Origin of the sequence: Streptomyces mutabilis (genome assembly GCF_014649815.1) — a bacterium.
Lineage (GTDB): Bacteria > Actinomycetota > Actinomycetes > Streptomycetales > Streptomycetaceae > Streptomyces > Streptomyces mutabilis.
In genome coordinates this window covers 398,023-453,196 of the sequence record NZ_BMTT01000003.1, presented here as the reverse complement: position 1 = coordinate 453,196, position 55,174 = coordinate 398,023, and the positions used below count along the sequence as shown (strand labels likewise).

Genomic DNA, 55,174 nt, shown 5'->3' with positions numbered 1-55,174 from the left:
ACGTGACCGCCCACCTGGTCGCCCACGGACTCGGCGTCGCGCTGGTCCCGAGGCTTGCCCGGCTGACCCCGCGGCTGCCGATCGTGCGGGTGCCCTGCGACGGCAGGCCGCACCGCAAGCTGCTGACCTGTACCCGCCGTGGTGGACACCGGCGCCCGGCGGTGGTGGCGGCGATGGAGGAGCTCCGTACGCTGGCCGCCACGGCGGTCGTCTGACGCACGTCGGGACCGGAGCCGTACGCGGCTCCGGTCCCGTGGGTGTGCGGCGCTGCCGTCAGGCGGCGACGGCGTCGCCGGCGTGGCCGTACAGGCGGGCGACGACCTCGGTCAGCTGGGCGGCGACCTCGGCGTCGTCGGCCGGGTGGGTCTCGGCGAAACGGGTCACCGAACCGGGGATGGACAGCTTGATGTCCTCGATCACCTTGCCGCCGGCGATGCCCACGGCCTTGCGGGTGTCGTCCTGCGCCCACACGCCGCCGTACTGGCCGAAGGCGGTGCCGACGACGGCGGCCGGCTTGCCGGAGAGCGCGCCCGCGCCGTACGGACGGGACAGCCAGTCGATGGCGTTCTTCAGGACGGCCGGGATGGTGCCGTTGTACTCGGGCGAGAACCACAGGAAGGCGTCGGCGGCCTGGGCGGCCTCGCGCAGCTTCACGGCGGCGGCCGGGACGCTGCCCTCGACGTCGATGTCCTCGTTGTAGAAGGGGATGTCGGCGAGCCCCTCGAACACCTGAACCTCGGCACCCTCCGGTGCGAACTTGGCGGCCGCCTCGGCGAGCTGGCGGTTGTGCGAACCGGCGCGAAGGCTGCCGATGAGCGCAAGGATGCGGACAGACATGAGTACTCCCACTGACGGAGCAGGCGCTGCGCGGGCAGGCGCTGCTGAAACACTGCCGTAACGATCCGGACCGGGGTCCGTTTAATTTCTAACATCTCAAACGGACCGCGGTCCAGTTTCCTTCCCGATGCTTTACGCTGGCCTCATGTCCGCCGTCCCGCCGCCCTTCCCGAAGCCCGAGGAGACCGTCGGCCCGCCCGAATTGCTGCAACTCGGCACGGGGATCGAGGAGGACGAGCCCTGCCTGCGCGCCGACGCCGCGCGCAATCGGGCCCGACTGCTGGAGGCCGCCGCACGGCTGGTCGCCGAGCACGGCGCCGCCGCCGTCACGATGGAGGCGGTGGCCGCGGCGGCCTCGGTGGGCAAGGGCACGGTCTTCCGCCGCTTCGGCGACCGCACCGGCCTGCTCATGGCGCTCCTCGACCACTCCGAGAAGAAGTTCCAGGCCGCGCTCCTCGGCGGCCCGCCGCCCCTGGGCCCCGGGGCCCCGCCCGTCGAGCGGCTGCGCGCCTTCGGCTGCGCGATGCTGCGCCGCTCCATCGACGAACTCGAACTGCAACTGGCCGCCGAGCCGAGCGCGGAACGCCGGTACACCTCCGCACCGCGCCGCTTCCTGCGCGGCCACGTGGCGCTGCTGCTGCGGCAGGCGGTCCCGGACGCGGACAGCGAACTGCTCTCCCACACCCTGCTGGCCTACCTCGACGCCGCCCTGGTCCACCACCTCACCGAGCAGTGCGGGATGCCCCCGGAGCGTCTGCGGGCCGGCTGGCTGGACCTGGTCGCACGGGTGACCCGCACCGAGCGCCCGGCCTGAGGCGACGGCCAACCCCCTCGCGCCGGTGGAGAATTCGTCCGGGCGGGACGGTGCCGACCCGCGCGGCGCGCCGCACCCGGCCTCTGCCAAGATGCCGTACGTCATGGTGCAGATACCGAAACCGCCCGCCCCCGAGCCCCCGGCACCGCGCTCCGTCCCCACGAGCGCCGATGTGGCCCGCCTGGCCGGCGTCTCGCGCGCGACCGTCTCCTACGTCCTCAACAACACCAGCGCCGTCCGGATCAGCGAGCCCACCCGCCGCCGCGTCCACGACGCCGCGAGGGAACTGGGGTACGTCCCCCACGCGGCCGCCCGCTCCCTGCGTGCCGGGCACAGCCGAACCGTCCTGATGCCCGCGCCGTCCTTCCCGGCCGGCCCCCTCTACAGCCGCTTCCTCGACGAACTCACGGGGGCCCTCGGCCGCCTCGAGTACACCGTCGTGCAGTACGGCAGCGTCGGTCTGCGCGGCGACGAAGCGGCCCGTGCCTGGGCGGAACTGCGGCCGGTCGCCGTACTCGTACCCGGCTCCGGACCGGGGCCGCAGGGGGTGGAGATCCTCAAACGCGCGGGCGCCCGCGCGGTCGTCACCCTCGGCCACGAGGCCGTCGACGGGGCGCACGCCCTGCTCATGGACCACGCGATCGTCGGGCACAGCGCGGTCCGCCACCTCCACGACCGCGGACGCCGCAGGATCGGCGTCGTCGTGCCCGTGGAGGACGGCCTGAAGATCTTCTCGGCACCACGCCTGGCCGGTGCCCGCCGGGCGGTGCGCGACACCGACGCCACCGTCACCGAGCTGCCCCTCGCCTACGACGAACGAGCCGCCGCCCGGCTGGCCGCCCGCTGGGACTCACTCGGTCTCGACGCCGTTTTCGCGTACAACGACGAGTACGCGATGCTGCTGATGCGTGCCCTGCAGGACGAGGGCGTCCGCGTGCCCGCCGACACCGCCGTGATCGGCGCCGACGACCTGATGCTGGGACGTCTGCTGCGGCCCCGCCTCAGCACCGTCCACCTGGAGCTGCCCTCCGGCCGCGACCTGGCCGCGCTGGTCGACCGCGCGGTCCACGACCCCGGCACCGCGCCCGAGCGGCACGAGGTGCTGGGCGCGGCGGTGGTGCACCGGGAGTCGAGCTGACGGGCGGAGGGACCGCCTACTTGCCCTCCGGTCCGGCCTGCGCCTGCTGCTCGGCGACCGCCTTGCGGACCTCGTCCATGTCCAGCCGACGGGCCTGACCGATCACGTCCGTCAGCGCCTCCTCGGGCAGCGCACCCGGCTGCGCGAACACGGCCACCTGGTCCCGGACGATCATCAGCGTCGGAATCGACTGGATGCCGAAGGCCTGGGCCAGCTCCGGCTGCGCCTCGGTGTCCACCTTGCCGAACACGAGGTCGGGGTTGGCCTCGGCCGCCCTCTCGTAGACCGGCGCGAACTGCTTGCACGGACCGCACCACGACGCCCAGAAGTCGATCAGGACGAACTCATTGTCCGTGACCGTCTGGTCGAAGTTCTCCTTGGTGAGCTCCACGGTGCTGGTCATGGGTGATCCCTCTTCCTGGGTTCGGGGCGTAAGCCGTCGGCACAACACTGCCGACCTGGTGGGTATTCCGCGCACGTACCCATGTGGCCACGTCGCACACCACCCACCAGACTGACCCCATGACGCAAACGGATTCCATCGCGTACGACGTCGTCGTGATCGGTGCGGGCCCCGTGGGGGAGAACGTCGCCGACCGCACCCGCGCGGCCGGGCTGACCACCGCGATCGTGGAGAGCGAACTGGTCGGCGGTGAATGCTCCTACTGGGCGTGCATGCCCAGCAAGGCCCTGCTGCGCCCCGTCATCGCCCGCGCGGACGCCCGCCGCCTGCCCGGCCTGAGCGGGGCGGTGCGAGAGCCCCTGGACACCGCGGCGGTCCTCGGCCGCCGCGACGAGTTCACCAACCACTGGAAGGACGACGGCCAGGTCCAGTGGGTCGAGGGCATCGGGGCCGACCTGTACCGCGGACAGGGGCGGCTCGCCGGCCCGCGCACGGTCGAGGTGGCGGCGCCCGACGGCACCCGCCGGGTGCTGGCCGCCCGGCACGCCGTCGCCGTCTGCACCGGCAGCGGCGCCGCCCTGCCGAACCTGCCCGGACTCGCCGAGGTGCGCCCCTGGACCAGCCGGGAGGCCACCGCCGCCGAGAGCGCGCCCGGCAGGCTCATCGTGGTCGGCGGCGGGGTCGTCGCCGTCGAGATGGCCACGGCCTGGCAGGCCCTCGGTTCCAGGGTGACGCTCCTGGTGCGCGGCGACGACGGTCTGCTCGCCCGCATGGAGCCGTTCGCCGGGGAGCTGGTCGCGGACGCGCTCACCGCGGCCGGCGTCGACATCCGCACCGGCACGTCCGTGGAGTCCGTGACCCGTGAGAACGGCACCGTCGTCGCCGTCACGGACGCCGGCGACCGCGTCGAGGCGGACGAGATCCTCTTCGCCACCGGCCGCGTGCCCCGCACCTGTGACATCGGCCTGGAGACCGTCGGCCTGGAGCCCGGTTCCTGGCTCTCCGTCGACGACAGCCTCCGGGTCGAGGGCCACGACTGGCTCTACGCCGTCGGCGACGTCAACCACCGCGCCCTGCTCACGCACCAGGGCAAGTACCAGGCCCGCATCGCGGGCGCAGCCATCGCCGCGCGTGCCTCCGGGGACCCGGACCTGGAGTCCGGCCGGTGGGGCGCGCACGCAGCGACCGCCGACCACGATGCCGTGCCCCAGGTGGTGTTCACCGACCCCGAGGCGGCGTCCGTCGGTCTCTCCCTGGCCGAGGCCGAGCGGGCGGGGCACCGTGTCCGCGCCGTGGACGTCGACCTCGCGACGGTGGCCGGCGCGAGCCTCTACGGCGACGGCTACAGGGGGCGCGCCCGGATGGTCGTCGACCTGGAGGACGAGATCGTCCGAGGCGTCACCTTCGTGGGTCCCGGCGTCGGCGAACTGATCCACTCCGCGACCGTCGCCGTCGCCGGCCAGGTACCGATCGGCCGCCTGTGGCACGCGGTCCCGTCCTACCCGACGATCAGCGAGGTCTGGCTACGCCTGCTGGAGGCCTATCGCGACAACTGACGACCCGCAGCCGCCCTGATCCGCGCAGCCGGGGGCACCCGCCGTCCCGCCCGTGGCGGCGGGCGGTCGTACTGCTGGGCGATGGGGAGGGTGGGCGCAGCGGCACCCCGCGACGCCCCCCGGCCGCACCTCGCTAGGCCGGGTCGGGCAGCCCGAAGCCCAGGGCAGCCGCCGCCCGCTCCGGCGTGACCTGCCCCCACAACTCAGCCATCGCCCGCGACGACGCCAGCGACCGCGTCTCCGCCCGGTCCAGATACAGCACACCGTCGAGATGATCCGTCTCGTGCTGCACGATCCGCGCCGGCCACCCCGCGAACACCTCGTCCACCGCACGCCCGTGCTCGTCCCGCGCCCGCAGCCGCACCTCGGCGTGCCGCGCCACCACCGCCTGCCAGCCCGGCACGCTCAGACAGCCCTCGAAGAACGCGGCCCGTCCGTCCCCGACGGGCTCGTACGCCGGATTCACCAGCACCCGGAACGGCTGCGCCACCCGCCCCCGCGCCACCCGCACCTCCTCCGGCACCGGCGCCGGATCCTCGATCACCGCGATCCTCAGCCCCACTCCCACCTGGGGCGCCGCCAGACCGACACCCGGCGCCGCGTGCATGGTCAGGCGCAGCGCCGCGACGAACCGTGTCAGCAGCGGCGGCGCCAACTGCCCGTCGAACGGCTCGGCCACGCGCCGCAGCACCGGATCACCGGCCTCGACGATCGGCAGCGGCCCACCGACGGCGAGCAGTTCATCGACGCGCTCGGCAAGAGGTGTGCGATCACTCGGAGTTCCCATCACGCCAGGATTCCATGACGCACGCCCCCTCACTCCCCGGCGTGTGACGTACGCCACTTCAGAGGTCGGGAACCTCACGCTCTCCGGTCCCGACCACTGGGACCACCCCGTCCCCCACGACGCCCCGGAGCGCCATCGATGACGACCACGTCCCCGACCTCCACGGAAGAGGCACCAGGAGCGGGGTCCCCGCCTCCGAGACCCGGCGGATGGTCCACGCTGCGCCCGCTCGTCCTGCGCCTGCACTTCTACGCCGGCCTGTTCGTGGCCCCCTTCCTGCTGGTGGCGGCGGTCACCGGGCTCCTGTACGCCGCCTCGTTCCAGGCGGAGAAGATGGTCTACGCGCACGAACTGACCGTCCCCGACGTGGGCGAGCGCAAGCTGCCGATCTCCGAGCAGGTCGCCGCGGCCCGGCAGGCGCATCCCGAGGGCACGGTGTCCGCCGTACGCCCCTCGCCCGAGGCCGACGCCACCACCAGGGTGCTGCTGTCCGGCGTCGAGGGCGTGGACCCGGACCACACGCTCGCGGTATTCGTCGATCCGTACACCGCGAAGGTGCGCGGCGCCCTCGAACAGTACGGCTCGACCGGCGCGCTGCCCCTGCGCACCTGGATCGACGAGTTCCACCGGGACCTGCACCTGGGCGAACCGGGCCGCCTGTACAGCGAGTTCGCCGCCAGCTGGCTGTGGGTGATCGCGGGCGGCGGCCTGGTGCTGTGGTTCTCCCGCCGCCGGGCCCGGCGCAAGCTGCGCGGCACCAGTGGCCGGCGCCGCACCCTGGGCCTGCACGGCACGGTCGGCGCCTGGGTGGCGGCCGGGTTCGTGTTCCTGTCGGCGACCGGCCTCACCTGGTCCACGTACGCCGGGGCGAACATCGCGGACCTGCGCGTCTCGCTCGGCCAGACCACCCCGTCCGTGTCGGCGTCGGCCGTCGGGGGCGGCGAGCACGCGGGCCACGGCGCGGCGTCGGGCGCCGGCGGGGACGCCGGGCACGGAGTCGGCCTCGACAAGGTCCTGGCGGCCGCGCGCGCCGAGGGCCTGGGCGACCCCGTGGAGATCGTCCCGCCCGCCGATGCCTCCTCCGCGTACGTCGTCCAGCAGGTGCAGCGCAGCTGGCCCGAGAAGCAGGACTCGGTCGCCGTGGACCCAGCGACCGGCCAGGTGACCGACGTACTCCGCTTCGCCGACTACCCGGTGCTCGCCAAGCTCAGCCGCTGGGGCATCGACCTGCACACCGGCAGCCTGTTCGGTCTGCCCAACCAGATCGCCCTGATGCTGCTGGCCGCCTCCCTGATCCTGCTCATCGTCTGGGGTTACCGCATGTGGTGGCAGCGCGGCCGGGGTTCCGCCTTCGGCCGCCCCGTCCCGCGCGGCGCGTGGCAGCAGGTCCCGCCCACGCTCCTCGTCCCGCTGCTGGCGGCGGTCGCCGTCCTCGGCTACTTCGTGCCGCTGCTCGGCATCCCCCTGGCCGCGTTCGTCACCACCGACGTCGTACTCGGCGAGGTCGCCCACCGGCGGGGGCGGCGGACGCACCCGAGGGGTGCCACGGTGAAGAAGTGAGCGGCACGGCGAAGCGGTGAGCGGCGGGCGGGAAAGCGGTCCCCGCCCGGACCGCCACCGTACTTACCGCTCACCGCTCACGCGGGGTGGCCGCTCAGAGCCCCGCGAAGTCGCCCGACAGGGCGGCGGCGATCCGCAGCTGCGCGTCGGCCTCCTCCTGCCGTCCCTGCCGTTCGAGCGTGCGCCCCAGCATGAGCCGGGCGTACTGCTCGACGGGGTCCCTCTCCAGCAGGGACCTCAGCTCGGCCTCCGCGCGCCGCAGTTGGGCCGAGTGGTAGTAGGCGCGCGCCAGCAGCAGCCGCGGCCCGGTCTGCTCGGGCACTTCCTCGACCAGCCCGCTCAGGACGCGCGCGGCGGCGGCGTAGTCCTTGGCGTCGAAGAACATCCTCGCGCGCTCCCAGCGCTCCGCCGGCGTTCCGTGGTCGTAGTACGTCGTGTCCACTGGTGACCTCCTTCGACGCACTCCAACCGTTCCAGGTAGTTGAACATTCCACCACCCGGGTCACGGGTTCGAGGGCTAGGGGCCGGTGCCCGGCACGGTGCGGGTGCTTCCGATTGCAGTATGCGAGGGCATGTTCCGCCGGATCACCGGGCAGTGACAGGTTGTTCAACGCCGAACACCTCAGGGGGGGAGCGTCCGTGGCCAGAGGCGGAAGGGAAGCCACTGCCGTGCCGGAGGGTGCCGATGACACCCCGCTGCACCGGGCCATCGGACCCAAGCTGCTGATCCTCTTCGTGGTCGGCGACATCCTCGGTACCGGCATCTACGCCACCACCGGTCAGGTCGCGGGCAAGGTCGGCGGGGCGCTGTGGCTGCCGTTCGTCATCGGCTTCGTCGTGGCCATCCTGACGGCGGCCTCGTACGTCGAACTCGTCGGCAAGTACCCGAAGGCGGCCGGGGCCGCGCTGTACACCCAGAAGGCGTTCCAGGTCCCGTTCCTCACCTTCATCGTCGCCTTCATGGTCGTGTGCTCGGGGCTGTCGTCGGCGAGCGCGGCGGCCCGCGCCTTCAGCGGCGACTACCTCGGCGAGTTCACGGACCTCTTCCCGCCCACCCTCGTCGCGATCCTCTTCATCCTCGCTCTCTCGGCGCTCAACCTGCGCGGCGTGTCCGAGTCGGTGAAGACGAACGTGGTCCTCACCCTGGTCGAACTCACCGGCCTGTTCGTCATCCTCGTCGTCGGCGCCTGGGCGGTCCTCACCGGCGAGGGCGAGCCCTCCCGGCTCGGCGAGTTCCAGGCGGGCGGCACCGGCTACGCGCTGATCACCAGCGTGCTGGGGGCCACGGCCCTCGGCTTCTTCGCCTTCGTCGGCTTCGAGGACTCCGTCAACATGGCCGAGGAGACCAAGGACCCGGTGCGCACCTTCCCGCGCGCCATCTTCACCGGCGTCGCCGTCACCGGGACCATCTACGTCCTGGTCGCACTGGTCTCCTCGCTGCTCGTCGACTACCGCGTCCTGGAGGGCTCCAGCGGCCCGTTGCTGGAGGTGGTCAGGGCCGGCGGGCTGGACTTCCCGCCGAAACTCTTCGCGCTGATCGCCTTGTTCGCGGTCACCAACTCGGCGCTGATCAACATCATGATGGCGTCCCGGCTCTGCTACGGCATGGCGAACGAACGCATCCTGCCCCGCGCCCTGGGCAGGGTCCTCCCGCGGCGCCGCACGCCCGTCGTCGGCATCGTCTTCGTCTCGCTCCTCGCTGTCGGCCTGGTCTCCACCGGGGAGATCGCGGGCCTCGGCGACACCACGGCCTTCCTGCTCCTGTGCGTCTTCGCCGTCGTCAACATCGCCGTTCTGGTGCTCCGCCGCGACCGGGTCGAGCACAAGCACTTCCGTACGCCGACCGTCCTGCCGGTGCTGGGCGCGATCACCTCCCTGATCCTGGCCAGCCCGCTGTCCGACCGGCCCGCGGACGTCTACATCCGGGCCGGCGTGCTGCTGGCCATCGGCATCGCGCTGTGGGTGCTGAACAAGGCGGTGATGAAGGCGCGCGGCGAGACCCACACCCCGCGCGCCCCGCGTCCGTGACGCCGAAGTGGGTCGGCGGGCGCACGGGGGCGGCCGAGGGCGGGGTCGTGGAGTGACGGCATGGAAGCGATCCTGGTCAGTGCGTGTCTGCGCGGGGTGCCCTGCCGGTTCGACGGTCGCCACAGGGCGTCGCGGGAGGTCGAGGACGCGGTGGCAGGCCGCGCGGTCGTGTCCTTCTGTCCGGAGGTCGCGGGCGGGCTCGCCACGCCGCGGCGGCCCGCGGGACTGGTGGGCGGCGACGGACACGACGCCCTGGACGGCACCGCGCGCGTCGTGGAGGACACGGGCAGCGATGTGACGGAGCAGTTCGTCGCCGGCGTCCACCGCGCTGGTGCCCGGGGACGGGGTGACGGCCGCGCTGCCCGAGCGGAACGGCATCACCGTACGGGCGGCACCCACGGTCTGACGCCGGCCGGCCCGCCGGTGCCCCGTGGCGGGCACCGGCGGACCGGCCGGTCCGTCTCATCAGGCGGCGAGCGGGTGCAGGACGAACTCCTCCCAGGAACCGGTGATGTCGGCGGAGCGGGCGCGCAGCGCGTACTGGAGCGTCCCGGTGTAGCTGTTCTCCATGGTCACGAAGAGACCGTTCAGCGTGGACTGGAGCGCGTAGCGGTCCAGGCTCTCGCTGTAGTACAGGACGAACCGCTCCCAGCCGCCCACGCTCGTGGAACGGGCGCGCAGCACGTTCTGCGCGCTGCCCGTGTAGTTCTTCTCCACCGCCACGTAGCGGTTGTTCGCCAGGGACTTCAGGGCGTACGTCTGGGTGGTCTCGTCCCACTCGAAGGCGAAGCTCTCCCAGGAGCCGCCGAACTCGGTCGAACGGGCCCGCAGGACACCGGTGTTCGGGGCGGCGTAGTTCACCTCGGTGGCCGCGAACCGCCCGTTGGCGACCGACTCCACGGCCAGCAGCTCGGGCTCGGCGGCCGCGTCCTCCGCGGCGAGCGGCGCCCGCCGCGCGTCCGCCTCCTCGCCGATGCGCGCCAGGTCGGCGGCGTCAACCGCCTCCCAGCCGGCGGGCACGCCGGCCGGCCGGTCGGCCGACGGAGCCGCCGCGGCCGCCGGAGCGGACAGGGCGGAGACCGCCAGCAGGGCGCTGAGGGACAGAACGACGGAGGTCATGCGTCTCACGGGAATTCCTCGGCTTTCTTCACATGGAATCGGGGCGGCGAGGAAAGGGCCCGCGCCGTGCGGGCGGTAATCGCAACCCGCGCGCGGCGACGTGATCCCCGGAATTCTCTGCCCCCCAACGACCGCGTCCGCGCCCCTCCCCGGACGCGTCGGCAGCGGCTGCGCCACCTCGGCGAAGCGGTCCCAGAATAATGATCTCCAGGTGTTCTCCGTAGGGATCCGGAGCTTTTTCGTGCCGGGTCGAACGGAATCGCGCAGCATTATGCATTCCGCAATATCTGGTTAATGCGGGAGACGCTTCTCCTTGTCCTCCCGGTCACTTTGCCGACCGGCACGGCACGGTCACGCGGGCGTACGACGCCGACCGTGGCGTACGCCTCCGTCGGTACTCGCGGTTACTCCCGTCGTGGGACGCCCCGGCGGCCGTCGCCCGGCAGCGTGGGTGGTGTGGAACTCAGCCGCCCCGCACGCCGGGCCTTCCTCGTCGTCCATGTCGTCGCCTCCGCCGGCTGACTAGGGCTCTCGCTCGGGCTGCTGGCGCTCGGAGTCACCGCCGCCACCACCGCCTCCCCGGTGGCCGTGGAGGCCGGTGTCCGTGCCATGAAGCTCTTCGCCGACTGGCTCCTGCTCCCGCTCGCCCTCCTCACCCTCGTCAGCGGTGCGGTACTGGCCCTGGGGACCCCCTGGGGGCTGGCCCGGCACCGCTGGGTGTTCACGAAGTTCTGGCTCACGCTGGCGACGACGACCGCCACCGTCTTCGCGCTGCGCCCCGGGGTGAACGCGGCGGTGACCGAGGTCGCCGCGGGCGGACCGCTCCCCGACGCCGGTGACGTACTGTTCGGGCCGGTCGTCTCCCTGTCCGCCTACGTCTTCATGACGGTGCTCTCGCTCCTCAAGCCATGGGGCCTCACCGGGCGTGGCCGCAGGCTGCGCGCGTCGGCCGGCTCCGCCCGCCGGGCCGGTGGCCGCGAGGTGCCGTCCGGCTCGGTTCAAGGGTGAAGGGCCTCGCACTTCGGTACCGCGATCCACCGGCCGGATGATCGTCTTTTGGGTACGGCGGCGGCCGGGGCCCACCACGGAGGGGACCCGTCACCGAGCGTGGGGACGCGAAAAGAATGCGCCGCGAAGACCTGCCGGCACCCGAGTCGGTGACCCCGAGCGGCGAACCGACCCCGGACGAACCCGACGTCACGCCGGGGCCGCCCTCCGATGCGGGCAAGGCCACCGGCTTCCTCGACCTCCGGGTCGCCGACATCGAGCGCTGGTACCGCGAATGGAGCGTGCTGGACGCCGAGTTCCTCACGACGCCGATCTGCCGGAAGGCCGAGATCCGCTGCTGCCTGCGTGCCCCGGACGCCTACCCGATCGAGGTCGGCCAGGCCACCGGCATGCTGGAGGGCGTTGTCGCCGACCCGCCCGCGGGCCAGGGCTTGAGACGACGTCCCGCGTCGACCCCGGCCCCCTCACTCACGGCTGCGGGCGGACGGTGAGCATCTGCTGGGCGTTGCCCACGGGGCCGTCCAGGTCGTGCAGCACAGTGCTGGTGATGCCCTGGCCGGTGGGGCCGAAGACCACGGTGGTGTCCAGGCCCGTCCAGCGTCCGCGCGGCGCTCGGTGCAGGTGCAAGGTCAGGTCGACGTTCGGGAACATCCACTCCGCGGGCGACTGCCGCACCGCGATCCCGTTGGCCGTGTCGACCAGCGTCACGTAGGACGCCAGCGGGCTCGCCGCCTCGCCGGCGACCAGGTCGAGGCCGGTGGAGACCCAGGCGGTGGTGCGGCCCGGTCGGGGCGGGGCGAGCGGGCGCACGTCCAGTGAGGCGATGTAGCCGCCGGGCCACTGGGCTGCCATGGGCCAGGGTACGAGATCCTGCGGCGGGGCGAGCGGGGGCGCAGCGCCCGCGGCGACCGCTTCCGTGTCCACGTCGGCGAGCAGCCAGGCCCTTGCCCGCGTCACCGAGCGGCCCGCGATGCACACGGTCGCCTCGACCAGCTCGATGGTGCGGCCGGGCCGGAGGGTCTCCACCCGTATCTCGCACTCGTCCAGCGCCGGGCGGCCGAGGATGTCGAAGCTGATCCGGCTCAGCGACATGGCCGCACCGGCACGTCCGGTCAGATGGCGGTCCAAGGCGTGGACGATCAGGCCACCGAGCGGGCTGAAGTGCTGCTCGTCCGCGCTCCACGCGCCACCCGCGTGCGGGGTGGGCTTGTAGCGGTGCTCGTCGATGCGCTCGTAGTAGCTGTCCGGGGTGGCTGTGCTGGTGTTCAACGGGCTGCTCCGGGAACGGCGGCGACGAGGGTGAGGCGGTGGACGGCGGCACCTGGGCCAGGATAGTTCGGTCGTGAACGACGGTTTCGGCGCCCCCGTGGGGGACCCGGGCCCGCCGGGCCCGGCCGGTGCAGGACGGCCCCGTGGCCTCCCCCGAGTGGTGTGACCCGCGCACGGGGCTCAGGCTGTTGGAGGCGGCTGCAGGCGAGGCCTCCTCCCCTCCGCCCCGAGCGATCCGCGAGCGAAGGAGCACCGAGATGGCGACGAAGCGCGACGACGACGAACTCCGCAAGGGTGACAAGGTCGCCTGGAGCACCCACGGCACCGAGACCGAGGGCGAGGTGGAGAAGGAGATCACTGAACGGACCGAGGCCGCGGGCCGCACCGTCGACGCCTCCTCCGACGACCCGCAGTACCAGGTCCGCAGCGACAAGTCGGGTAAGTCCGCGGTGCACAAACCGTCCGCGCTCAAGAAGAAGTGAGGCGCCGTGGACGCCGATGAGCGCGAGGAGATCTGGGACGAGTTCCGCGAATTGGTCAACATGACGGCGGCCGACCTGGAGAAGTGGCTGGCCTCCGACCGCTCCAAGGACGCCGGACAGCACAAGGACGGTGGCGAGTCCACCGGGCACGCCTCCGGACGCCGCATCGTGGACATCCTGCGGACGAAGAAGGGCGACCTCTCGGACGACGACCACCGGCACATGCGCAAGGTCGTCGGCTACATCCGCCGCCACCTGGCCCAGCGCCCCTCGGGCGACGTCGAGGACACCCGCTGGCGGTACTCGCTCATGAACTGGGGCCACGACCCGCTGGCCTGACCGGAAGGAGAACACCCGCATGGAAGACCCGCACCAGCGTCCCGAGGACGTCAGCGACGGCACGGTGGCGGCCCTCGGCTCCCTGTCCAAGGCGCTGGAGACGACCGAGCGCGCCCGGGGCCACTTGTTCTCTTTCCACCAGCTCACCGGCACGGCCGACCTGGAACTGGACCGCGCGGTGCGATTGTTGCGTGAGGCGGGCCACCCCGAGTGGGCGGAACGGGTGGAGCGGGAGATCCTCGGACGCAACGTCATCCCCGGCCACTGGACGTTCCAGATCGTCGAGGCGTACGACCGGACGTACTACGAGGCGTTCAAGGCACTGGAACGCGAGGCCGTGGACCGGCTCGCCGAGGGCCGCGACCATCTGTACGAGGCGGAGATGAAGGAGGACCGCCGCAGCCGCGGTCACCCTGACCACACGGCGCGCCCCGACAGCCCCGGCACCCGCCCGCCGAACGGCCCGTTCACCTGACGTCCCGGGCGGCCCCGCGGGGAGGGCGATGGCTTCTATACGCTGACCGCGTGGCGACAGCGAACCAGCGCGGACAGTACGCGCGCGAGCGGGGGACCGGCACCGGGCCCGAGGCGGGCGACCTCCAGGCCCTGGCCGTGCAGATGCGGCGGATGAACGGCGAGATCAACCGCCTCGTGCAGGGCTTCGCCGGCACCCACGGCCTGCACGCCACCGACGTCCAGGCGCTCGCGGCGATCCTCGATGCGCGGGAGCCCATGACGCCGGGGCGGCTGCGCGAGCACCTGGGGCTCACCTCGGGCGCGGTGACGGCGTGCGTGGACCGGCTGGAGCGGGCGGGGCACGTGCGCCGGGTCCGGGAGAGCGCCGACCGCAGGGTCGTCCATCTGCACTGGGTGCCCGACGCCCGCGCCGCGGCCCGGACGTACTTCCGTCCGCTGGCCGACGCGGCGGCCGCCACCCGCGCACGCTTCGACGACGACGAACTGGCGGTCGTGCTGCGCTTCCTGGCGGCCATGAACGAGGAGCTGGGCATGGTGCGGTCGGACGACCGCTGACTGCCCGGCGCGTGGCGCATCCGGCGGACGGGTCCGGGCAGTAGTAGGCATGGCACGACACGGACTGCGACCCGAACTAGTTCAGTCATTGAGATTGTTTATGATCAAGCCATACTGCGCCGCTGAGGACCAGGAGACCTGAACACCGATGGCCAACCCCTCCCGCCGGGCCCGCCGGCTCATCCCCCTCGTCCTGCTCCTCGTCTGGCTCGGCATCGGCGGCACGCTCGGCCCGTACGCGGGAAAGCTCGGCGAGGTCGCCACCAACGACCAGGCATCCTTCCTGCCCCGCAGCGCCGAGTCCACCCGGGTCATCGACGCGCAGAAGGCCTTCCAGCAGGACGAGACGCTTCCGGTGATCGTCGTGTGGACCCCGGACGGAGGCGGTGCCGCCACCGCTCACGGGGACGCGGCCACCCGTTCCGTCGCGAGGCTGGAGGGTGAGCCCGGGATCGTCGGCGCCGCGTCGCCCGCCGTGCCCTCGCGCGACGGTGAGGCCCTCCAGGCCGTCGTCCAGGTCGAACCCGACCTCGGCGACCGTCTGCCCGACGTCCTGGAGCACATCGAGCAGGCCGCCGGGCAGGTGCCGGGCACCCGGGCACAGCTCGCCGGACCGGCCGCCTCCCAGGCCGACCTCTCCGACGCGTTCTCGGGCATCGACGGGCTGCTGCTCGGCGTCGCACTGGTCACGGTGCTGGTGATCCTGCTGCTCGTCTACCGCAGCGTCCTGCTGCCGCTCGTGATCATCATCAGTGCCGTGTTCGCGCTGAGCCTGGCCTGCGCCGTCGTCTACGCGCTCGCCGACCGCGACGTCGTCCGCGTCGACGGGCAGGTCCAGGGCATCCTCTCCATCCTCGTCATCGGCGCCGCCACCGACTACGCGCTCCTGCTCACCGCCCGTTTCCGCGAGGAACTGCCGCACCATCCGGACCGCATCGGCGCCGTGCGCGCCGCGCTGCGCGCCTCCTGGGGAGCCGTCGTCGCCAGCGCGGCGACCGTCGCCCTGGGCCTGCTGGCGCTGCTGCTCAGCGACCTGACCAACAACCGCGCCCTCGGACCGGTCGGCGCCATCGGCATCGTCTGCGCGGTCCTGAGCACGCTCACCTTCCTGCCCGCCGTCCTGGTCCTGCTCGGCCGGGCCGCCTACTGGCCGGCCAGGCCCGTCCGTGCCGGTGACCCGGAGGCCGGCCACCGCCTGTGGCACCGCGTCGCCGAGCGGGTGGACCGGACCCCGCGCCGCATCTGGGCGATCTCCCTCGCCGCGCTGCTTGCCTGCGCCGCCTTCGCCCCCACCCTGACCTCCAAGGGCGTACCGCTCGACGAAATCTTCGTGAACGACGCCCCCTCGGTCGCCGCCCAGCAGACTCTGGCCCGGCACTTCCCGGGCGGCTCCGGCAACCCGGCCGTGATCATCGCGGACGCCGACCGGCTCGACCCCGTCCTCGCGGCGGCCCGCGACACCCGTGGCGTGGCCTCCGCCGACGCGGTGACCGCCTCCGGCCGCCCCTCAGGCGGCGACCCGAAGGTGGTCGACGGGCGGGTGCGGATCGACGCGACGCTCCAGGCGCCGGCCGACAGCGACGCGGCCAAGAGCACGGTGGCCCGCCTCAGGTCGGCCGTCCACGACGTGCCCGGCGCGGACGCGCTCGTCGGCGGCTACACCGCCCAGCAGTACGACACCCAGCGCACCGCCGAGCACGACCGCACGCTCATCGTCCCCGTCGTCCTCGCCATCATCCTGGTCATCCTCGTCGCCCTGCTGCGCTCGCTGCTGATGCCGCTGCTGCTCGTGGCGACGGTGGCCCTCAACTTCGTGGCCACCCTGGGCGTCTCGGCGCTCGTCTTCGCTCACGTGTTCGGGTTCAGCGGCACCGACGCCTCCGTCCCGCTGTACGGGTTCGTGTTCCTCGTCGCCCTCGGCGTGGACTACAACATCTTCCTCATGTCCCGGGTGCGGCAGGAGTCGCTGGAGCACGGCGTGCGGGAGGGGATCCTGAGGGGGCTGACCGCCACCGGTGGCGTCATCACCTCGGCCGGTGTCGTGCTCGCCGCCACCTTCGCCGCCCTCGGGGTGATCCCGCTGGCCTTCCTGGTGCAGATCGCCTTCATCGTGGCCTTCGGCGTGCTCCTGGACACGCTCGTGGTGCGCTCGCTGCTGGTTCCGGCGCTCGCCCGCGACATCGGCGCCGTCGCGTGGTGGCCCGGCCGGCTCGGCCACCGCGCACCGGTCCAGGGCGAGTGACGGACCCGCCGGGGGCCCCTCAGGCCTCCGGCGTCCTCGCGAGAGGGCGCACCGTGCCCAGGAAGCGTCGTACGGCGATCTCGATGACGACCCGCTCCGGGTTCGCCCGGGGCTGCCGGTAGCGGGCCGCGTAGCGGGCCTCCGCGTCGCGGACCGCCTCGGCGTCGGGGCGCACGGTCGCCACGCCCTCCAGCGTGGACCAGCGCCTGCCGTCCACCTGGCCGACGGCGACGACGGGAGAGCCCGCCCGCTCGACGTTGCGCACCTTCGCGGTGCCCCGGCTCGTGATGACCCGTGCCGTGCGGGTGGCGTGGTCGTACGTCACCCCGACCGGGACCAGGTGCGGGGTGCCGTCGGCGCGCGGCGTGGACAGGAAGCACACCCGGCGTTCCTGCCAGAAGGTCACGAACTCGGCGTCACCCTCGTGCTGTTCGTCCATGTCCATCGACTCTCCCGGCCCGAGCCGCGGGGCACCTTCCCCCCGCTCCGGTCACCTCGGGCATTCTCACACCCTACGGGGTGCCCGAGCTGCGCCTTCCCCGCCCCGCGCCGCGCCGGAGCCCGACGTCAGGCGGCGTGCCGACCCGGTGACCGGTCCTTCTCGGCCGGCTCGGCGCGCAGGGCCGGCGAAGCCGTGTCCCGGCCGCCCCGGATCAGCCGCAGATGCCGGCGCCGGGCATGCCGGGGCGGCTCCGGATCGCCGAAGAGCCGGTCCTCCAGGTACGTCATGGTGAACAACAGCAGCCCCAGTCCGGGCAGCAGCAGGACGGCAACGGTAACCACGCCGCAAGTCCCCCTCCGCTATGGATGATGCCCTTCCGGGTGCCCGGACCGGCGCCGGTGATGGGCAGGCAGCGAGTGAAGATGACGCAACCATCGGGCAAAAGAGACAAAAAGGGGGGAAGGGATGGACCCGACGGCGAAGGGGCCGACGCCGTGGCGCGCTGACGCCGGGCTCGGGACCGCCTGACGGCCGGCGTCCTGGGGGGCGCACCGGGCGGCGAGTTGCCGGAACGGCAAAGTTCTTTGTCGTTCCGACTCCCGCCGGAGCAGCCTGCACGTACGGCGCGCGGCCGTCGCGCGCCCGGCCGAGCAGACGGCCCGTTCGCCCCGGGAGGCATCATGACCGACATCCCCGCGACGGCTCCCGCGTCGGAGTTCTGGGAAGCCCGGTACCGCGACACCGACCGCGTCTGGAGTGGCCGCCCGAACGATCTGCTGGTCCGCGAGGCGAGCGACCTCACTCCCGGTGCGGCGCTGGACCTGGGCTGCGGCGAGGGGGCGGACGCCGTGTGGCTGGCATCGCGCGGCTGGCGGGTCACCGGCGTGGACATCTCCGGCACCGCACTCGAACGCGCCGCCGTACACGCCGCGGACGCCGGGGTCGGCGACCGTGTCGTCTGGGAACGCCACGAGCTGGGCCGGTCGTTCCCCGGGGGTTCCTTCGACCTGGTGAGCGCACAGTTCCTGCAGTCCCCGGTCGAACTCGACCAGCGGGCGGTGCTGCGCGACGCCGCGCGGGCCGTGGCGGACGGCGGCACCCTGCTGCTCGTCCTGCACGCCGGCTGGCCATCCTGGCAGACGGAGCCGCCGTTCGACGCCGTTTTCCCCACCCTGGACGGGGTCCTCGCCGAACTCGCCCTGCCGGACGGCGGGTGGACCGTCGGGACCAAGGAGACCGTACGTCGACCGAGCGTCTCGCCAGAGGGCGTGGGGGGCTTCCGCGAGGACCACGTGTGGCGGCTGCGCCGGGTGTGAGGCCGCCCGCACCCCCGGTGCCGGTCACCGCGACCAGCCGACTCTGCGGGGTGGTGCGCACCCGCGCACCAGGCGCCCGAGCGGCGAGCGTCACCATAGATGTCCGATTCATTGAAAAATTTACCTTCTGGGAATTTTGAGAAGAGAGGAATGTTTTGTGGCTTGGTGGACACCTGTGGCGTGAAGGCCATTGGCTACCAGAGGGAGATGGTGAAATGCCTTCCGAGGACAAGGTGCTCGAGGAAGTCCGCACCGAGAACATCGACATCGAAGCAGTACTCGACCCCGTCGAGCCCGACGGAGTCTTCCGGGACAGCCGCGAGTGCGCCGCGCTCGCCCTGCAGGCCGGAACCACCAAGTTGCTGCTTTCCCCGCCGACCCCGCGCCCCAAGAAGGGTTGACGGACCGACGGGAGCAGTGACATGGAGCAGTCGAGCACGTCAGCCCTTCTTCAGGGAACGGTGCTGGACCTCGCTTCCGACGTGGTCTCCGCTCTTCGGAGCGGAGACCACGTGCGAGCGGGGGGCACCCTTGCGGGAGTGAGCGCGGGCGGCGGCGTCGCGCGTGCGGCGGTGCGCGTCCTGGGCGCCGACCTGCTGCTGCCCGCCACCCTGCTGGGGTGTGAGCCCGTCCCCGATCAACTCACCGTGTTCCAGGACGCCGTGGCGGCCCACCCGCCGCGCGACGACGCGGCCCCCACCGTCGTATGGAGCCACTGGGCGATGATCCGGGCCCTGCGCCGGCTGGGACGACCCCCGACCGGCCCGCTCGCCGACGACGCGGGCGCGGAACCCGACGCCCGCTGGCTCGACGACGCCGGCTGGCAGTACCTGACCCACCAGCTCGCCGTCCTCGCCCCGCTCGCGCTGCCCGGCGAGGAATGCGCGGTGATGCGCGCCGCCCGGCGCCGGCCGGTGGACGTCGCCCGCGGCTTCGTACGGGCGGTACGCCGCCGTGACTGGCAGCAGGCGGCCGGAGCAGGACGCTGGCTCACCCTCCTGGACGGGGTGCCCGCCACCCTGGGTCTCGAAGCCGGCCTCGACTTCGTGCGGCTCATGGGCGGTAGCGACCCCCGGGTGGCACTCCAGTTGGAGGCGGCCCGCCTGATGCCGGCCGGGGTGCCGCTGTGAGCGCCCGGCGGGTCGAGGAGGCCGCCCTGGACTGGGTGTGCGCCCATCGTGACCGCTTCGCACTCGGCGAGGACGCGCTGGCGGCGGACGGCCAGGTCAATCGCACCTGGAAGCCACTGGGCGAACTGGCCCAGGTGTGCGCGTCCGTCTCCGTCGGCACCCCGCCGTCCGACCCGCTGCACGCCCGGGTGACCGAGCTGCTGGACTTCGCCTGGCAGCAGACCCACAAGGGCGAGATGTTCCTGCTCATGCAGTCGTTGGAACCCTTCGCCACCTACCCGCTGGAGGTGTACGCGGCCTTCGCCTCGGCCGGCTACCGCCACCACGGCTACGAGGCGTCCGCCGCCGTGGTGGCCCGCACCCGCGGCTGGCGGCTCACCGAGCAGTACCCCACCCGGCGGCTCGGGGTCATGGAGGCCGAGCGGCGCAGCGGCTTGCGCCCGCACGGCAAGGTGCCGCAGGCGCTGGTCCGCACCTGGCTGGGCGGGCTGCCCGAGCCGTGGACCTTCGAACGCGCGGCCGGATACGCGTTGACCCACGTCGTCTTCCACCTCACCGAGTGGGGGCGCACGCCTCAGGGCGTGCCACCGGACCTGGCGGACTACCTGCGGCACTGGCTGCCGCCCTGGCTGGACACCTGCTTCGAGGCCCGCATGTGGGACCTGAGCTGCGAGCTCCTGGCGGTGGCGGCGAGCCTGCCGAGCCCGCCCGAGCCGGCCGTCCTGGAGGACGCCTGGCAGCGCGTCGCGGCAGCACAGCACGCCTGCGGCGCGATCCCCGAGGAGGGCTCCGCCCAGCACGCCGCCCCACCGGGGCAGGACGACCCCTACGCCTTCACCGACTGCTACCACTCCACCCTGATGGCCGTGTTCGCCGCGGCCCTCACCACGGCACGGCAGAGTGAAGTCGAGCGCGCCGGACAAGGAGTGCCCGGATGACGGACACCCGACTGATCCACCGCGTCGGAGTCGACGCCCTGGAATGGCTCTGGGCCCACCGCGACGGCTTCCGTCTGCAGCCCGACGTGGACCCCGAGATCGGCTTCCTGGAGCGCTTCAAGCCGATCGGCGAACTCGCCCTGATCTGCAAGGTGCTCTTCCGCGAGGACGTCGCCGGATCCCGGCAGGCACGACTGGCCCGCCAACTGCTCGATCACGTCTGGCGGGACACCCTCGACGGCGGCCGCATGCTGGTGCGAGGGCAGCGCATCGAACCGTTCTCACCCGTGCCCTTCGAGGTGTACCTGCCCTTCATGGAGCTGGGCTACAGCCAGCCCGATATCGAGCGGGCGACCGTTCTCAACCACCGGCTGGACAGCTGGGTACGCTTCCCGCTGGACGCCACCCGGCGCCTCGGCCTGTCCGCCTTCCAGCGCCGCTTCGGCCTGCCCGCCCGGCCGCCCGAGGCCGACCTGATGGGCACCACCTGGCTGGCCGGCACCCCCGAACCGTGGACGGTCGAGGGCCACACCGCCTACGACATCACCCACACCGTCTTCCACCTCACCGACTGGGGCGAGCGGCCCGACGGACTGCCGGACCCGATCGCCGACTACCTCGCCACCTGGCTCCCGGTGTGGATCGACGACTGGCTGGACCTGGAGCGCTGGGACCTGCTCGGCGAACTCCTCGTCGTGGACGCCTGCTTGCCCCGGCCCACCCTCGACGAACCCGCGTGGCAGGCCTTCGCCGCAGCGCAGCAGCCCGACGGCGCCATGCCCACCGTACGGACGATGCCCGAGGGCGACCCCGACACGGTGTTCGACATGATCTACCACCCGACGCTGGTCGCCGTCTTCGCCTCCGCGCTGGCCACCTCCCGCGCCCTCAGCGAGTTGGCGCACACCACGTCATGACGGTCCGTCCCGCGCCCTGGCCGGGCGACCCCGAAGAGGAACACCTCGCGCCGACCCCCGTACCGGGGCCGGACGACGAGGCGCCCCTGCGTGACCGGCTCGCCGAGGCCGTCGACGCCTGCGACGCACCCGACGCCGTCTTCGCCGTCTCCCGGCACGGTCGGCGGACCCTGCACAGCGGCGGCACCGCTCCACCGCCCGCCGTCCCCCGGGAAGACCTCCGCTACGAGATCGGATCGGCCTCCAAAACCCTCACCGGACTGCTGCTGACCGTGCTGATCCGGCGCGGCGTGCTCACCGGAGCCGAACCCGCCGCCGGCTGCCTGGACCCCGGCCGCCCGGTCGGCCCGCACCCCGTGACCCTCGCCCACCTCATCACCCACACCGCAGGACTCCCGGCCCTGCCCGCCGACTTCGTCCCCCGGGCCCTGCCCGCCTGGCGCACCAACCCCTACGCCCGCTACCCGGCCGAGCGAGTGACCGCCGCCTTCCTGCGCCACGGGCCCGGGCACCGCCCCGGAACCCGCTGGCACTACTCCAACTACGGCGTCTCCGTCCTCGGACACGCCGTCGCCGCCGCCACCGGCACGGCCTGGGAGGACCTGATCACCGGGCAGGTCCTGCGCCCCCTCGGCCTGAGCGGCACCGCCCTGCGCGCGGAGGACGGAAGGACCGACGCCACAGGCCACCGCAAGGACGGCCGGACCCCGGTCCCGCCCTTCGACGCGGGCGGCTTCCAGGCGGCCGGCGCCGTCCGCTCCACCCCGCACGACCTGCTCACGTTCCTCGAAGCGCACCTCGACCCCGCCCGCTCACCGGCCGCCGCCGCGCTGCGGTCGGTGCGCGTGCCGGTGCTCCGCCGCGGGCTGGGACACCGACACGTGCACACCGTGACGTGGTTCCGGCACCCCACCGACGGCGGGCCGATGTACTTCCACAGCGGCGCCACCATCGGCCAGCAGGCGTTCCTCGGCTTCCGGCCCGACACCGGCACGGCCCTGGCCGCGGTCTGCACCCGGCGGTTCCGCGCCCGGGACCCGTTCGTCGCCACCGCCTACGCGCTCCTCGCCGAGCAATGACGAAGGCGCGGCGCCGCATCCCGCAGGGCCCCGCGCCGACGCCTCACGACGGCTCACCGTCGGTCAGACACGCTGCCACAGGGCCGGCGTGGCCTCGGGCGACCAGACACCCTGCGCCTGGTGGTTCTGCAGGCACCGGTAGCGCAGCCCCGCGTGGGACACCGTGGCCCCGACCTCGTAGACCCGGCCCGCGGCCCACGCGTCCGCCGCCTCGTTGTCCTGCGGCGCGGGCGTGTCGGCCCCGGCGGAGGTGGTCCTCAGGGTGAGGCCGAAGTCGCTGAGCAGCGGATTGAGCGGCTGGTAGAAGGTGGTCCCGCCGTTCGTGCAGTCACCGGAGCCGCCGGACGTAATGCCCTGTGCCTGGGTGCCCGCGACGAAGGGGCCGCCGGAGTCGCCGGGTTCGGCGCAGACCGTGGTCTCCGTCAGCCCGTCGACGGTGCCCTCCGGGTAGCTGACACTCGTGTCGTGCTGCTGGACCGTGCCGCAGTGCCATCCCGTGGTGGAGCCGGAGCGGCAGACGGACGCGCCCACGAGCGCCTCCACCGAGCCGGCGACCTGCACCTTCCGGCCGCCCTCGCCGTAGACGTCCGGGGTGGCGGTCCAGTCGGCGTTGACGCCGACCCAGGCCATGTCCTCGCCGGGGAAGGCGGACGCCTGGAAGGTGCCCTGCCCGGTCTCGTCGAACCCCGTGGTCGTCGCGCCGGGCTCGCCGCAGTGGCCGGCCGTGGCGAAGCCCTGCTGCTGGTCCTTGGTGACGGAGAAGCCGATGGAACAGCGGGCCCGGCCGTCGATGTAGAAGGCGTCGCCGCCGACGAGGTCCTTCAGGACCCGCGGCCGCTCGGCGAAGATTCGGACGCCGACGTCCCGGCCCGCCACCCCGGCCCTCTCGACGAGGTCCGCCGCGGCCGACTCGCTGGTGGCCTGGACCATGACCCGGTTGGTCCTGACGTCGACGTACCGGACGGGCGTCTCGCTCATCTCGGTGCGGACGCCGGCGGCGTCCAGCTTCTCCTTGACCGAGCGGAGTTCCGACAGCCCCTTCTCGACGACCGCCGCCTCGGCGCCCTGGGCCTCGATGGCGGCCGTGTCCGCGGCGTCGGTGGTGGCGACGGTCAGTTCGGCGGAGGTCGCGCCGCTCACCCAGGCCCCGGCGAAGCGGTCGCCCAGCGTGTTGCGCAGCATGCCCGCGCGGGTGCCGGCCTCCGCCTCGTTGACCAGCCTGGCCGACGCCTGGTCCGGCGTCAGCTGCAGGTCCCGTTGCATGGCGCGCAGCACCTGCGCCGGGGGTTTCTCCGCGCCCAGCGTCCGGGCGGCGGAAACCGGTCCCGGAGCGGGCGGCGGGGCGGCCGACGCGGCGGCGGGGAGTGCGGTCAGGACCAAGGCGCCGAGCGCCGTGAGGGCGGCGCGGCGGCTGCGCGCGGCATGTCTGCCGACCATGCGATGTGCCTCCTTCGAGGGCTGTGCGAGACAGCGGGTGTCGGTGGGGGACCGTGGGTCACGGTGCGGGTGCGGCGAAGTCACAGTCCTTGCCGGGACGCTCCGCGGCCATGTACGGACCGGGCGTCTTTCGCGCGATGGTGGACGCGGTGGGTGCCAAGTGCAGTACGCGGGCGCGCGGGACGGACCGGGCTCAGGCGGGGGTCAGTCCGGGGTTGCCCGCCTCGGTGACGAAGGACGCGGCCGTGGTGACGGGGGCGCCCGGGGTGCTGACGGCGGAGACCGTCCTGAAGTCCAGGCGCGCCGCCTCGCGGTCGAGTTCGGCGCGGACGTATCCGCGCTTGCCGTTGTAGAACTTCATGTGCGGGTTGGCCCGCATGTACAGGTCCCAGTTGGCGGGCTGCTCCACGCCGTCCCGGCCGCTGGCCACCGAGGTGCAGGTGACCTCGGTGCCGACGGTGGCGGACTCCGGGTCGTCGAAGTCCTCCTTGACGTCGAGGGCGTAGCCCACGTGCACGTCACCGGTGAGGATCAGCCAGTTCTCCACCCCGGTGGCCCGCGCCCCGGCGACCACCCGGTCGCGCGAGGCGCGGTAACCGTCCCAGGCGTCCATCGACAGCGGGGCGTCGGCGGTCACGTCGAACTTGCGCTGCGAGAAGCAGACCTGCTGGGGCATCACGTTCCACAGCGCGGTCGAGCTCAGCCAGCCGTCGATCAGCCACTGCTCCTGCGCGGCGCCGGTCATGGTGCGCGCCGGGTCGTCCGACTCGGGTCCGGGCGGGTGCGGCCGGTCGTCGTAGGCCTGGTCGGAGCGGTACTGCCGGGTGTCGAGGATGTCGAACTGGGCGAGCGTGCCCCAGTGCAGCCTGCGGTACAGCTGGGCGTCCGGCCCCTGCGGCAACTGGGCGGCGCGCAGTGGCTGGTTCTCCCAGTACGCGCGGTAGGCGGCCGCCCGCCGCAGCAGGAATTCCTCCGGCGGGACGGCGTTCTCCGGGATGTCGTCGGCGTAGTTGTTCTCGGTCTCGTGGTCGTCCCAGGCGACCACGAAAGGGTGCGCGGCGTGGGCCGCCTTGAGGTCCTCGTCGCTCTTGTACAGCGAGTAGCGCAGGCGGTAGTCCGCGAGGGTCACGGTCTCGCGGTTGAAGACGTCGGGCAGCACGATGTCCGTGTAGCGGCGCTCGCCACCCGCCGAGTTCACCGCGTACTCGTACAGGTAGTCGCCGAGGTGGAGGACCACGTCGACGTCGTCCTGGGCCAGGTGCCGCAGCACGGTGTAGTAGCCGTCCTGGTAGGCCTGGCAGGCGACGGCGCCCAGCTTCAGCGAGGCCGTCTCGGCGTCGGCGGGCGGCGCGGTGCGGGTGCGGCCCGTGGGGCTGATCCAGGCGCCCGTCCGGAAGCGGTAGTAGTACACCGTGCCCGGCGTCAGGCCCCGCACGTCGACGTGCACGCTGTGGTTGTACTCGGCGTGGGCGTCGGCGGTGCCCCGGAGCAGGACGGCCGCGAAGTACTCGTCGACGGCCACCTCCCACTCGACCGTGACGCGTTCCGTGCCCATCCCGCCGTCCTGCAGGAACGGCTCGGGCGCGAGCCGCGTCCACAGCAGCACCGAGTCCGGCAGTGGATCGCCGGAGGCGACGCCGAGGGTGAACGGGTCCTTGGTGATCCGGGCGGTGCGCTCGGGTGCGGCCACCGCGCCGCGGGCCGGGATGTTGGTGGAGAAGGCGAGCGCCGCGGCGGCCGCGGTGACGGTGAGGAAACGCCGGCGGGCAAGGTGCCGTGCGGCGGCGCCCATCACGGCGTCGTGCGGGGAGAAGGCGTGCTCGGCCAGTCGGCGGTGACGGCCCGTGGGCGCCATCTGCTGTCCTCTCGTACGGGGAGGGCGTCCTGCCCGGGATGCGCGGACCCCGCATGCTAAGCAGACGAAACGCCCGAAACCGGCAGGGCTTGCGGAGTGATCACACAGGAGGACGTACGCGCGTGTGGACGCCCGGCCTGCTGGGCACCCGGGACGGGCGGCGAGGGGGTGTACGGAGAGGAAGGCGGTGGGCGGAGCCGATGGCCAGGACCAAGCGCTACGGGGTGGCGGCCTCCGGTCGCTGGTGGGACGAGGAGGACAATCGCCGGCTGCCGGCCGGTGAGGTGCACGCGTGGGAGCGGGGCATGAACGAGACCGTGTGCGGCCTGTCCCTGCACCGCTCGCAGCTCTTGAGGTTCCCGGGCGTCGCCTGGACCGACGTACTCCCGGAGTCCGGCGGCGCGGCCGACGCCGTCCGCCGGGTCTGCCCGCGCTGCGCGGCCGCGGCCGCCCGAGGGGGAGCGGGCGAACGGCCGCGCCGGCGGCACATCGATCCGAGGCCCTAGCCTCGGGTCACGACGGCAGCGGTGAGCGGCTGACGCGAATCTTGGACTGTCCGTGCGGCCGCTTCTCCCAGTCCTCCATGAACCGTGCGTGCAGACTGTGCTGGGCCGCGAGCGTGAGCAGCGTGTCGGTGCGGTAGTAGAAGTCCTCGCGGAGCACTTGGTGCTCCGTGCCCTCGGTGCGGTCGAAGGTGAAGTCGAAGAATCCCGTGTCGGTCAGGACGCGACCGACGTGCGCGAGACATTCGTCGATGACGCTCAGCGGCGAGTGCGAGAAGACGCTGTGCGCGTGGACGACGTCGAAGTGGCCGTCGGGCAGGAAGTCCAGCCTGAGGTCCCCGGTGAGGGTCAGGTGGGGCAGCTTGGCCTGGAGGCCGTGTTCGGTCAGTGTCCGCTTCGCGGCGACCAGTATGTCCGGTGAGATGTCGATGCCGTAGTAGTGGCCGGTGTAGAGGTGGTCGATGAAGTGCCGTCCGCCGCGCAGGTTGCCGCAGCCGATGTCGAGCATGCGGTGCTCCGGGCGCAGCCCGTGTTCGATCAGGTAGTCGAACTGCATCTGCCCGAGCGCCAGCCAGCGGTCGTGCGTCCGGCTGCCGACCGCCGCCTCGGGGCTCCGCCGGGCGTCGAAGCTCATCACCGCCCGGTAGTAGCCGACGTGGTCCGGGTGCCTGAGCCGCAGCCAGGTGTCGCGGCCGGCGCGGCGGACGTAGGGACCGACGCGATCGGGGTGGCGCAGCGCGTACCCGACCTTGTGGGCGAGCGCGGCGCGGTTGCTGCGCAGCTTCTTCGGGGACTTGGCGTCCTTGGGCATGACGGATCGGCCTCCCTTGAGGGGGTGGGGACGGGCAGGAGCGTGCCGGACAGGGTGCCCCGTCCGGCGGCGGAGCGACAGACGGAACCCGTCATGCGTCGTCCTCCTGTCTCCGCCCCGGGTCACCCGGGTCCTGCGCGTGCGGCTCGTGCTCGTGTCGCTCGTGCCCGTGCGTTTCGTACGCGTCCAGCGCCACCGTGACCAGGGCGAGCACGTCGTCCCGCTCCAGTCCGGCCGAGCGGGCCCGTACGACCCAGTCGGCGAGGTCCGCGCGCAGGGGCGAGTCGTCCTCCGCGCCGGGCCGCGCCAGCGACCGCGTCACGAAGGTGCCGAGCCCCCGCCGCGACCGCACCAGACCGGCCTGCTCCAGGTCCCGGTAGGCCCGGAACACGGTGTTGGGGTTGATGGCGGTGGCGGCGACGACCTCCCTGGCCGTCGGGAGTCTGTCCCCGACCCGCAGCACGCCCATCCGGAGCGCCCGTTCGGTCTGCCGCACGATCTGCACGTATGCGGGTATGCCGCTTCGCCGGTCGATCCGGTACTCGACCACGTCATCTTTCCCTGCTTTGACTAATGCATTGGTACAAGTGTGATCGGGTGCTCCGGGAGTGTCGACCCGGTGCCGCCGTCCGGGCGGAAGTCCCCCGGATGGCGGCGCCGAGTTGACAGGCGGACGATTGGTGGTGGGGCCAGGGAAAGGAGGAGCGTCATGTTCGAGGCAAAGACGCTCGACAAGCCGGACGAGCGGCGCGATTTCCCGCGCGGGCACATCGAGGCCGTGCACATGGAAGGGCTCGACTTCGCCGTCGCGACCTTCGAGCCGGGCTGGCGCTGGTCGGAGTCCGTGGCGCCCATCGCGGGCACCGACAGCTGCATGATCCACCACAACTGCTACGTGGTGGAGGGGCGGATGTGCGTCCGCATGGACGACGGCGGCGAGAGCGAGGTGGGCCCGGGCGACGTCTTCGTCTGCTCGCCCGGCCACGACGCCTGGGTCGTGGGTGACGCGCAGTGCGTCGTGTACGACTTCGCGGGCGCCATGGCGAAGGAGTACGCCAAGGCCGACTAGGAGTGGTGCGACAAGCCGTACGCGACGAGGAGGGGCGACCGTCGCCCCGATCGCCCCTCCTTTCGTCCCCCGATCGCTCAGGCGGCCAGGGTCACCGCCCCGACCGCCGGTGTACGCAGCACCCGCCGGGCCGTCTCCAGGCTCGTCCCCAGCGTCACCGCCGCCGACACCGCGGCCATCGCGATCCACACGGCGAGGAACCGGTCCGGCAGCACCGCGTCGGTCCGCACGACCGTGAACGGCACAACCCCGGCGAGCGCGGCCACCGTGCCGAAGAACACGCCGGTGAGCGTCAGGACCACGCCCTCGGCGCCGACCACGCCCAGCACCTGCCCCGGTGTCGCCCCCGCCAGTCGCTGCTGCCCGAACTCCCGGGAGCGGTACGTCGTCGCCGCGTACAGCGAGTTGACCAGCATCACGCAGACGAACACCGCGATGATGCCGACCACCGTCAGGTTCAGCGTCTCCAGGTTCTTGGCGTCGACCGACTTGACCAGGCCGGATGCCTTCACCGCGTCGCTCTCCACCGCCTGCATGGTGACCGTCGCCGTCGACACCGCCGTGAAGAGGATCAGGCACACCAGGATCCCGGCGAGGTGATCCGCCCGCTCCCGCAGGTTGCGCACGGCCAGCCAGCCGCTCGCGCCGTTCAGCGGCAGCCGGTCGAGCACGCCCTTCAGCAGCCGCGGGGACAGCAGCGCGAAGCCGACCGACAGCAGGATCGCCCCGTAGGCCGGCGGTGCCATCAGCGCCTCGTCGGTCGCGGGAAACAGGAAGGTGGCGCCGGCGCCGACGGCACCGGTGGCCAACGCGGCGCAGGCCAGGAACCGCTTGACGCCGGTCCGGGCCCGGCCGCCCCGCCTCACCCGTCGCACCGCGAGGAACGCGGCGCCCGCCGACGCCAGCAGAGTGATGTCCACGCCGCTCAGCAGCGCGACGGGCCCGAAGGAGTACTCGACGGACCCCGCCACCTGGCCACTGTCCTGGAACATCTCCAGCAGCGCACGCCCACCGAGCATCGCCGGGCCGATCGCCAGCGCCGCGCCCACCAGGGCCACGGCCACCGCCTCGCCCACCACCATCCGATTGATCTGCGCCGGGGTCGCCCCGGAGCAGCGCAAGAGCTCCAACTCGGCGGTGCGCTGGCGCACGTTCACCGTCAGCGTCGAGGCCACCGCGAAGAACACCAGCAGCGTCCCGTAGCCGCCCACCACCCCCGCCGCCGTGCCCAGCGTCTCCGAGCTGACCGGGTCCACCCCGCCCTGGCCGGCCGTGTCGTGCATCGAGTTGAACGTCATGGTGATCGCCGCGCCCAGGAAGGCGGACAGCAACGTGGCGAGGAACCGTCCGGGGCGCCGCCGGATCGACCGCAGGGCCAGTACCAGCATCGCTCACACCCCCACAGGCACGTCGTCGCCGAGGTGCGCCAGCCGCTCCGCGACCGCGTCCGGCGTCGGGGCGTCCATCCGCCCCGCGAGCCGCCCGTCGGCGAGGAAGACGACCGAGTCGGCGTAGGAGGCGGCGACCGGGTCGTGCGTCACCATCACCACGGTCCGGCCGTGCACCCGCACCGCCTCCCGCAACAGCAGCATCACCTGCCGCGCGCTGCGCGTGTCCAGCGCGCCCGTCGGCTCGTCCGCGAAGATCACCCGGGGCTCGGTGACCAGGGCACGGGCGATCGCCACCCGCTGCCGCTGGCCGCCGGAGAGCTGGTCGGGACGGTGACCGAGCCGGTCCCCGAGGCCGACGGCGGTCAGCATCTCCCGGGCCCGCTTCCGGTCGACGCGGCGCCCGGCGAGCTTGAGCGGCAGCACCGTGTTCTCCGCGACCGTCAGCGTTTCCAAGAGGTTGTACTGCTGGAACACGAACCCGACCCGGCCGCGCCGGAACCTGGTCAGCTCCGCCTCGCCGCCCCCCGTCAGCTCCTTGCCGTCCACGCGCACGACCCCGCTGTCCGGCCGGTCGAGCCCCGCAGCGCACTGCAACAGCGTGGACTTGCCCGACCCCGACGGCCCCATCACCGCGGTGAACGTGCCGCGACCCAGGCTCAGCGTCACCCCGTCCAGCGCGGTCACGGCGTTCTCGGCCGTGCCGTAGGTCCTGGTGACCTCGACGAGACGGAGCGCCTCGCGGGCGGGGCCCGGGTCGTGGTCGCCTCGTGCGCCGGTGCGGAACATCGTCATCACCTTCCGTACGGCACGCCCCGTGCGGTGCCTCGCCGACGACGCTACGGAGCGCCGACCCTGGGCACACTGGGCGCAGGACCCGTGCCTGGAGGTGTACTCAGTGACACCCTCACCCCTCCACCAGCACCACCTCCAGAGTGCGCGGACCGTGCACCCCCTCCACCCGGTCCAGCTCGATGTCACTGGTCGCCGATGGGCCGGAGATCCAGGTCAACGGGCGCGTCGGGTCGAGCCGTTCGAGGGCCTGGGGAACGGAGGAAACCACCTGGTCCGGCACCCGTACGACGCAGACGTGGTGGTCCGGGACGAGGGTGATGCGGCGGCGGCCCTGGTCGGGGGAGCCGTCCAGGACGATCGTCCCCGTCTCGGCGACGGCGACGGCGCAGCCCGTGACCACGCTGTCGACCCGGTCCAGTTCCTGCGGGGTGTTCGCCGCGCGGTCGTGGATCCGGGTCGCGTCGACCGCCTCGAGCCAGTACGCGGGCAACTCCGGCGGAACCACCACGCTCCCCGAGCCGTGCTCCCCCAGGAGCCGCATCAGCAGCTCGGGCAACTGCCCGTCCGTGGACCGGTGCACGATCGCCCGGTAGTCCGCCAGGTTCTCGGCGAGCAGTTCGACCGTCTCCGCGGTACTCCGCCGCCCGTGCTCGCGCAGATAGCCCCGGACGAGCGGAGCCTCGTCGGCCGGCACGTCCGCGAGTGCGCGCCGCACCCGGCCCAGGATGCGTTCCCTGCTGCTCACTTCGCTCCGTCCTTCCCACCGCGCGTGCGCTGCCACCAGTCGCGGAACGGCTCCGCGGGAACCTCGGGAAGATCCCGGCTGCCGCTCCACGCGCGGCCCGGTCCGGGAAGCGTACGGGGATGGAGCCGCCGGGTCCGCGACGCCAGCCGCTGGCCGGTCCGCAGCGCGCCCGGGTGCGTGAACGCCCACTGCGCCGCCCGCATCGCCGCCCGCTCGGCGGCATGTCCCCTGGCCGGTTTCAACACCACCCTGTTGCCCCGCCGGACGGCCGGCCCGCCCTGCACCACCCGCTCCCGCAGGTGCACCAGCACCTCGGGGATGTCGATGGCTACGGGGCACACCTCGTAGCAGGCGCCGCACAGCGAGGACGCGTACGGCAGGGAGGCGTCGATCTCGCTGCCGGTGCCCCGCAGTTGCGGGCTGAGGATGGCGCCGATCGGACCCGGGTACACCGAGCCGTAGGCGTGGCCGCCGGCCCGCTCGTACACCGGGCAGACGTTCAGGCAGGCCGAGCAGCGGATGCAGCGCAGCGCCTGGCGGCCGACCTCGTCGGCGAGGGTGTCGGTGCGGCCGTTGTCCAGCAGCACCAGGTGGAAGGTGCGCGGACCGTCCTCGTCGGTGGTGCCGGTCCACATGGACGTGTACGGGTTCATGCGCTCGGCCGTCGAGGAGCGGGGGAGGGTCTGGAGGAACACCTCCAGGTCCTGCCACTTCGGCACGATCTTCTCGATGCCGACGACCGAGATCAGCGTCTCGGGCAGGGTCAGGCACATCCGGCCGTTGCCCTCGGACTCCACCACCACGAGCGTGCCGGTCTCGGCGACCATGAAGTTGGCGCCGGAGACGCCGACCCTGGCCCGCAGGAACTTCTCCCGCAGGTGCAGCCGCGCCGCCTCCGCGAGTTCGGCCGGTGTGTCGGTCAGGCCCTCCGGAGCCGGGCGGCCCCACTCGCTCATCTCGGAGCGGAAGATGTCCCGAATCTCGCCCCGGTTGCGGTGGATGGCCGGGACCAGGATGTGCGAGGGCCGGTCCTTGCCCAACTGCACGATCAGTTCGGCGAGATCCGTCTCGTAGGCGCGGATGCCCTCCGCCTCCAGGGCCTCGTTGAGACCGGTCTCCTGCGTCGCCATCGACTTGACCTTGACGACCTCGGACTCACCGGTCTCCTTGACCAGGCGGGCGACGATCGCGTTGGCCTCCTGAGCGTCGGCGGCCCAGTGCACCGTCCCGCCGGCCGCCGTGACCGCCTCCTCCACCTGCACCAGATAGCGGTCGAGGTGGCGCAGCGTGTGGTCCTTGATCCGCTTGCCTGCCTCGCGCAGCGCCGCCCAGTCGTCCAGTTCCGCGACCGCGCGGGCCCGCTTGTCCCGGATGGTGTGCGTGGCGTGGCGCAGATTGCCGCGCAGCGTCGGATTGCGCACCGCCGTGCGCGCTGCCTCGGGAAAGGCCGGCATCCCCACGAACGTGCCGCTCATACGGTCACCGCCTCCTCCGTGCCGGCCAGGATCTCCGCGATGTGCACCGGCCGCATGCCCGTGCGCAGCCGCGTCATGGTGCCGCCGATGTGCATCAGACAGGAATTGTCGGCCGCGCACAGCACGTCCGCGCCGGTCGACTCGGCGTTGCGCACCTTGTCCGCGCCCATCGCCGCCGACACGTCCGCGTTCTTCACGGAGAAGGTGCCGCCGAATCCGCAGCACTCCTCCGCCCCCGGCAACTCCACGAGTGCCAGCCCCTTCACCGCCTCCAGCAGCCGCCGCGGCCGGTCACCGAGACCGAGGCTCCGCAGCCCGTGGCAGGTCGGGTGGTACGTCACCGTGTGCGGGTAGTACGCCCCCACGTCCGTCACCCCCAGCACGTCCACCAGGAACTCCGTGAGCTCGTACGTCTTCGGCACCACCGGCGCCAGCGTGGCCGCGAGCGTGTCCCCGCGCCCCTCCGCCCGCGCCCGCTCGCCCATGCGCGGATACAGCTCCCGCACCATCGCCCCGCACGAGCCCGACGGCGTCACAATGGCGTCGTACTCACCGAAGACCTCCGCGAAGTGCCGGGCCAGCGGCTCCGCCTCGTGCCGGTACCCGGTGTTGTAGTGCGCCTGCCCGCAGCAGGTCTGGCCCATCGGGAAGTCGACCTCGACGCCCAGTCTGGTCAGCAGCTTGACGACGGCACGGCCCGTCTCCGGAAAGAGCGTGTCGTTGACGCAGGTCAGGAACAGGGCGACACGCATCGCGGCTCCTTGTGATCGATTGGAACTCGGTGATCATCGGATGAAACGCAGGTTAGCCCGCAAGGGGAGGCCGGGTAAGACCCCGGTCACCGGTAGGCGAGTCGGGCTTCGGCCGCCCGCCAGCGCGCCGTGCCGCCGCGCGGCTCGTACCGGGTCAGCGACTGGGTGCGCACCAGCAGCCGGCGCATCCCATCGAGGTCGCCGACCAGCCCATGGGCGCGGGCCTGCACCAGGACGTTGCCGAGCGCGGCGGCCTCCGTCGGGCCCGCCACCACCGGCAGCCCGCAGGCGTCGGCGGTCAGCTGGCACAGCAGCGCGTTGCGGGTGCCGCCGCCGACCACGTGCACGACGTCGACCGGGTGCCCGGCCAGCCGCTGCGCGTCCTCGACGGCCCTGCGGTGGGCCAGCGCCAGCGAGTCCAGGATGCAGCGGGTCACCTCGGCGGGCGACGCGGGTACCGGCTGCCCCGAGGTACGGCACGCCTCGGCGATCCGCTCCGGCATCCGTCCCGGCGCGAGGAACGCCGCGTCACCCGCGTCCACCACCGACCGGAGCGCCGGCACCCGGGCAGCCGCGAGCAGCAGTTCGCCCAGATCGGGGTCGCCCCAGGCCCGTACACACTCCTGGAGCAGCCACAACCCCATGATGTTGCGCAGGTAGCGGACGGTGCCGTCCAGCCCGAGTTCGTTGGTGAAGTTGGCGGCGCGGCTCTCCTCCGTCAGCACCGGAGCGGTCAGCTCCAGCCCGGCCAGCGACCAGGTCCCGGTGCAGATGTACGCGAACCGCTCGCCCGAGGCCGGCACGGCGGCCACCGCGGACGCGGTGTCGTGCGAACCGACCGCCGTCACCGGCACCGGCCCCGGCAGTCCCGTCTCCTCCAGCACCGTCGGCCGCAGCACGCCCGCCGGATCGCCGGGCCGCCGCAGCGGCGCGAACAGGCCGAGGTCGATCCCGAGCCGGTCCGCGACGTCGCTCGACCAGTCGCGGGTGCGCGGATCGATCAGCTGGGTGGTGGAGGCGTTGGTCAGCTCCGTGCCCTGCTCGCCGGTGAGCCAGTACGTCAGCAGGTCGGGGATCAGCAACAGCCGACGCGCCTGGGCGAACTGGGCCGTACCGCGGGCGGCGACGAGCTGGTACAGGGTGTTGAAGGGCGCGTACTGCAGCCCGGTCGCCGCGTACAGCTCCCCGGCGGGCAGCGTGGCCCACACCTTCTCCGCGACGCCCTCGGTGCGGGCGTCGCGGTAGTGCACGGGGTTCCCGAGCAGCGCCCCGTCGGCGTCCAGCAGGCCGTGGTCGACGGCCCAGCTGTCCACGCCGACGGAGTCCACCGGGCCGGCCGCCCGCAGCCCGTCCAGGACACCGGCGTACAGCGCCAGGACGTCCCAGCGCAGCCCCTCCGGCGCACGGACCGGCCGGTTGGGGAAACGGTGCGCCTCGGTCAGCTCCAGCCGGTCCGGGTCCACGCGGCCGACCATGACGCGCCCGCTGGACGCGCCGAGGTCGACCGCGGCGTACGCCTTGACGTCCACGGCAGTGCTCATCGCAGGAACGCGGCGGCGACGCCGGCGTCGACCGGGACGTGCAGGCCGGTGGTGTGGGTCAGGTCGCCGCCGGTCAGTGCGAACACGGCGTTCGCGACGTGCTCGGGCAGCACCTCGCGCTTCAGCAGCGTCCGCTGGGCGTAGAACTCGCCCAGCTTCTCCTCCGGCACCCCGTACACGGCCGCCCGCTTGGCACCCCAGCCGCCCGCGAAGATGCCCGAACCGCGCACCACGCCGTCCGGGTTGACACCGTTGACGCGAATGCCGTGCTCGCCCAGTTCGGCGGCGAGCAGGCGCACCTGGTGGGCCTGGTCGGCCTTGGTGGCGGAGTACGCGATGTTGTTCGGACCGGCGAACACGGCGTTCTTGGAAGCGATGTAGACGATGTCGCCGCCCATCTCCTGCGCCGTCATCACCCGGGCCGCCTCGCGCGAGACGAGGAAGGAGCCGCGGGCCATGATGTCGTGCTGGAGGTCCCAGTCCCCGGCGGAGGTCTCCAGCAGCGGCTTGGAGATGGAGATGCCCGCGTTGTTGACCACCAGGTCGACCCCGCCGAAGGCGAGGACGGCCGCCCGGAAAGCCTCGGCGATCTGCTCCTCGGACGTGACGTCGACGGTCACCGCGACGGCCTTGTCCGCCCCGCCCAGCTCCTCGGCCACCTGTGCCGCGTTCTCGGCGTTCAGGTCGGCGACCACCACGCACGCGCCCTCGGCGACCAGCCGCCCCGCGATCGCCTTCCCGATCCCGCTGCCCGCACCCGTGACGAGCGCGACGCGCGTGGCGAGCGCCTTGGGCTTCGGCATCCGCCGGAGCTTGGCCTCCTCCAGCGCCCAGTACTCGATGCGGAACTTCTCCGCCTCCTCGATCGGCGCGTACGTCGACACCGCCTCCGCCCCGCGCATCACGTTGATGGCGTTGACGTAGAACTCGCCGGCCACCCGGGCCGTCTGCTTGTCCTTGCCGAAGCTGAACATGCCCACGCCCGGCACCAGCACGATCGCCGGGTCGGCACCGCGCATCGCGGGGGAGTCCGGCTCGGCGTGCCGCCGGTAGTAGGCGGCGTACTCCTCGCGGTAGGCCGCGTGCAGCTCCTTGAGCCGGGCGACGGTCTCGTCCAGCGGCGCGGTGGGCGGCAGGTCGAGCACCAGCGGCCGCACCTTGGTGCGCAGGAAGTGGTCCGGGCAGGAGGTGCCGAGCGCGGCGAGCCGCGGGTGCTCGGCACGGGCGAGGAAGTCCAGCACCGCGTCCGTGTCGGTGAAGTGCCCCACCTGCGGCCGGTCCTGGGACGCGAGGCCACGGACGTACGGCGCCAACGCCGCCGCCCGCTCCCGCCGCTGCGCCTCGGGCAGCGCCTCGTACCCGTCGATCACCGCGCCGAACGGCTCGGCCCTGCCGCGCTCGGCGAGGAATGCCTCGGCGGTGCGGATGATGTGCAGCGAGTTGCGCTCGCACTCCTCGGAGGTGTCGCCCCAGGCGGTGATGCCGTGCCCGCCGAGCACACACCCGATCGCCCGCGGGTTGGCCTCCTTCACGGCCGCGATGTCCAGCCCCAGCTGGAACCCGGGCCGCCGCCAGGGCACCCACACCACGGTGTCGCCGAAGCACTCGGCGGTCAGCTTCTCGCCGTCCGCCGCGCAGGCCAGCGCGATCCCGGAGTCCGGGTGGAGGTGGTCGACGTGGGCGGCCTCGACGAGCCCGTGCATCGCCGTGTCGATCGAGGGCGCGGCGCCGCCCTTGCCGTGCAGGCAGTAGTCGAACGCGGCGACCATCTCGTCCTCGCGCTCGACGCCCGGGTAGACGTCTTTGAGCGCCCGCATCCGGTCCAGCCGCAGCACAGCGAGCCCCGCCTCGGTGAGCGTCCCGAGGTCACCGCCGGACCCCTTGACCCACATCAGCTCCACATCACCTCCGGTGACGGGATCGGTGGCGGTTCCTTTGGCGGAGGCGTTGCCGCCGGCGTAGTTGGTGTTGCGCGGATCGGAGCCGAGCCGATGGGAGCGGACGAGGAGTGCGGAGGCTTCAGAATGAGATGCCATGACGGTGCCCTTTCGATCGAGGGGTGGTGAAGCGCCTTCAAGGGCGCGGGGAACTGCGCGACCAGCCACGACCGGCCGCAGTCGCGGAACGACGGAAACCCGGCAGACGCCTACGCCCCCCATCCGGCCTGCTGCCCACCGACCCGCTCGGCGACGACCTTCTCGCCGTACCCGGAAGCCGCGTACGCCTTGAGGGGCTCGGGTTCCAACCCCATCTCCTGACGCACTTCACGAAGAAGCGGCCGCACGTCCGTGTCGTACGCGTCCATCAACACGGCGTTGGCCTCCAGCACGTCCCCCGAAGCCTGCGCGGCTCCCAGCGCCTCCGCGTCGACCAGCAACGCCTTCGCCGTCGCCTCCTGGACGTTCATCACCGACCGGATGATCGCCGGGATCTTCGCCTCGATGTTGTGGCACTGGTCCAGCATGAACGCCACGTCGGACGTGAACCCGCCCCCGCGCACCACCTCGTACATGATCCGGAACAACTGGAACGGGTCGGCCGCACCGACCATCAGGTCGTCGTCCGCGTAGAACCGCGAGTTGAAGTCGAACCCGCCGAGCTTCCCCTCCCGCAGCAGCGTCGCCACGATGAACTCGATGTTCGTGCCCGGCGCGTGGTGCCCGGTGTCGACGACGACCTGCGCCTTCTCGCCCAGCTTCAGACAGTGGGCGTACGCCGTGCCCCAGTCCGGCACGTCCGTCGAGTAGAACGCAGGCTCGAAGAGCTTGTACTCAAGCAGCATCCGCTGGCCCTCGCCGAGCCGCTCGTACACCTCGGCCAACCCCTCGGCCAGCCGGTCCTGCCGGGAGCGCACGTCGTCCTGTCCCGGATAGTTCGTCCCGTCGGCGAACCACAGCTTCAGGTCCCGCGACCCGGTGGCGTCCATGATGTCGACGCACTCCAGCAGGTGGCCGACGGCCTTCCTGCGCACGGCCGCGTCGGGGTGGCAGATGCTGCCCAGCTTGTAGTCGTCGTCCTGGAAGGTGTTGGAGTTGATCGCGCCGATCCGCACGCCCCGCTTCTCGGCGTGCTCGGCCAGCGCGGCGTAGTCCTCGACCCTGTCCCACGGAATGTGCAGCGCGACGGTCGGGGCCACGCCGGTGAACTCGTGCACCTTCGCGGCGTCGTCCAGCTTCTCGAACGGGTCGCGCGGCACGCCCGCCTGGGCGAACACCTTGAACCGGGTGCCGGAGTTCCCGTACGCCCACGACGGCGTCTCGACTGCCTGGGTCTTGAGCGCGGCCTTCACCGCGGCGAGCTCGGTCACTTCGGCGCTCCTGTGACATCGGGTCGCTGCCGGTCGGGGACCGACTGTGCACGACTATGTATGAAACGATTCAGTACGTGAAGCTATGAGTCGCCCGAAGGGGTGTCAACCCTTCTGCTCATCCCGGTTTTCCGTGACTCGGTCGTGACCTTCGGCTATCGAAACTTTTTCGACCCGGACCCATTGACGTGACATGCCCCGCCTGCCTAACGTCCCGGCAACCCAGTTGAAACCTTTCACGGCGCCGTGAGGGCCGTCCCGCCCGGCGTCGTCGAGGAGCCCCCATGACCCACCCGTCCGACACGGGTACGGCCCCGGTTCTGGCGCTCAGGGACGTCTCCAAGTCCTTCGGCGCGGTCCGCGCCCTGCGGGACGTCTCCCTGGAACTGTTCCCCGGCGAGGTGCACGCCCTCGCCGGTGAGAACGGTGCCGGCAAGTCGACCCTCATCAAGACGCTCGCCGGAGTGCACCGGCCGGACGCCGGCCAGGTGCTGCTCGACGGTGCGCCGGTCGTCTTCCACGGGCCCGGCGACGCCCGCGCCGCCGGTATCGCCGTGATCTACCAGGAGCCGACCCTCTTCCCCGACCTGTCGATCGCCGAGAACATCTTCATGGGCCGGCAGCCCGGGCGTGCCCTCGGCCGCATCGACCACAAGGCGACCCACGCCGCCACGGCCGGACTGATGCGGCGGCTCGGCGTAGAGCTCGATCCCGACCGCCCCGCCCGTGGCCTGTCCATCGCGGACCAGCAGATCGTGGAGATCGCCAAGGCCCTCTCCTTCGACGCCCGCGTCCTGATCATGGACGAGCCGACCGCCGCCCTCACCGGAAGCGAGGTCGCCCGCCTCTTCGGCGTGGTGCGCGCCCTGCGCGAGCAGGGCGCCGCCGTGCTCTTCATCTCCCACCGCCTGGAAGAGGTCTTCCAGATCTGCGCGCGGGTCACCACGCTGCGCGACGGGGCCTGGATCGCCAGTGAGCCGCTGGCCGGGATGACCGAGGACGACCTGGTCCGCCGCATGGTCGGTCGCGACCTGGACGAGCTCTACCCCAAGCAGGAGGTCAGCCCCGGCGAGGTCGCCCTCAGCGTGCGCCGCCTGACCCGGGAGGGCGTCTTCACCGACGTCTCCTTCGAGGTGCGGCGCGGTGAGATCGTCGGCCTCGCCGGACTGGTCGGCGCCGGCCGCACCGAGGTCGCCCGCGCCGTCTTCGGCGTGGACCGCTGGGACGCCGGGGAGGTGGAGGTCGACGGCAAGCCCCTCGTCAACGGCGCCCCGTCCACCGCCATGGCCGCCGGTCTCGCCCTGGTCCCCGAGGACCGGCGCGCCCAGGGCCTGGTGATGGACATGTCCATCGAGCGCAACATCGGCCTCACCGGGCTCCGTACGACCGTGAAGGCGGGGCTGATGGACCGGGGCGCCGAGCGCAGCCGCTCCCTCGACTGGGCCGTCAGGCTCCAGGTCAAGTACGCCCGCATCGCCGACGCCGTCGCCACCCTCTCCGGGGGCAACCAGCAGAAGGTCGTCCTCGCCAAGTGGCTGGCCACCGGCCCCAAGGTGCTGATCGTCGACGAGCCGACCCGCGGTATCGACGTCGGCACCAAGGCCGAGGTGCACCGGCTGCTGAGCGAGCTGGCCGCCGACGGCGTGGCCGTCCTGATGATCTCCTCCGACCTCCCCGAGGTCCTCGGCATGGCCGACCGCGTCCTGGTGATGCACGAGGGCCGGCTGACCGCGGAGATCGCCCGCACCGACGCCACCGAGGAGACCGTGATGGCCGCAGCCACGGGGAGGGCCGCCGCATGACCGACGCCCCCGCGCCCCCGCACGTCATGGGGAGGGCCGCCGCATGACGGTCACCGCACCCGACCGGGCCCCCGTCACCGATGTGCCGAAGGCCGGCGCCACCCGGCTCGTCGACCGCATCTTCAAGATGCGCGAACTGGCCATCCTCCTGGTCTTCCTGGTGATGATCGCCGTCACGCAGGCCGGCAACAGGGAGTTCCTGTCCGAACAGGGCGTCAAGGACCTGCTGCTCAACGCGACCATCCTCGTCCTGGTCGCCACCGGCCAGTCCCTGGTCGTCATCACCCGCAATGTCGACCTGTCCGTCGGCTCCACCCTCGGCATCAGCGCCTTCGCCGCCGGCACCTACCTCCAGGGCGGCGGCAACAGTGTCGTGGCGGTGTTCCTCGCGGTGCTGATGGGCGTCGGCTTCGGCCTCCTCAACGGCCTGCTGGTCAGCCTCGGCCAGGTGCCCGCCCTGGTCGTCACCCTCGGCACCCTCTACATCATCCGCGGCATCGACTCCATCTGGGTCGGCTCCCGCCAGATCACCGCGGCCGACCTGCCCGGCGGCTTCGTCGACTTCGGCTCGGGCGGCATCTCCGCGGTGCCGTGGCTGGCGCTGATCGCTCTAGCGGTGCTCGCCGCCACCGCGTACTACCTGAAGCACTTCGGCAGCGGACGCGAGCTGTACGCGCTCGGCTCCAATCCGGAGGCCGCCCGGCTGGCCGGCATCCCGGTGCGCAGGCGCGTCCTCACCGCCTACACCTTCTGCGGCGCCCTCGCCGGACTCGCCGGTGCCCTCTACCTGGCCCGGTTCGGCAACGTCGACTCCGGCACCGGCACCGGTTACGAACTGACCGTGGTCAGCGCGGTCGTGGTCGGCGGCGTCGTCTTCACCGGCGGCTCCGGCAGCGTCTACGGCGCTGCCCTCGGCGCACTCCTGCTCACCTCGATCAACAGCGTGCTGCCCGCCCTCGGCGTCAGCTCCGTGTGGGTGCTGGCCATCAACGGCACGCTGCTCATCCTCGCCATCGCCGTCGACCGGATCGTCGCGCTGCGCGTGGCCAAGGCCCTGAAGAAGAGGAACGCCCGCCATGGCTGACCGCTCCCTGATGCGCGCCGTCCGCTGGGACACGGTCGTGGGCGCGCTCCTCCTCGTCGTCCTGCTGCTCTCCTTCGGCTTGGTCGACGGTTTCGGCAACGGCCTGAATCTGTCCTTCCTGATCGGCAACACCCTGCCGATCGCCCTCATCGCCCTGCCGATGACCCTGCTCGTGATATCGGGCGAGATCGACCTGTCGGTCGCCTCCACCGCGGGCCTGTCCGGCGCCGTGATGGGCGCCCTGTGGAACCAGGGCATGGCCATCGAGGCGATCATCCCGATCTGCCTGCTGCTCGGCGTCGTGTGCGGCCTGGTCAACGGGCTGCTCGTCACCCGGCTCGGCCTGCCCTCCCTCGCCGTCACCATCGGCACCATGGCCGCCTACCGGGGCATCGCGCAGATCGTGCTCGGCTCCGACGCGGTGACCGACTTCCCTTCCCAGTACCTGGACTTCGCGGCCGGACGCGTCGACGGCACCTTCGTCCCGTACGCCTTCCTGCCCTTCCTCGTACTGCTCGCCATCGCCGTGGTCGCCCTGCACGCCACGCCGTTCGGCCGGTCGCTGTTCGCCATCGGCGCCGGCGCGGAGGCGGCGCGGTTCGCCGGCATCCGGGTCAGGCGGCAGAAGCTGATCCTGTTCACCCTGACCGGCCTGATGTCCGCCCTCACCGGTGTCTTCTGGGCCCTGCACTACGCCAGCGCCCGCTACGACAACGCCACCGGCCTCGAACTGTCCGTCGTCGCTGCCGTGTTGCTCGGCGGCATCGACTTCGACGGCGGCAAGGGGACGCTCGGCGGCGCGATCGCGGGGGTGTTCCTGCTCGGGGCGCTGCAGAACGTGATGAGCCTGCAGGACGTCTCCGCCCAGTCGCAGATCGTCGTCACCGGCGTCCTGCTCGTGCTCTCCGTGCTCGGCCCCCGGGTCGCACGGCAGCTCTCCGTCGCGCGGGCCGGACGCAGGGTGGCAACGGCGCTCCCGTCCAAGACGCATGCGCCGACCCCGTGACCCGCCCCGCCCACCCTCGTAAGGAACCCGCCATGCGCAAGCAGTCCCTGAGCCGCACCTGCGCGGCCCTCGCCGCCGTCACCTCCCTCGCCCTGGCCGCCACCGCCTGCGGCGGCACCACGAAGGAGGACGTCAAGAACGAGGACGCCTCCGCCGCCACCGCAGGCAAGGCCGACCCGAACGCCCCCACCAAGAAGGGCCTGACCGTCGGCTTCCTGCCCAAGCAGGTCAACAACCCCTACTTCACCGTCGCCGACAAGGGCGGCGAGAAGGCCCTGAAGGAACTCGGCTCCAACTACAAGGAGGTCGGCCCCTCCAGCGGCACCGACACCGCCGGCCAGGTCTCCTACGTCAACACCCTCACCCAGCAGCAGGTCGACGCCATGGCCGTCTCCGCGCAGGACCCCGGCGCCCTGTGCACCGCGCTCAAGCAGGCCATGAAGAACGGCATCAAGGTCGTCACCTACGACTCGGACACCAACCCCGAGTGCCGCAACGCCTTCGTCTCCCAGGCGTCCGCCGACGACCTCGGCCGCACCCAGGTGCAGCTGCTCGCCGAGCAGATCGGCAACAAGGGCGAGATCGCGATCCTCTCCGCCGCGCAGACCGCGACGAACCAGAACGCCTGGATCGAGATCATGAAGGACGAGCTGAAGGACCCCAAGTACAAGGACATCAAGCTGGTCAAGGTCGCCTACGGCGACGACGACGCCCAGAAGTCCTTCCAGCAGACCCAGGGCCTGCTCCAGGAGTACCCGGACCTGAAGGGGATCATCTCCCCGACCACCGTCGGCATCAAGGCCGCCGCCCAGTACCTGTCCGGCTCCAAGTACAAGGGCAAGGTCAAGCTGACCGGCCTCGGCACCCCCAACGACATGCGCAACTACGTCAAGAACGGCACCGTCGAGGCCTTCGAGCTCTGGGACCCCGCCAAGCTCGGCGAACTCGCCGCGCGCACCGCCGTCGCGCTGGCCTCCGGGCAGATCACCGGCAAGGAGGGCGAGACCTTCCGGGCCGGCGCCATGGGCGAGTACACCATCGGCGAGGACGGCGTGATCGACCTCGGCAAGCCGACCGTGTTCAACGCCGAGAACATCGACCGGTACGACTTCTGACGTACGTTCCGACACGAGGGCGGTACTTCATGCAGCGCGTCTGTTTCCTGCTCAAGGTCCGTCAGGACCACATCGCGGAGTACCGCGAACGCCACGCCGCCGTGTGGCCGGAGATGTGCGAGGCACTGACGGCCACCGGCTGGCACAACTACTCGCTCTTCCTGCGCGACGACGGCCTGCTCGTCGGCTACCTGGAGACCGAGGACTTCGCCGCCGCCCGGGCGGGGATGGAGGCCACCGAGGTCAACGCCCGCTGGCAGGCTCAGATGGGTCCCCTCTTCGAGTCCCTCGACGGCGACCGCCCCGACGAGGCGATGAAACCGCTCACCGAAGTGTTCCACCTCGCCTGAGACCCGGCCCGAAACCCTTGCCCGAGAACGGAGACACCCCCGTCATGCGACGCCGCACCCTCCTCACCGGCGCCCTCGCCGTCCCCGTCCTGGCGACCGCCGGCACCACCGCACGGGCAGCCGCCGCCCCCGGCCCGTCGGTCATCCCGGCCGGACGCACCACACTCGACAGCCGGGCGATCTACTTCGTCTCCTACGACGGCCTGGTCAACAACAACTCCTTCCAGAAGAACGGCATCCTCACCCACAAGGGCCACCAGTACGCCGCCTGGTACACCGCCGACCGCAACGCCGTCGTCGGCCGCCGCGCCCTCGGAGCGGGCACCTGGCAGACCGTGCGGGTCGGTCACACCCTCCGGTACGACGACTCGCACAACGTCATCTCCATGGGCGTCTCCCGCACCGACGGCCGCCTGCACCTCCACATGGACTCCCACAGCGACGGCTTCACCTACGTCAAGTCCGCCGCCCGCCTCCTGGACGACCCCACCGAACTCAGCTGGACCGCGAGCCGCTTCGGTGCCCCGCAGTCCACGCTCGACGGACTCACCCTCACCCCGCAGTTCACCTACCCCCAGTTCGTCGCCGCCCCGAACGGAAGGCTCCAGCTCAGCTACCGGGCCGGCGTCTCCGGCAACGGCCGCAACGCGCTCGCCGAGTACGACGGCCGCCGGTGGACCGAGCTGGGGGAGTGGTCCAGCTCCGCCGGCACCTACCGCAGCGAGCACGGCTCCTCGACCGCCCGCAACATGTACCTGCACGGCATCGACTACGACCGCAGGGGCCGCCTGCACGCGTTCTTCACCTGGCGCGAGCGCAGCGGCGCCGTGATGTGCTCCGGCGGCGGCATCACCAACCACGACACCGGATACGTGTACTCCGACGACCGGGGCCGCACCTGGCGCAACGACGCCGGCACGGTCGTCGGCACCACCGGCGGAGCCGACCGGGTCTCCGTCACCGACGCCGGGCTCGTCGTGGACCCGCTGAACCCCGACCACTCCCTGATGAACCAGGAGAGCCAGAGCACCGACTCCGCCGGCCGGCCGCACGCGATCATCTCCTACGTCCCGGGCCGCTTCGGCCAGTGCACCACCGACTACGTCGCCGACCGCACCGCGCACGGCCGCGCCTTCCACCTCCGCAAGGACGCTTCCGGCGCATGGCGCAAGACCGAGATACCGGTACCGCTGAACTCCAGCCAGCGCACCCGGCTGGTCCTGGACCGGTACGACAACGCCTACGCGGTGTTCCCGTACGGCAGGATCGCGGGCGCCTCCGCGGCGTCCGGGTACACCGACTGGCGGCTGCTGTACGACGGGTCCGGGCTGAACGCCTTCGGCGAGGTGCTGGTCGACGAGACACGCGTCGCCCTGGACGGCGTGCTCTCGGTCATGTACCAGGAGAGGTCGAGCGGCACCACACCCTCGGCGCTCCACGTCGTCGACTTCCGGCTGCCCGCCTGACGGAGGTTCCCACGGAGGTCTTCCCAGGACGGCGCGGGTAATGTGAAGGCCTCCCGGCCGCCCGCGTCCCTGGCGCACGCTCCCCAGCCCGACCCTGGAGGTCCCTGCCCGATGGCCCATTCGGTGGGTATCAAGGACGTCGCCCGCGCCGCCGGAGTATCCGTGGGCACCGTCTCCAACGTCATCAACCGCCCCGACACGGTCGCGACCGAGACCCGCGCGCGCGTGCTGTCCGCGATCGACCGGCTCGGCTATGTCCGCAGCGAGTCCGCGCGCCAGCTGCGCGCGGGCCGCAGCCGGATCATGGGGCTGCTCGTCCTGGACATGGGCAACCCCTTCTTCGTCGACGTCGCACGCGGCGCCGAGCGGGCCGCACGCGATGCCGGTCTCGGCGTGATGGTCTGCAACAGCGCACAGAACCCGGGGGAGGAGGCCGAGTACCTCTCGCTCTTCGCCGAGCAGCGGGTGCGGGGCGTCCTGCTCACCCCGGCCGACGCCACCGGCCGCAACATCGAGGGCTTCCGGCGCCACAACATCCCCTTCGTGCTGGTCGACCGGGTCGCCGAGGGCACCACCGAGTGCTCCGTCTCCGTGGACGACGTCGCGGGCGGCGCCCTCGCGGTGCGTCACCTGGTGGACGCCGGGCACCGCTCCATCGCGTACGTCAGCGGCCCGCCCGGCCTCAACCAGGTGCGCGACCGCCGCACCGGCGCCCTGAACGCCCTCGCCGAGGCCGGCCTCGGCCCCGACGCCCTGCGCGAGCTGCCCACGGAACGGCTCGACGTCGCCGCCGGCCGGGACGCCGGTGCCCGCCTGCTCGGCCTCGCCGACCGGCCCACCGCCGTCTTCTGCGCCAACGACCTGCTCGCCCTCGGTGTCCTCCAGGCTCTGTACGCGGCCGGCGTCGGCGTCCCCGACGACCTCGCGATCGTGGGCTACGACGACATCGAGTTCGCCGCCGCCGCGGCCGTCCCCCTCACCTCCGTGCGCCAGCCCGCCGTCACCATGGGCGCCATGGCCGCCGAACTGCTCCTGGAGGAGACGGAGCTGGAGGGCACGGACCGGGCCCACGCACACCGGCGGGTGGTCCTCCAGCCGGAACTGGTGGTGCGGCGCTCCAGTCTCGCCGCCCGCTGACCGTCCGTTCAGCACGGATTCCGGTCCTGGGGGTCGGTCTCCGCAAGGACGTGTGCTGAACTGGGACACGGCCGAAAGATCCGTTCGCACGGTCCGACCGTGCGATCCGTCCGTCCCGGGAGCCCCCGTTGAGCGTCAGCTACCGCCAGCCCGGCGTCGTCCTCACCGACCGCCGTTTCACCGTGCCCCTCGACCACGCCGACCCCGGCGGGGAGACCATCGAGCTGTACGCCCGCGAGGCCGTCGCGAGCGACAAGACGGACCGGGACCTGCCGTGGCTGGTCTACCTCCAGGGCGGCCCCGGCTTCGGGGCGAACCGTTTCATCGGCCGTCCCGCATGGCTCGGCCGCGCCCTGAAGGAGTACCGCGTCCTCCTCCTCGACCAGCGCGGCACCGGCGCCTCCACGCCCGCCAACCGCCAGACGCTCCCGTTGCGCGGCGGCCCCGCCGAGCAGGCCGACTACCTCACCCACTTCCGCGCCGACTCCATCGTCCGCGACTGCGAGACCATCCGCCCGCAGGTCACCGGCGGCGCCCCCTGGACCGTCCTCGGCCAGAGCTTCGGCGGCTTCTGCACCGTCGCCTACCTGTCGCTCGCCCCCGAGGGCCTGAGCACCGCCCTGATCACCGGCGGCCTGCCCTCCCTGGACGCCCACGCCGACGACGTCTACCGAGCCGCCTACCCCCGCATCGAGCGCAAGGTCGCCGCGCACTACGCCCGCTACCCGCAGGACGTCGAGCGCGCCCGCCGCATCGCCGACCACCTGCTCACCCAGGACGTCGTCCTGCCGAACGGCTACCGGCTCACCGTCGAGGCCTTCCAGTCCCTCGGTATCCTGCTCGGCGGCAGCGAGGGCAGCCATCGCCTGCACTTCCTCCTGGAGGACGCCTTCGTCCGCACCCCGCGCGGACACGAGCTGTCCGACGCCTTCCAGGAGCAGGCGCAGGCCCTGCTCTCGTACGCGGGCCACCCGCTGTACGCCCTCGTCCACGAGGCCATCTACGGCCAGGACGCACGCCCCACGAACTGGTCGGCCGAGCGGGTCCGCGCCGAGTTCCCGCGGTTCGACGCGGCCAAGGCCCTCGCGGGCGACGAACCGCTGCTGTTCACCGGCGAGTCGATCCACCCATGGATGTTCGACTGCGACCCGGCGCTGCGCCCGCTGCGCGAGACCGCCGAGCTGCTCGCCGCCCGCACCGACTGGACCCCGCTCTACGACCCCGCCCGCCTCGCCGCCAACGAGGTGCCGGCCGCCGCGGCCGTCTACCACGACGACATGTACGTCGACACCGCCCACGCGCTGACCACGGCCCGCACGATCCGCGGCCTGCGCACCTGGGTCACCGACGAGTTCGAGCACGACGGCGTCCGGGCCGGCGGCCCCCGCGTCCTGGACCGGTTGCTCGCTCTCGCCCGCGACGAGGCCTGAACGGCGCCGGGTTCGAATCCCGGGTGGGATGTAGGTGGCACGGGTTAGTGTGCGGTCATGACGGAGCCGACGATCACGCAACTGGAGCCCATGCCCGGCGACTGGCGGCGCGCCCTGGCCGTCGTCGCCCACCCGGACGACCTCGAGTACGGCTGCTCGGCGGCGATCGCGGCCTGGACCGACGAGGGCCGCGAGGTCGCCTACGTCCTCGCCAGCCGGGGCGAGGCGGGCATCGACACCCTGGCGCCCGCCGAGGCCGGCCCGCTGCGGGAGCGTGAGCAGCGGGCGAGCGCGGCCGTCGTCGGGGTGAGCGAGGTGGAGTTCCTCGACCACCGGGACGGCGTGATCGAGTACGGCACCGCACTGCGCCGGGACATCGCCGCCGCGATCCGCCGGCACCGTCCCGAGCTGGTCATCACCCTCAACCACCGCGACACCTGGGGCGGCGTCGCCTGGAACACTCCGGACCACGTCGCCGTCGGGCGGGCCGCCCTCGACGCCGCGGGGGACGCCGGCAACCGGTGGATCTTCCCAGAGCTGGCCGAGCGGGGGCTCGAGCCCTGGGACGGCGTGCGCTGGGTCGCGGTCGCCGGTACCTCCTCACCCACGCACGCCGTGGACGCCACACCGGGCCTGGAGCGCGCGGTCCGTTCCCTGCTGGAACACCGCACCTACATCGAGGCGCTGACCGACGAGGACCCGGAGACGTACGTGCGCGGCTTCCTCGTAGGGTTCGCCGAGACCGCGGGGGAGCGGTTCGGCGGGAAGCCCGCGGTGACCTTCGAAGTCTTCGGTCGGTAGCACGTGGTGGGGGAAAGCGTGTCGGGGGAGCACATGGCGGGGAACGGCCTCGGGGAACATCGGTACGACAGTTATCGGTGAGAACGATCTTGTTCAGGGCGCGAGTGCGCTGACCCTGTTCTCGTACTCGCGGCGGGCCTTGCGCTGGGCCGGGACTGCGGGGAGGCCCTGGCCGCCGTCGAGCGGTTGGCAGCGGGCGAGGAGCTTGCGGTGTACGGCGGGGACGGCGCTGACGCGCAGGGTGTAGCCCTGGCCGCGCCGTACGGTCGCCCCTCGGTCGAGCGCGGCGCGCTCGGCGGGCTCCAGCATGGTGGCGCGGAGGTAGTCCGCGATCTTGCCCGGCATGTCGAGGGTGACCGGCAGCTCCGGGGCGGGCGCGTCCTGCTCGCCGGCGGTGTGGTCGGGCAGGAGGTCGGCGACGGCGGTACGGATCGCGCCCCGGCTGACGCGGTGGTCGCGGGCGAGGGCGGCGATGGAGCGGCCTTCCAGGTACGCGGTGCGCACATCGTCGGCCTTCGCGGCCGCCACGGCGGGGCGGCGTCCGCCCTTGCTGCCCTTGGCCTCGGCGGCGCGCAGCCCGTCGTACGTCAGCTCGCGCTGGAGGTCGCGCTGGAGTTCGCCGGCAGCGGCGAGGGTTTGCACCATGAACTTCACGGTGGACAGCAGCTCGCCGGTGCGCGGGTGGCGGGCGGTGAGGTCCATCGCGGAGAACGCTCCGTCGTGGATGCGCAGGGCGAGGCGGTCACGGTGCAGGACATCGAGCACGTCGAGGATGTGCTGGTCGCCGCGCACGAGGCGGAACATCTCGGAGATGTGCACGGTGTCGCCCGGCCGCCGATACATCAGCAGTTCGCCGAACATCGGGCGCTGGAGCGGGTGAAGGCGGCTGGAGGTGCCCGGGTCCTCCTCGGAGACGACCGGGTCCTCGATCCCGGCCTCCTCCAGGACGAGGTCCTGCCGGGCGGTGGACTGCTGGTCGGTCGAGACCCGCTTGTAGACCAGGTTCGCCACCGTGGGGCCCCGTCCGTACGGAGGATCGGACCCTATCTGTCGTCAAATCCCGTCAGCAATCACCATCGGATCTGATTGGATTCGCGCCGCCTCGAACGGGTTCATTGGACGTCTCGTCTGCCTGTCGTCAAACGATCGTTTGACGACAGGCACGAGCTGGCCGACAAAAAACCTGGGGATCCGGTAGACGCGACCCAGGACCGGTCGGCGAGGCCCCGGGCTCCACAGTGGGGCCACTCACCGGACCGGCTCCGCAACGCCCCGCTCCTCGATCGATACTGCCGCCCTCCGCTACTCGGTGATACCGTATAGCAGTACTCGGTAGCACGTAGTACTGAGAGGCTGAGGAGCACCCGCGATGGACGACCTGACGGAGATGTTGAAGGGCACGCTCGAAGGGTGCGTGCTCGAGATCATCGGCAGCGAGGAAACCTACGGGTACGCCATCACCCGTCAGCTGAACGAGCTCGGCTTCACCGACGTCATCGAGGGGACGGTGTACACCATCTTGCTGCGGCTGGAGAGGAACGGGCTCGTCCAGGTGACGAAACGGCCATCCGGGGTCGGTCCGCCGCGCAAGTTCTACGCGCTCAACGACGCCGGACGCGAGGAACTCGCGAAGTTCTGGGCGAAGTGGCAGTACCTCTCATCACGCATCGACAGACTCAAGGAGGGCGGGAGATGAACTTCTGGGAGAAGGTCACAGGCAGCGATCTCACCAGGGAATGGAAGGCGTTCGAGGCCCGGGTCGATGTCCTGCCGGACGACTACCGGGCGGCGTGGGGGCAGATCATCGCCCACCTTTTCCCCTACGGGGACTTCACCGGTCGCAACCTAATGCCGATCCTCGACTCCGCCCTGGGGCTGCTCGAAGTAGCAGCGGCGGACGGCCAGAGCGTCCGCGAGGTGCTGGGCGAGGACATCCAAGGCTTCTGCACCGCGCTGGCCGGCGGAGCAGGGGCCCGGACGTATCGCGACCGGTGGCGCGAGCAGTTGAACAGGAACGTCGCGAGGAAATTGAGCCGGCTGGGAGGCTGACGTGAGCATTCAGGACATCATCGAAGGCAAGAAACAGTGGCGGGCGCACGTGGCTAGGGTTAGGGCACTCCCGCCGGACTACCAGATCGTCTACAAGGAGATGCAGAAGTACCTGTTCAAGGTCGGCCCGATCAGCCTGTCTGACGGGCCCCTGCTCCCCGGGATCGTCGACTTCTTCGAGGAGGGCGTCGCCGGAGGCAAGGGGGTTGTGGAACTCATCGGCACCGACGTCGCCGCGTTCTGCGACGACCTGGTCAAGGACTCCCCTACCTACGCGGATATCTACCAGGCATCCATCAACGCGGAACCCGGCACTGACGAGAAGTGACGCCCGCCGCCCGGGTGCGGGCCGAAAACGAGGGCACTGCGTAACCGTCGAGCAGCACCCTCGCGCTCACTCCTCGCCCTCTTCGTCCTCATCCAGCTCGGGCGCCTCCGGGTCGCGCAGCGGACGCAGGGCACCGGCGGCAGGAACGCTGGCAGTGAAGCTGTAGCGGCCGAGCAGGTTCAGGTTGCGGTGCTTGAGCGGGGAGAGCCGGGCGATGTCCTCTTCCCGGATCTCGTTTCCCTCGGCGCGGAGTTGGGCGACGGCAGCGTCGATGTACTTCGTGGTCCAGAGCACAATGGCGTTGAGGACCAGGCCGAGCGCGCCGAGCTGGTCCTCCATCCCGTCGCGATACGCCTGGTAAATGGTGCCGCGCTTGCCGTGGCACACGTCCCGGGCCAGCTTGTTGCGGGACTCTTGCACGGTGAGCTGCCGGTTCATCTGCCGGCGGCGGCGTCGAAGGTGCTGCGGGGGGCCCGGACGGTCGCCACCGGGGCGTTCCACTTCCGGCACCTCGCCGGCTTCGCGCGCCTCGTCCTGGTCAACGGCACGGTCGGCACCGCCGCCGTGGCCGAGGGACGTCCGCGGTCGGTCACCTGCGTCAGCGTCGTCGACGGTCTCATCACCGGCCTGTACATCCTGGCCGACCCGGACCGGCTGGCCCGCCTGGACGTGTCGGGCCTGCAGGCCTGACCGAGTCGGCCACGCCCCGGGCGCCGTCGAACCGGAGCTTCACCCGGGGCGTGGCCGAGGGGCCGTGTGGCCATGGCGAGGGGCTTGTGGGATGGCGTGGCCGTGGCCGTGGGGGCGCCGGTGCCGCGGCGTGCCGGCGGTCCGTATGCTCGACGTCATGCGAGATCACACGGCGGACCAGGCGGAACTGCGCGGCGACTGCGGGCGTTGCTTCGGCCTGTGCTGCGTGGCCCTGCCCTTCGCCCGGTCCAGGGACTTCGCGGTCGACAAGGACGCCGGAAAGCCCTGCACCAACCTCCAGGACGACCACCGCTGCGGGATCCACGCACGGCTGCGGCAGACCGGCTTCACCGGCTGCACGGTCTACGACTGCTTCGGCGCCGGGCAGCGGGTCTCGCAGGTCACCTTCGGCGGCCAGGACTGGCGCAGCGGACCGCCGGAGCGCACCCGCCGCATGTTCGACGTGTTCCCGGTCGTCCGCCAGCTGCACGAGCTGCTCTGGTACCTGACCGAGGCGCTGACCCTGCCCGCGGCCCGCCCGGTCCACGCCGACCTGCGCCGGCTCCTGGCCGACACCGAGCGGCTCGCCGAGGGGACCCCCGAGGAACTGGCCACCCTGGACGTGGCCGCGCACCGGCAACGGGTCAACGTGCTCCTGCTGCGCACCAGCGAGCTGGCGCGGGCCGGCACCCGCGGCAAGAAGAAGAACCGCCGGGGCGCCGACCTGATGGGCGCCCGCCTCAAGGGCGTCGACCTCAGCGGCGCGGACCTGCGCGGCGCCTGTCTCATCGCCGCCGACCTCACCGGCGCCGACCTGCGGGGCGCCGACCTGATCGGCGCGGACCTGCGCGACGCCGACCTGACGGACGCGGACCTGACGGGAGCCTTTTTCGTGACCCAGCCGCAGCTCACCGCGGCCCGGGGCAGCGCCGGCACCAGGCTGCCGGGCTCAGTCACCCACCCGGTGCACTGGACAGCGGGAGGCTGAGGCGGCGTTCTCGGACAGGGGCGCGCCGTCCGTCGCCGCGGGCCGGCCGGTCGCGGGCCGCCGCTCCAGGTGGAGCCGCAGTCCCTCCGGCATGAGCGTCAGCCGCTCGGTCACCCGGAGCCGGTAGTCCGGCTCCGGGCGCAGTTCGTAGCGGCGCAGCAGCAGCCCGAGGACCAGCGTCGCCTCGTGCAGCGCGAACTGCCGCCCGATGCACGCCCGGGCGCCCGTGCCGAACGGTTTGAAGGTGTGCGGGGCGCGCGACCGTACGGCCTTGGCCTCGAAGCGGTCCGGGTCGAACCGTTCGGCGTCCGGACCCCACACCTGAGGGTCGCGGTGCAGCATGCCGGTCAGCACCAGCGCCCAGGCCCCGCGCCGCATCGGATGCGTACCGTCCAGCACGGTGTCCCGGCGGGCCTCCCGCGCGAAGGCGGGCGCGGTCGGCCACAGCCGCAGCGACTCGTCCAGCACCCGGCGCACGTAGCGCAGTTTGGCCACCTGCTCGTAGCCGGGCGCCTCGGTGCCGCCCCAGACCCGGTCCACCTCGGCGCGGGCCCGGGCCGCCACCTCGGGGTGTCGGGCGAGGTAGTGCAGGGCGAAGGAGAGCGCGCCCGAGGTGGTCTCGTGGCCGGCCACCAGGAAGGTGATGACCTGTCGGCGGACGTTCTCCGCCGACAGCCGCTCGCCCGTTTCCGGGTGGGCCGTCTCCAGCATCCGGTCGAGCAGGTCACCCGTGCCGCTCCCGCCGCCGGTGCGGCGGGCGCGTACGAGGTCGTCGACCGTGCGGTTGAGGTAGGCGATATCGGCGGTGTTGCGCCGGCTCGCGCGGCGCAGCAGCCAGGGGGCCAGCGGCGCGGGCACCGTGTTCAGACGCTGTGCGTAGTTGAGCGTACCGACCATCGCGGTCGCGAAGGGATGCGGGCGGGAGCGCTCGAAGGAACCGAAGTCGTGCCCGAACCCGGTGCGCGAGATCGTCTCCAGCGTCAGATCCGTCATGTCACCCGGAACGTCCACCGACCGGCCCTCGGCCAGGGCCCGGTCCCAGTGGTCGGCGAGCCGTGCGGCCACGTCCAGCATCATCACGTGGTAGCCCGCCATGGCCTCCCGGCTGAACCCGGGGGCCAGCACGTCGCGCGCGAGCTGCCAGTTGGACTCGTGGTTGTACGCCGTGAACAGTCCGTCCCCGGCGACCGGCCGCAGGTTGGCGACGCCCAGACCCACGTGCTTGGCGAACCGCGTCTCGTCGGCCAGGTCGGCGGCGAGCGCGGCGCCCCACACGAACACGAACTCCTTGCCGAACGCCCGCCGCCGGAAGATCGGCCCCAGTTGCCGGGCGTAGCGCAGCGAGTCCTGCATCGGGGTGCTCCGGCTCGCCCCGACCACGTCCCCGAGCAGCGGGAGCCGGTAGGGCGGGCGGGGGATGCGGTGCAGTTCGGGCCAGCCCAGCTCGGCGCTGCGGAAGCCCTTCGGCAGCCCGTCCGGTGCCAGGCGGTCCGTCGTCCGGGCCATGACGCGATCTCCTCCGACGCAGCGGCGTGTTGCACGTGCCGGGCAAGCGTGTTGTACATGGATTCAATAACGCGCCTCAGTCTCGACCCGTAGTTGAATCGGCGTCAAGTAAGGTGCGGGCATGGCCGCGAACCAGGGCGAGCGCACCCGCCGCAGGCTCAGCACCGAGGAGCGCCGGGAGCAGCTGCTGTCGGTGGGCGCGCGGCTGTTCTCGGAGAGTCCCTACGACGACGTGTGGATCGAGCGGGTCGCCGAGATCGCCGGGGTCTCCCGAGGGCTGCTGTACCACTACTTCCCGAACAAGCGGGACTTCTTCGCGGCGGTCGTCGAGCGCGAGAGCGAGCGGATGCTGCGGATGACAGCGGCCGTGCCCGGTGTGCCCGTCCGGGAACAGCTCGCGGCGGGCCTCGGCGCGTACCTGGACTACGTCCGGGCGCACGCGCACGGCTATCGCGCCTTCCACCGCGCCGACGCGACCGGGGACCGTGCGGTGCGCAGGGTCTACCGGCAGGCGCTGGCCGCGCAGGAGCGGCAGATTATCGCCGCCCTGGCCGCCGACCCGGAGTTCGGTCCGGCCTTCGGGGAACGGGCCGACGTGCGGCTGGCGGTGCGGGGTTGGCTGGCGTTCACCACCGCGGTCTGCCTGGAGTGGCTGCGGGACCCGGAGCCGGCCCTGGAACAGGTACGTGACCTGTGCGCACGGGCCCTGCTCGGTGCCATCGCGCCGTGAGCGCTCCCGTTGCACTTCGAGACGCGCCGTCAGGCCGGTGAAATGCGCCGTCCGGCGCGCTGAAAGGCCTGGCAAAGATCCGGCGTCCTGACTGGCGCGCACTTCGATCTCCGATAGGTTAGGTGAGGCTAACCTAATGAGTGACGATTGAGCTGACGACGGAGGTTGGGATGGGTGACAGTCACACCTGGACGGCCGCGCCCGCCGCTGCGGAACGGGCCCGCTCCGTGCTCGCCGCCGCCTGGTCCTGTGCGGTGACCGCGGAGGGCGGACGCGAGGAGCTCGTCGGCGCGCACGGCGTCGCCGACGACGGCCGGGTGCTGCTGCACGTGCCCGAGGACAGCGCACTGCTCGCGGCGGCGATCTGCGCGCCCCGCGGGGAGCCGACCGCGGTGCTGGAGTTCGCCGACGTGGCGCCCGTGCCGGTCCGGGGCCGGATCAGGGCCCGGCTCTGGCTGGCGGGCTGGTTCGCCCCGGAGGACGGTCACCTGGCGCTCCGTCCCACGCGCGTGGTGCTGCGGCAGCCGTCCGGTGCCGTGGTCGTCGACCTCGACGAGTTCGCCGCCGCCGCCCCCGAT

General features: G+C 72.2%; 58 protein-coding genes and 3 pseudogenes (2 of these 61 running past the window's edge). 38 read left to right on the top strand and 23 right to left on the bottom strand.

The genetic code is table 11. From position 1 onward, the window contains the following. A protein-coding gene (locus IE142_RS10380; protein ID WP_191885517.1) for a LysR family transcriptional regulator crosses the window boundary here: on the top strand, window positions 1-215 show its 3' portion. 691 nt of this gene lie to the left of the window's left edge; the window shows 215 of its 906 coding nt (coding positions 692-906); its start codon lies off the left edge, out of view; its stop codon occupies window positions 213-215. A 58-nt stretch (window positions 216-273) separates the two neighbouring features. Here the strand turns inward: IE142_RS10380 and IE142_RS10375 are convergent, their stop codons facing one another. Next, window positions 274-837: an NAD(P)H-dependent oxidoreductase gene (locus IE142_RS10375; protein ID WP_191885422.1), complete on the bottom strand. Its 564-nt coding sequence runs from the start codon at window positions 835-837 to the stop codon at window positions 274-276. Window positions 838-982: 145 nt separating this feature from the next. On the opposite strand from IE142_RS10375, the gene IE142_RS10370 reads away from it, so the two are divergent. Together IE142_RS10370 and IE142_RS10365 are read left to right on the top strand one after the other, a co-directional pair. After that, the gene (locus IE142_RS10370; RefSeq protein ID WP_191885421.1) at window positions 983-1,651 is read left to right on the top strand and encodes a TetR/AcrR family transcriptional regulator; all 669 of its coding nucleotides are present in this window, start codon (window positions 983-985) and stop codon (window positions 1,649-1,651) included. 103 nt (window positions 1,652-1,754) lie between these two features. Beyond that, window positions 1,755-2,789, top strand: a complete 1,035-nt coding sequence (locus tag IE142_RS10365; RefSeq protein WP_191885516.1) for a LacI family DNA-binding transcriptional regulator — start codon at window positions 1,755-1,757, stop codon at window positions 2,787-2,789. Window positions 2,790-2,805: 16 nt separating this feature from the next. On the opposite strand, the gene trxA is transcribed toward IE142_RS10365, so the two are convergent. Beyond that, window positions 2,806-3,192, bottom strand: coding sequence for a thioredoxin (gene trxA, locus IE142_RS10360; protein ID WP_043384538.1), 387 nt, complete (start codon window positions 3,190-3,192; stop codon window positions 2,806-2,808). A gap of 119 nt (window positions 3,193-3,311) precedes the next feature. On the opposite strand from trxA, the gene IE142_RS10355 reads away from it, so the two are divergent. After that, the gene (locus IE142_RS10355) at window positions 3,312-4,748 is read left to right on the top strand and encodes a dihydrolipoyl dehydrogenase family protein (RefSeq protein WP_191885420.1); all 1,437 of its coding nucleotides are present in this window, start codon (window positions 3,312-3,314) and stop codon (window positions 4,746-4,748) included. Between the two features lie 133 nt (window positions 4,749-4,881). Here the strand turns inward: IE142_RS10355 and IE142_RS10350 are convergent, their stop codons facing one another. Next, entirely contained in the window at window positions 4,882-5,535 is a 654-nt protein-coding gene (locus IE142_RS10350; RefSeq protein WP_191885419.1) for a peptide deformylase, read from the bottom strand. Window positions 5,536-5,673: 138 nt separating this feature from the next. Between IE142_RS10350 and IE142_RS10345 the strand changes: the two genes are divergently transcribed. Further along, a complete protein-coding gene (locus tag IE142_RS10345; protein WP_191885418.1) occupies window positions 5,674-7,095 on the top strand; it encodes a PepSY-associated TM helix domain-containing protein in 1,422 nt (473 codons plus the stop codon). Window positions 7,096-7,189: 94 nt separating this feature from the next. Here the strand turns inward: IE142_RS10345 and IE142_RS10340 are convergent, their stop codons facing one another. Further along, entirely contained in the window at window positions 7,190-7,537 is a 348-nt protein-coding gene (locus tag IE142_RS10340; protein ID WP_191885417.1) for a tetratricopeptide repeat protein, read from the bottom strand. 227 nt (window positions 7,538-7,764) lie between these two features. Here IE142_RS10340 and IE142_RS10335 point away from each other — a divergent pair, with 227 nt between their 5' ends. Beyond that, window positions 7,765-9,123 carry an APC family permease gene (locus tag IE142_RS10335; RefSeq protein ID WP_191885416.1) on the top strand — a complete coding sequence of 453 codons (1,359 nt, stop codon included), beginning with the start codon at window positions 7,765-7,767 and terminating at the stop codon, window positions 9,121-9,123. Between the two features lie 60 nt (window positions 9,124-9,183). Beyond that, window positions 9,184-9,529 (top strand): annotated as a pseudogene (locus IE142_RS10330) (2-thiouracil desulfurase family protein). 59 nt (window positions 9,530-9,588) lie between these two features. Here IE142_RS10330 and IE142_RS10325 read toward each other — a convergent pair. Further along, window positions 9,589-10,242, bottom strand: a complete 654-nt coding sequence (locus IE142_RS10325) for a fascin domain-containing protein (protein WP_191885415.1) — start codon at window positions 10,240-10,242, stop codon at window positions 9,589-9,591. A 456-nt stretch (window positions 10,243-10,698) separates the two neighbouring features. Here IE142_RS10325 and IE142_RS10320 point away from each other — a divergent pair. Continuing rightward, window positions 10,699-11,250 (top strand): annotated as a pseudogene (locus tag IE142_RS10320) (DUF2269 domain-containing protein). A gap of 116 nt (window positions 11,251-11,366) precedes the next feature. Next, complete coding sequence (locus tag IE142_RS10315; protein WP_191885414.1) at window positions 11,367-11,741, top strand: VOC family protein; 375 nt, start codon at window positions 11,367-11,369, stop codon at window positions 11,739-11,741. Here the strand turns inward: IE142_RS10315 and IE142_RS10310 are convergent. Continuing rightward, a complete protein-coding gene (locus tag IE142_RS10310; protein ID WP_191885413.1) occupies window positions 11,719-12,519 on the bottom strand; it encodes a thioesterase family protein in 801 nt (266 codons plus the stop codon). The two genes, IE142_RS10315 and IE142_RS10310, sit on opposite strands and share 23 nt — an antisense overlap. A 257-nt stretch (window positions 12,520-12,776) precedes the next feature. On the opposite strand from IE142_RS10310, the gene IE142_RS10305 reads away from it, so the two are divergent. The 5 genes from IE142_RS10305 (at window position 12,777) to IE142_RS10285 (ending at window position 16,614) form a co-directional block, all read left to right on the top strand. Then, complete coding sequence (locus IE142_RS10305; protein ID WP_043384515.1) at window positions 12,777-13,001, top strand: hypervirulence associated TUDOR domain-containing protein; 225 nt, start codon at window positions 12,777-12,779, stop codon at window positions 12,999-13,001. Window positions 13,002-13,007: 6 nt separating this feature from the next. Further along, the gene (locus IE142_RS10300) at window positions 13,008-13,340 is read left to right on the top strand and encodes a DUF3140 domain-containing protein (RefSeq protein ID WP_043384513.1); all 333 of its coding nucleotides are present in this window, start codon (window positions 13,008-13,010) and stop codon (window positions 13,338-13,340) included. Between the two features lie 19 nt (window positions 13,341-13,359). Continuing rightward, on the top strand, window positions 13,360-13,815 hold the full coding sequence (locus tag IE142_RS10295) for a hypothetical protein (protein WP_043384510.1): 456 nt from the start codon (window positions 13,360-13,362) through the stop codon (window positions 13,813-13,815). Window positions 13,816-13,865: 50 nt separating this feature from the next. After that, window positions 13,866-14,372, top strand: a complete 507-nt coding sequence (locus tag IE142_RS10290; RefSeq protein ID WP_191885412.1) for a MarR family winged helix-turn-helix transcriptional regulator — start codon at window positions 13,866-13,868, stop codon at window positions 14,370-14,372. A gap of 148 nt (window positions 14,373-14,520) precedes the next feature. Further along, window positions 14,521-16,614 (top strand): MMPL family transporter, encoded by a 2,094-nt coding sequence (locus IE142_RS10285; RefSeq protein ID WP_191885411.1) that lies wholly within the window; start codon window positions 14,521-14,523, stop codon window positions 16,612-16,614. A 19-nt stretch (window positions 16,615-16,633) separates the two neighbouring features. Here IE142_RS10285 and IE142_RS10280 read toward each other — a convergent pair whose 3' ends face one another. Then, complete coding sequence (locus IE142_RS10280; RefSeq protein WP_191885410.1) at window positions 16,634-17,059, bottom strand: TIGR03618 family F420-dependent PPOX class oxidoreductase; 426 nt, start codon at window positions 17,057-17,059, stop codon at window positions 16,634-16,636. A 122-nt stretch (window positions 17,060-17,181) separates the two neighbouring features. Further along, window positions 17,182-17,397 (bottom strand): hypothetical protein, encoded by a 216-nt coding sequence (locus tag IE142_RS10275; RefSeq protein WP_043384499.1) that lies wholly within the window; start codon window positions 17,395-17,397, stop codon window positions 17,182-17,184. A gap of 339 nt (window positions 17,398-17,736) precedes the next feature. On the opposite strand from IE142_RS10275, the gene IE142_RS10270 reads away from it, so the two are divergent. The 6 genes from IE142_RS10270 (at window position 17,737) to IE142_RS10245 (ending at window position 22,436) form a co-directional block, all read left to right on the top strand. Continuing rightward, complete coding sequence (locus tag IE142_RS10270; protein WP_191885409.1) at window positions 17,737-18,372, top strand: class I SAM-dependent methyltransferase; 636 nt, start codon at window positions 17,737-17,739, stop codon at window positions 18,370-18,372. Window positions 18,373-18,587: 215 nt separating this feature from the next. After that, on the top strand, window positions 18,588-18,773 hold the full coding sequence (locus tag IE142_RS10265) for a hypothetical protein (RefSeq protein ID WP_191885408.1): 186 nt from the start codon (window positions 18,588-18,590) through the stop codon (window positions 18,771-18,773). A gap of 21 nt (window positions 18,774-18,794) precedes the next feature. Continuing rightward, window positions 18,795-19,502, top strand: coding sequence for a hypothetical protein (locus tag IE142_RS10260; RefSeq protein WP_191885407.1), 708 nt, complete (start codon window positions 18,795-18,797; stop codon window positions 19,500-19,502). Further along, a complete protein-coding gene (locus tag IE142_RS10255; protein WP_191885406.1) occupies window positions 19,499-20,440 on the top strand; it encodes a DUF6895 family protein in 942 nt (313 codons plus the stop codon). The genes IE142_RS10260 and IE142_RS10255 overlap by 4 nt, the downstream gene beginning before the upstream one ends. After that, entirely contained in the window at window positions 20,437-21,357 is a 921-nt protein-coding gene (locus IE142_RS10250) for a DUF6895 family protein (protein WP_191885405.1), read from the top strand. The genes IE142_RS10255 and IE142_RS10250 overlap by 4 nt, the downstream gene beginning before the upstream one ends. Then, complete coding sequence (locus IE142_RS10245) at window positions 21,354-22,436, top strand: serine hydrolase domain-containing protein (protein ID WP_191885404.1); 1,083 nt, start codon at window positions 21,354-21,356, stop codon at window positions 22,434-22,436. The genes IE142_RS10250 and IE142_RS10245 overlap by 4 nt, the downstream gene beginning before the upstream one ends. Before the next feature lie 63 nt (window positions 22,437-22,499). Here IE142_RS10245 and IE142_RS10240 read toward each other — a convergent pair whose 3' ends face one another. Both IE142_RS10240 and IE142_RS10235 read right to left on the bottom strand, forming a co-directional pair. Continuing rightward, the gene (locus tag IE142_RS10240; protein WP_191885403.1) at window positions 22,500-23,873 is read right to left on the bottom strand and encodes a trypsin-like serine protease; all 1,374 of its coding nucleotides are present in this window, start codon (window positions 23,871-23,873) and stop codon (window positions 22,500-22,502) included. Window positions 23,874-24,066: 193 nt separating this feature from the next. After that, entirely contained in the window at window positions 24,067-25,728 is a 1,662-nt protein-coding gene (locus IE142_RS10235; protein WP_191885402.1) for an alkaline phosphatase D family protein, read from the bottom strand. 200 nt (window positions 25,729-25,928) lie between these two features. On the opposite strand from IE142_RS10235, the gene IE142_RS10230 reads away from it, so the two are divergent. Beyond that, entirely contained in the window at window positions 25,929-26,234 is a 306-nt protein-coding gene (locus tag IE142_RS10230; RefSeq protein WP_043384475.1) for a hypothetical protein, read from the top strand. A 7-nt stretch (window positions 26,235-26,241) separates the two neighbouring features. Here IE142_RS10230 and IE142_RS10225 read toward each other — a convergent pair whose 3' ends face one another. Beyond that, window positions 26,242-27,042 (bottom strand): class I SAM-dependent methyltransferase, encoded by an 801-nt coding sequence (locus tag IE142_RS10225; protein ID WP_191885401.1) that lies wholly within the window; start codon window positions 27,040-27,042, stop codon window positions 26,242-26,244. A 91-nt stretch (window positions 27,043-27,133) separates the two neighbouring features. Beyond that, entirely contained in the window at window positions 27,134-27,592 is a 459-nt protein-coding gene (locus tag IE142_RS10220; RefSeq protein ID WP_191885400.1) for a GntR family transcriptional regulator, read from the bottom strand. A gap of 159 nt (window positions 27,593-27,751) precedes the next feature. Here IE142_RS10220 and IE142_RS10215 point away from each other — a divergent pair, with 159 nt between their 5' ends. Beyond that, window positions 27,752-28,111 (top strand): cupin domain-containing protein, encoded by a 360-nt coding sequence (locus tag IE142_RS10215; RefSeq protein WP_043384467.1) that lies wholly within the window; start codon window positions 27,752-27,754, stop codon window positions 28,109-28,111. Between the two features lie 77 nt (window positions 28,112-28,188). On the opposite strand, the gene IE142_RS10210 is transcribed toward IE142_RS10215, so the two are convergent. From IE142_RS10210 to rhaI, 8 genes are all read right to left on the bottom strand, one after another. Then, window positions 28,189-29,499: an FtsX-like permease family protein gene (locus IE142_RS10210; RefSeq protein ID WP_191885399.1), complete on the bottom strand. Its 1,311-nt coding sequence runs from the start codon at window positions 29,497-29,499 to the stop codon at window positions 28,189-28,191. Window positions 29,500-29,502: 3 nt separating this feature from the next. Beyond that, a complete protein-coding gene (locus tag IE142_RS10205) occupies window positions 29,503-30,288 on the bottom strand; it encodes an ABC transporter ATP-binding protein (protein ID WP_191885398.1) in 786 nt (261 codons plus the stop codon). 118 nt (window positions 30,289-30,406) lie between these two features. After that, the gene (locus IE142_RS10200; protein ID WP_191885397.1) at window positions 30,407-31,039 is read right to left on the bottom strand and encodes a LutC/YkgG family protein; all 633 of its coding nucleotides are present in this window, start codon (window positions 31,037-31,039) and stop codon (window positions 30,407-30,409) included. After that, entirely contained in the window at window positions 31,036-32,514 is a 1,479-nt protein-coding gene (locus IE142_RS10195) for a lactate utilization protein B (RefSeq protein ID WP_191885396.1), read from the bottom strand. The genes IE142_RS10200 and IE142_RS10195 overlap by 4 nt, the downstream gene beginning before the upstream one ends. Continuing rightward, window positions 32,511-33,266, bottom strand: coding sequence for a (Fe-S)-binding protein (locus IE142_RS10190; protein ID WP_191885394.1), 756 nt, complete (start codon window positions 33,264-33,266; stop codon window positions 32,511-32,513). Before IE142_RS10190 ends, IE142_RS10195 begins: the two co-directional genes overlap by 4 nt. Window positions 33,267-33,352: 86 nt before the next feature. Continuing rightward, window positions 33,353-34,807, bottom strand: coding sequence for a rhamnulokinase (locus tag IE142_RS10185; RefSeq protein WP_191885392.1), 1,455 nt, complete (start codon window positions 34,805-34,807; stop codon window positions 33,353-33,355). Then, on the bottom strand, window positions 34,804-36,843 hold the full coding sequence (locus IE142_RS10180; protein ID WP_191885390.1) for a bifunctional aldolase/short-chain dehydrogenase: 2,040 nt from the start codon (window positions 36,841-36,843) through the stop codon (window positions 34,804-34,806). Before IE142_RS10180 ends, IE142_RS10185 begins: the two co-directional genes overlap by 4 nt. A 110-nt stretch (window positions 36,844-36,953) precedes the next feature. After that, window positions 36,954-38,114, bottom strand: a complete 1,161-nt coding sequence (rhaI, locus tag IE142_RS10175; RefSeq protein ID WP_191885389.1) for an L-rhamnose isomerase — start codon at window positions 38,112-38,114, stop codon at window positions 36,954-36,956. Between the two features lie 284 nt (window positions 38,115-38,398). On the opposite strand from rhaI, the gene IE142_RS10170 reads away from it, so the two are divergent. From IE142_RS10170 to IE142_RS10130, 9 genes are all read left to right on the top strand, one after another. Beyond that, complete coding sequence (locus IE142_RS10170; RefSeq protein ID WP_191885388.1) at window positions 38,399-39,916, top strand: sugar ABC transporter ATP-binding protein; 1,518 nt, start codon at window positions 38,399-38,401, stop codon at window positions 39,914-39,916. Between the two features lie 43 nt (window positions 39,917-39,959). Further along, window positions 39,960-41,000, top strand: coding sequence for an ABC transporter permease (locus IE142_RS10165; RefSeq protein ID WP_191885387.1), 1,041 nt, complete (start codon window positions 39,960-39,962; stop codon window positions 40,998-41,000). After that, window positions 40,993-42,006 carry an ABC transporter permease gene (locus IE142_RS10160; protein WP_191885385.1) on the top strand — a complete coding sequence of 338 codons (1,014 nt, stop codon included), beginning with the start codon at window positions 40,993-40,995 and terminating at the stop codon, window positions 42,004-42,006. Before IE142_RS10165 ends, IE142_RS10160 begins: the two co-directional genes overlap by 8 nt. 32 nt (window positions 42,007-42,038) lie before the next feature. Continuing rightward, window positions 42,039-43,121 (top strand): rhamnose ABC transporter substrate-binding protein, encoded by a 1,083-nt coding sequence (gene rhaS, locus IE142_RS10155; RefSeq protein ID WP_191885383.1) that lies wholly within the window; start codon window positions 42,039-42,041, stop codon window positions 43,119-43,121. Between the two features lie 29 nt (window positions 43,122-43,150). Beyond that, the gene (locus tag IE142_RS10150; RefSeq protein ID WP_191885381.1) at window positions 43,151-43,471 is read left to right on the top strand and encodes an L-rhamnose mutarotase; all 321 of its coding nucleotides are present in this window, start codon (window positions 43,151-43,153) and stop codon (window positions 43,469-43,471) included. A 44-nt stretch (window positions 43,472-43,515) separates the two neighbouring features. Then, entirely contained in the window at window positions 43,516-44,937 is a 1,422-nt protein-coding gene (locus IE142_RS10145; RefSeq protein WP_191885380.1) for a BNR repeat-containing protein, read from the top strand. Window positions 44,938-45,048: 111 nt separating this feature from the next. Continuing rightward, window positions 45,049-46,074, top strand: a complete 1,026-nt coding sequence (locus IE142_RS10140) for a LacI family DNA-binding transcriptional regulator (RefSeq protein ID WP_191885378.1) — start codon at window positions 45,049-45,051, stop codon at window positions 46,072-46,074. A gap of 128 nt (window positions 46,075-46,202) precedes the next feature. After that, window positions 46,203-47,504, top strand: a complete 1,302-nt coding sequence (locus IE142_RS10135) for an alpha/beta fold hydrolase (RefSeq protein ID WP_191885376.1) — start codon at window positions 46,203-46,205, stop codon at window positions 47,502-47,504. A 57-nt stretch (window positions 47,505-47,561) separates the two neighbouring features. Beyond that, window positions 47,562-48,305: a PIG-L deacetylase family protein gene (locus tag IE142_RS10130; RefSeq protein WP_191885375.1), complete on the top strand. Its 744-nt coding sequence runs from the start codon at window positions 47,562-47,564 to the stop codon at window positions 48,303-48,305. A 93-nt stretch (window positions 48,306-48,398) separates the two neighbouring features. Here IE142_RS10130 and IE142_RS10125 read toward each other — a convergent pair whose 3' ends face one another. After that, window positions 48,399-49,316 (bottom strand): recombinase family protein, encoded by a 918-nt coding sequence (locus IE142_RS10125; protein ID WP_191885373.1) that lies wholly within the window; start codon window positions 49,314-49,316, stop codon window positions 48,399-48,401. A gap of 358 nt (window positions 49,317-49,674) precedes the next feature. On the opposite strand from IE142_RS10125, the gene IE142_RS10120 reads away from it, so the two are divergent. The 3 genes from IE142_RS10120 to IE142_RS10110 are packed head-to-tail and all read left to right on the top strand — an operon-like array spanning window position 49,675 to window position 50,682. After that, window positions 49,675-50,001, top strand: a complete 327-nt coding sequence (locus tag IE142_RS10120; protein WP_053711998.1) for a PadR family transcriptional regulator — start codon at window positions 49,675-49,677, stop codon at window positions 49,999-50,001. After that, window positions 49,998-50,354, top strand: coding sequence for a DUF1048 domain-containing protein (locus IE142_RS10115; protein WP_191885371.1), 357 nt, complete (start codon window positions 49,998-50,000; stop codon window positions 50,352-50,354). The genes IE142_RS10120 and IE142_RS10115 overlap by 4 nt, the downstream gene beginning before the upstream one ends. A gap of 1 nt (window position 50,355) precedes the next feature. Continuing rightward, a complete protein-coding gene (locus IE142_RS10110; protein WP_191885370.1) occupies window positions 50,356-50,682 on the top strand; it encodes a DUF1048 domain-containing protein in 327 nt (108 codons plus the stop codon). Window positions 50,683-50,748: 66 nt separating this feature from the next. Here the strand turns inward: IE142_RS10110 and IE142_RS10105 are convergent. Beyond that, window positions 50,749-51,129, bottom strand: a pseudogene (locus IE142_RS10105) (Tn3 family transposase); the annotation flags it as partial. Here IE142_RS10105 and IE142_RS10100 point away from each other — a divergent pair. Next, complete coding sequence (locus IE142_RS10100) at window positions 51,097-51,372, top strand: sigma-70 family RNA polymerase sigma factor family protein (RefSeq protein WP_229830344.1); 276 nt, start codon at window positions 51,097-51,099, stop codon at window positions 51,370-51,372. The pseudogene IE142_RS10105 and the gene IE142_RS10100 overlap by 33 nt on opposite strands. A gap of 157 nt (window positions 51,373-51,529) precedes the next feature. Then, window positions 51,530-52,360: a pentapeptide repeat-containing protein gene (locus tag IE142_RS10095; RefSeq protein WP_370466326.1), complete on the top strand. Its 831-nt coding sequence runs from the start codon at window positions 51,530-51,532 to the stop codon at window positions 52,358-52,360. Here IE142_RS10095 and IE142_RS10090 read toward each other — a convergent pair. Beyond that, window positions 52,322-53,866: a cytochrome P450 gene (locus tag IE142_RS10090; RefSeq protein WP_191885369.1), complete on the bottom strand. Its 1,545-nt coding sequence runs from the start codon at window positions 53,864-53,866 to the stop codon at window positions 52,322-52,324. The two genes, IE142_RS10095 and IE142_RS10090, sit on opposite strands and share 39 nt — an antisense overlap. 121 nt (window positions 53,867-53,987) lie before the next feature. Here IE142_RS10090 and IE142_RS10085 point away from each other — a divergent pair, with 121 nt between their 5' ends. Together IE142_RS10085 and IE142_RS10080 are read left to right on the top strand one after the other, a co-directional pair. Continuing rightward, entirely contained in the window at window positions 53,988-54,596 is a 609-nt protein-coding gene (locus IE142_RS10085) for a TetR/AcrR family transcriptional regulator (RefSeq protein WP_191885367.1), read from the top strand. Between the two features lie 170 nt (window positions 54,597-54,766). Then, window positions 54,767-55,174: the 5' portion of a DUF2470 domain-containing protein gene (locus IE142_RS10080; protein ID WP_191885365.1), read on the top strand. It continues 318 nt past the right edge of the window; only the first 408 of its 726 coding nucleotides appear in the window; its start codon is at window positions 54,767-54,769; its stop codon lies off the right edge, out of view.

Coding starts and splice junctions, on each gene's coding strand:
- IE142_RS10375 (WP_191885422.1), bottom strand. CDS start 837: ATGTCTGTCCGCATCCTTGCGCTCATCGGCAGCCTTCGCGCCGGTTCG.
- IE142_RS10370 (WP_191885421.1), top strand. CDS start 983: ATGTCCGCCGTCCCGCCGCCCTTCCCGAAGCCCGAGGAGACCGTCGGC.
- IE142_RS10365 (WP_191885516.1), top strand. CDS start 1,755: ATGGTGCAGATACCGAAACCGCCCGCCCCCGAGCCCCCGGCACCGCGC.
- trxA (WP_043384538.1), bottom strand. CDS start 3,192: ATGACCAGCACCGTGGAGCTCACCAAGGAGAACTTCGACCAGACGGTC.
- IE142_RS10355 (WP_191885420.1), top strand. CDS start 3,312: ATGACGCAAACGGATTCCATCGCGTACGACGTCGTCGTGATCGGTGCG.
- IE142_RS10350 (WP_191885419.1), bottom strand. CDS start 5,535: ATGGGAACTCCGAGTGATCGCACACCTCTTGCCGAGCGCGTCGATGAA.
- IE142_RS10345 (WP_191885418.1), top strand. CDS start 5,674: ATGACGACCACGTCCCCGACCTCCACGGAAGAGGCACCAGGAGCGGGG.
- IE142_RS10325 (WP_191885415.1), bottom strand. CDS start 10,242: ATGACCTCCGTCGTTCTGTCCCTCAGCGCCCTGCTGGCGGTCTCCGCC.
- IE142_RS10315 (WP_191885414.1), top strand. CDS start 11,367: ATGCGCCGCGAAGACCTGCCGGCACCCGAGTCGGTGACCCCGAGCGGC.
- IE142_RS10305 (WP_043384515.1), top strand. CDS start 12,777: ATGGCGACGAAGCGCGACGACGACGAACTCCGCAAGGGTGACAAGGTC.
- IE142_RS10295 (WP_043384510.1), top strand. CDS start 13,360: ATGGAAGACCCGCACCAGCGTCCCGAGGACGTCAGCGACGGCACGGTG.
- IE142_RS10285 (WP_191885411.1), top strand. CDS start 14,521: ATGGCCAACCCCTCCCGCCGGGCCCGCCGGCTCATCCCCCTCGTCCTG.
- IE142_RS10280 (WP_191885410.1), bottom strand. CDS start 17,059: ATGGACATGGACGAACAGCACGAGGGTGACGCCGAGTTCGTGACCTTC.
- IE142_RS10270 (WP_191885409.1), top strand. CDS start 17,737: ATGACCGACATCCCCGCGACGGCTCCCGCGTCGGAGTTCTGGGAAGCC.
- IE142_RS10265 (WP_191885408.1), top strand. CDS start 18,588: ATGCCTTCCGAGGACAAGGTGCTCGAGGAAGTCCGCACCGAGAACATC.
- IE142_RS10260 (WP_191885407.1), top strand. CDS start 18,795: ATGGAGCAGTCGAGCACGTCAGCCCTTCTTCAGGGAACGGTGCTGGAC.
- IE142_RS10250 (WP_191885405.1), top strand. CDS start 20,437: ATGACGGACACCCGACTGATCCACCGCGTCGGAGTCGACGCCCTGGAA.
- IE142_RS10245 (WP_191885404.1), top strand. CDS start 21,354: ATGACGGTCCGTCCCGCGCCCTGGCCGGGCGACCCCGAAGAGGAACAC.
- IE142_RS10240 (WP_191885403.1), bottom strand. CDS start 23,873: ATGGTCGGCAGACATGCCGCGCGCAGCCGCCGCGCCGCCCTCACGGCG.
- IE142_RS10235 (WP_191885402.1), bottom strand. CDS start 25,728: ATGGCGCCCACGGGCCGTCACCGCCGACTGGCCGAGCACGCCTTCTCC.
- IE142_RS10230 (WP_043384475.1), top strand. CDS start 25,929: ATGGCCAGGACCAAGCGCTACGGGGTGGCGGCCTCCGGTCGCTGGTGG.
- IE142_RS10225 (WP_191885401.1), bottom strand. CDS start 27,042: ATGCCCAAGGACGCCAAGTCCCCGAAGAAGCTGCGCAGCAACCGCGCC.
- IE142_RS10215 (WP_043384467.1), top strand. CDS start 27,752: ATGTTCGAGGCAAAGACGCTCGACAAGCCGGACGAGCGGCGCGATTTC.
- IE142_RS10210 (WP_191885399.1), bottom strand. CDS start 29,499: ATGCTGGTACTGGCCCTGCGGTCGATCCGGCGGCGCCCCGGACGGTTC.
- IE142_RS10205 (WP_191885398.1), bottom strand. CDS start 30,288: ATGTTCCGCACCGGCGCACGAGGCGACCACGACCCGGGCCCCGCCCGC.
- IE142_RS10195 (WP_191885396.1), bottom strand. CDS start 32,514: ATGAGCGGCACGTTCGTGGGGATGCCGGCCTTTCCCGAGGCAGCGCGC.
- IE142_RS10190 (WP_191885394.1), bottom strand. CDS start 33,266: ATGCGTGTCGCCCTGTTCCTGACCTGCGTCAACGACACGCTCTTTCCG.
- IE142_RS10185 (WP_191885392.1), bottom strand. CDS start 34,807: ATGAGCACTGCCGTGGACGTCAAGGCGTACGCCGCGGTCGACCTCGGC.
- IE142_RS10180 (WP_191885390.1), bottom strand. CDS start 36,843: ATGGCATCTCATTCTGAAGCCTCCGCACTCCTCGTCCGCTCCCATCGG.
- IE142_RS10170 (WP_191885388.1), top strand. CDS start 38,399: ATGACCCACCCGTCCGACACGGGTACGGCCCCGGTTCTGGCGCTCAGG.
- IE142_RS10165 (WP_191885387.1), top strand. CDS start 39,960: ATGACGGTCACCGCACCCGACCGGGCCCCCGTCACCGATGTGCCGAAG.
- IE142_RS10160 (WP_191885385.1), top strand. CDS start 40,993: ATGGCTGACCGCTCCCTGATGCGCGCCGTCCGCTGGGACACGGTCGTG.
- rhaS (WP_191885383.1), top strand. CDS start 42,039: ATGCGCAAGCAGTCCCTGAGCCGCACCTGCGCGGCCCTCGCCGCCGTC.
- IE142_RS10150 (WP_191885381.1), top strand. CDS start 43,151: ATGCAGCGCGTCTGTTTCCTGCTCAAGGTCCGTCAGGACCACATCGCG.
- IE142_RS10145 (WP_191885380.1), top strand. CDS start 43,516: ATGCGACGCCGCACCCTCCTCACCGGCGCCCTCGCCGTCCCCGTCCTG.
- IE142_RS10140 (WP_191885378.1), top strand. CDS start 45,049: ATGGCCCATTCGGTGGGTATCAAGGACGTCGCCCGCGCCGCCGGAGTA.
- IE142_RS10130 (WP_191885375.1), top strand. CDS start 47,562: ATGACGGAGCCGACGATCACGCAACTGGAGCCCATGCCCGGCGACTGG.
- IE142_RS10120 (WP_053711998.1), top strand. CDS start 49,675: ATGGACGACCTGACGGAGATGTTGAAGGGCACGCTCGAAGGGTGCGTG.
- IE142_RS10115 (WP_191885371.1), top strand. CDS start 49,998: ATGAACTTCTGGGAGAAGGTCACAGGCAGCGATCTCACCAGGGAATGG.
- IE142_RS10095 (WP_370466326.1), top strand. CDS start 51,530: ATGCGAGATCACACGGCGGACCAGGCGGAACTGCGCGGCGACTGCGGG.
- IE142_RS10090 (WP_191885369.1), bottom strand. CDS start 53,866: ATGGCCCGGACGACGGACCGCCTGGCACCGGACGGGCTGCCGAAGGGC.
- IE142_RS10085 (WP_191885367.1), top strand. CDS start 53,988: ATGGCCGCGAACCAGGGCGAGCGCACCCGCCGCAGGCTCAGCACCGAG.